This is a genomic window from Cohnella sp. (assembly GCF_041641335.1).
Taxonomy (GTDB): Bacteria; Bacillota; Bacilli; order Paenibacillales; family Paenibacillaceae; genus Cohnella.
Map to the genome: position 1 here is coordinate 1 of NZ_JBEPYQ010000022.1, position 57671 is coordinate 57671.

52 protein-coding genes and 1 pseudogene (1 of these 53 running past the window's edge) are annotated in these 57671 nt (G+C 54.7%); 16 read left to right on the forward strand and 37 right to left on the reverse strand.

All coding sequences use genetic code 11. The features are described 5' to 3' along the window. Positions 1-122: 122 nt before the first annotated feature. The 4 genes and pseudogenes from ACESLM_RS09320 to ACESLM_RS09335 form a co-directional block, all read right to left on the reverse strand. Positions 123-707: pseudogene (locus tag ACESLM_RS09320) on the reverse strand (amidohydrolase family protein); the annotation flags it as partial. 2 nt (positions 708-709) lie between these two features. Next, positions 710-2005: an NAD-dependent dihydropyrimidine dehydrogenase subunit PreA gene (preA, locus tag ACESLM_RS09325; RefSeq protein ID WP_372631291.1), complete on the reverse strand. Its 1296-nt coding sequence runs from the start codon at positions 2003-2005 to the stop codon at positions 710-712. A gap of 21 nt (positions 2006-2026) precedes the next feature. Further along, on the reverse strand, positions 2027-3409 hold the full coding sequence (locus tag ACESLM_RS09330) for an NAD(P)-dependent oxidoreductase (protein WP_372631292.1): 1383 nt from the start codon (positions 3407-3409) through the stop codon (positions 2027-2029). 3 nt (positions 3410-3412) lie between these two features. Further along, positions 3413-4684, reverse strand: coding sequence for a M20 family metallo-hydrolase (locus ACESLM_RS09335; protein ID WP_372631293.1), 1272 nt, complete (start codon positions 4682-4684; stop codon positions 3413-3415). A 237-nt stretch (positions 4685-4921) separates the two neighbouring features. On the opposite strand from ACESLM_RS09335, the gene ACESLM_RS09340 reads away from it, so the two are divergent. Continuing rightward, positions 4922-6703: a PucR family transcriptional regulator gene (locus ACESLM_RS09340; RefSeq protein WP_372631294.1), complete on the forward strand. Its 1782-nt coding sequence runs from the start codon at positions 4922-4924 to the stop codon at positions 6701-6703. Between the two features lie 73 nt (positions 6704-6776). On the opposite strand, the gene ald is transcribed toward ACESLM_RS09340, so the two are convergent. The 8 genes from ald to ACESLM_RS09380 form a co-directional block, all read right to left on the reverse strand. Beyond that, positions 6777-7895 (reverse strand): alanine dehydrogenase, encoded by a 1119-nt coding sequence (ald, locus tag ACESLM_RS09345; protein WP_372631295.1) that lies wholly within the window; start codon positions 7893-7895, stop codon positions 6777-6779. Then, positions 7892-9271 carry an aspartate aminotransferase family protein gene (locus ACESLM_RS09350; protein WP_372631296.1) on the reverse strand — a complete coding sequence of 460 codons (1380 nt, stop codon included), beginning with the start codon at positions 9269-9271 and terminating at the stop codon, positions 7892-7894. The genes ald and ACESLM_RS09350 overlap by 4 nt, the downstream gene beginning before the upstream one ends. 19 nt (positions 9272-9290) lie before the next feature. Next, on the reverse strand, positions 9291-10796 hold the full coding sequence (locus tag ACESLM_RS09355) for a CoA-acylating methylmalonate-semialdehyde dehydrogenase (protein ID WP_372631354.1): 1506 nt from the start codon (positions 10794-10796) through the stop codon (positions 9291-9293). Positions 10797-11196: 400 nt separating this feature from the next. Beyond that, positions 11197-12078 carry a nitrilase-related carbon-nitrogen hydrolase gene (locus tag ACESLM_RS09360; protein WP_372631355.1) on the reverse strand — a complete coding sequence of 294 codons (882 nt, stop codon included), beginning with the start codon at positions 12076-12078 and terminating at the stop codon, positions 11197-11199. A 76-nt stretch (positions 12079-12154) separates the two neighbouring features. Then, positions 12155-13237, reverse strand: a complete 1083-nt coding sequence (locus tag ACESLM_RS09365; protein ID WP_372631297.1) for an ABC transporter substrate-binding protein — start codon at positions 13235-13237, stop codon at positions 12155-12157. A gap of 122 nt (positions 13238-13359) precedes the next feature. Beyond that, positions 13360-14265 (reverse strand): ABC transporter permease, encoded by a 906-nt coding sequence (locus ACESLM_RS09370; protein WP_372631298.1) that lies wholly within the window; start codon positions 14263-14265, stop codon positions 13360-13362. Further along, a complete protein-coding gene (locus tag ACESLM_RS09375) occupies positions 14265-15077 on the reverse strand; it encodes an ABC transporter permease (RefSeq protein ID WP_372631300.1) in 813 nt (270 codons plus the stop codon). The genes ACESLM_RS09370 and ACESLM_RS09375 overlap by 1 nt, the downstream gene beginning before the upstream one ends. Positions 15078-15080: 3 nt before the next feature. After that, positions 15081-15893: an ABC transporter ATP-binding protein gene (locus tag ACESLM_RS09380; RefSeq protein WP_372631301.1), complete on the reverse strand. Its 813-nt coding sequence runs from the start codon at positions 15891-15893 to the stop codon at positions 15081-15083. A gap of 264 nt (positions 15894-16157) precedes the next feature. Between ACESLM_RS09380 and ACESLM_RS09385 the strand changes: the two genes are divergently transcribed. The 3 genes from ACESLM_RS09385 (at position 16158) to codA (ending at position 20341) form a co-directional block, all read left to right on the forward strand. Beyond that, positions 16158-17750 (forward strand): PucR family transcriptional regulator, encoded by a 1593-nt coding sequence (locus ACESLM_RS09385; RefSeq protein ID WP_372631302.1) that lies wholly within the window; start codon positions 16158-16160, stop codon positions 17748-17750. 158 nt (positions 17751-17908) lie between these two features. Further along, a complete protein-coding gene (locus ACESLM_RS09390; protein WP_372631303.1) occupies positions 17909-19021 on the forward strand; it encodes an ABC transporter substrate-binding protein in 1113 nt (370 codons plus the stop codon). Between the two features lie 3 nt (positions 19022-19024). Then, the gene (codA, locus tag ACESLM_RS09395; RefSeq protein ID WP_372631304.1) at positions 19025-20341 is read left to right on the forward strand and encodes a cytosine deaminase; all 1317 of its coding nucleotides are present in this window, start codon (positions 19025-19027) and stop codon (positions 20339-20341) included. Positions 20342-20444: 103 nt separating this feature from the next. Here codA and ACESLM_RS09400 read toward each other — a convergent pair whose 3' ends face one another. Genes ACESLM_RS09400 through allB form a run of 5 tightly spaced genes read right to left on the reverse strand, consistent with a single transcriptional unit; the run spans position 20445 to position 26535 of the window. Further along, a complete protein-coding gene (locus ACESLM_RS09400) occupies positions 20445-20999 on the reverse strand; it encodes a chromate transporter (protein WP_372631305.1) in 555 nt (184 codons plus the stop codon). Positions 21000-21027: 28 nt separating this feature from the next. Beyond that, positions 21028-22626 carry a gamma-glutamyltransferase gene (ggt, locus tag ACESLM_RS09405; RefSeq protein ID WP_372631306.1) on the reverse strand — a complete coding sequence of 533 codons (1599 nt, stop codon included), beginning with the start codon at positions 22624-22626 and terminating at the stop codon, positions 21028-21030. Next, on the reverse strand, positions 22619-23863 hold the full coding sequence (locus tag ACESLM_RS09410) for a pyridoxal-phosphate-dependent aminotransferase family protein (RefSeq protein ID WP_372631307.1): 1245 nt from the start codon (positions 23861-23863) through the stop codon (positions 22619-22621). Before ACESLM_RS09410 ends, ggt begins: the two co-directional genes overlap by 8 nt. After that, entirely contained in the window at positions 23860-25107 is a 1248-nt protein-coding gene (locus ACESLM_RS09415; RefSeq protein ID WP_372631308.1) for a M20 family metallo-hydrolase, read from the reverse strand. Before ACESLM_RS09415 ends, ACESLM_RS09410 begins: the two co-directional genes overlap by 4 nt. Before the next feature lie 12 nt (positions 25108-25119). Beyond that, positions 25120-26535 (reverse strand): allantoinase AllB, encoded by a 1416-nt coding sequence (allB, locus tag ACESLM_RS09420; RefSeq protein WP_372631309.1) that lies wholly within the window; start codon positions 26533-26535, stop codon positions 25120-25122. A 334-nt stretch (positions 26536-26869) separates the two neighbouring features. Between allB and ACESLM_RS09425 the strand changes: the two genes are divergently transcribed. Continuing rightward, entirely contained in the window at positions 26870-28540 is a 1671-nt protein-coding gene (locus ACESLM_RS09425; RefSeq protein ID WP_372631310.1) for a PucR family transcriptional regulator, read from the forward strand. A 12-nt stretch (positions 28541-28552) separates the two neighbouring features. On the opposite strand, the gene uraD is transcribed toward ACESLM_RS09425, so the two are convergent. The 4 genes from uraD to ACESLM_RS09445 all read right to left on the reverse strand — a co-directional run bounded on the left by uraD (position 28553) and on the right by ACESLM_RS09445 (position 31550). Then, positions 28553-29107 carry a 2-oxo-4-hydroxy-4-carboxy-5-ureidoimidazoline decarboxylase gene (gene uraD / locus ACESLM_RS09430; protein ID WP_372631311.1) on the reverse strand — a complete coding sequence of 185 codons (555 nt, stop codon included), beginning with the start codon at positions 29105-29107 and terminating at the stop codon, positions 28553-28555. A gap of 26 nt (positions 29108-29133) precedes the next feature. Further along, the gene (locus ACESLM_RS09435) at positions 29134-29940 is read right to left on the reverse strand and encodes an amino acid ABC transporter ATP-binding protein (RefSeq protein ID WP_372631312.1); all 807 of its coding nucleotides are present in this window, start codon (positions 29938-29940) and stop codon (positions 29134-29136) included. A gap of 11 nt (positions 29941-29951) precedes the next feature. Next, entirely contained in the window at positions 29952-30602 is a 651-nt protein-coding gene (locus ACESLM_RS09440; protein ID WP_372631313.1) for an amino acid ABC transporter permease, read from the reverse strand. 120 nt (positions 30603-30722) lie between these two features. Further along, positions 30723-31550 carry a transporter substrate-binding domain-containing protein gene (locus ACESLM_RS09445; RefSeq protein ID WP_372631314.1) on the reverse strand — a complete coding sequence of 276 codons (828 nt, stop codon included), beginning with the start codon at positions 31548-31550 and terminating at the stop codon, positions 30723-30725. Between the two features lie 588 nt (positions 31551-32138). Here ACESLM_RS09445 and ACESLM_RS09450 point away from each other — a divergent pair. Then, on the forward strand, positions 32139-34052 hold the full coding sequence (locus ACESLM_RS09450) for a stalk domain-containing protein (protein WP_372631316.1): 1914 nt from the start codon (positions 32139-32141) through the stop codon (positions 34050-34052). A 652-nt stretch (positions 34053-34704) separates the two neighbouring features. Here the strand turns inward: ACESLM_RS09450 and ACESLM_RS09455 are convergent. From ACESLM_RS09455 to tnpC, 7 genes are all read right to left on the reverse strand, one after another. Next, on the reverse strand, positions 34705-35097 hold the full coding sequence (locus ACESLM_RS09455) for a nuclear transport factor 2 family protein (RefSeq protein ID WP_372631317.1): 393 nt from the start codon (positions 35095-35097) through the stop codon (positions 34705-34707). Between the two features lie 354 nt (positions 35098-35451). Continuing rightward, positions 35452-36285: a hypothetical protein gene (locus tag ACESLM_RS09460; RefSeq protein ID WP_372631318.1), complete on the reverse strand. Its 834-nt coding sequence runs from the start codon at positions 36283-36285 to the stop codon at positions 35452-35454. After that, positions 36278-37279 (reverse strand): ABC transporter substrate-binding protein, encoded by a 1002-nt coding sequence (locus tag ACESLM_RS09465; RefSeq protein ID WP_372631319.1) that lies wholly within the window; start codon positions 37277-37279, stop codon positions 36278-36280. The genes ACESLM_RS09460 and ACESLM_RS09465 overlap by 8 nt, the downstream gene beginning before the upstream one ends. Positions 37280-37395: 116 nt before the next feature. Further along, complete coding sequence (locus ACESLM_RS09470) at positions 37396-38997, reverse strand: AraC family transcriptional regulator (RefSeq protein ID WP_372631320.1); 1602 nt, start codon at positions 38995-38997, stop codon at positions 37396-37398. 85 nt (positions 38998-39082) lie between these two features. Then, positions 39083-39466 carry a LysR family transcriptional regulator substrate-binding protein gene (locus ACESLM_RS09475; protein WP_372631321.1) on the reverse strand — a complete coding sequence of 128 codons (384 nt, stop codon included), beginning with the start codon at positions 39464-39466 and terminating at the stop codon, positions 39083-39085. Further along, a complete protein-coding gene (locus ACESLM_RS09480; RefSeq protein ID WP_372631322.1) occupies positions 39447-39830 on the reverse strand; it encodes a LysR family transcriptional regulator in 384 nt (127 codons plus the stop codon). Before ACESLM_RS09480 ends, ACESLM_RS09475 begins: the two co-directional genes overlap by 20 nt. A gap of 25 nt (positions 39831-39855) precedes the next feature. Further along, the gene (gene tnpC / locus ACESLM_RS09485; RefSeq protein ID WP_372631323.1) at positions 39856-41175 is read right to left on the reverse strand and encodes an IS66 family transposase; all 1320 of its coding nucleotides are present in this window, start codon (positions 41173-41175) and stop codon (positions 39856-39858) included. 56 nt (positions 41176-41231) lie between these two features. Between tnpC and ACESLM_RS09490 the strand changes: the two genes are divergently transcribed. After that, positions 41232-41747 (forward strand): YbhB/YbcL family Raf kinase inhibitor-like protein, encoded by a 516-nt coding sequence (locus tag ACESLM_RS09490; RefSeq protein WP_372631325.1) that lies wholly within the window; start codon positions 41232-41234, stop codon positions 41745-41747. Between the two features lie 398 nt (positions 41748-42145). Here the strand turns inward: ACESLM_RS09490 and ACESLM_RS09495 are convergent, their stop codons facing one another. From ACESLM_RS09495 to ACESLM_RS09515, 5 genes are all read right to left on the reverse strand, one after another. Then, positions 42146-42427, reverse strand: coding sequence for a hypothetical protein (locus ACESLM_RS09495; protein ID WP_372631326.1), 282 nt, complete (start codon positions 42425-42427; stop codon positions 42146-42148). Then, the gene (locus ACESLM_RS09500) at positions 42424-42693 is read right to left on the reverse strand and encodes a hypothetical protein (protein ID WP_372631327.1); all 270 of its coding nucleotides are present in this window, start codon (positions 42691-42693) and stop codon (positions 42424-42426) included. The genes ACESLM_RS09495 and ACESLM_RS09500 overlap by 4 nt, the downstream gene beginning before the upstream one ends. 1269 nt (positions 42694-43962) lie before the next feature. After that, complete coding sequence (locus ACESLM_RS09505) at positions 43963-44832, reverse strand: phosphotransferase family protein (protein ID WP_372631328.1); 870 nt, start codon at positions 44830-44832, stop codon at positions 43963-43965. A 171-nt stretch (positions 44833-45003) separates the two neighbouring features. Continuing rightward, complete coding sequence (locus ACESLM_RS09510) at positions 45004-45861, reverse strand: sulfurtransferase (RefSeq protein ID WP_372631329.1); 858 nt, start codon at positions 45859-45861, stop codon at positions 45004-45006. A gap of 225 nt (positions 45862-46086) precedes the next feature. Further along, entirely contained in the window at positions 46087-47349 is a 1263-nt protein-coding gene (locus tag ACESLM_RS09515) for an MFS transporter (RefSeq protein ID WP_372631330.1), read from the reverse strand. 117 nt (positions 47350-47466) lie between these two features. Between ACESLM_RS09515 and ACESLM_RS09520 the strand changes: the two genes are divergently transcribed. Together ACESLM_RS09520 and ACESLM_RS09525 are read left to right on the forward strand one after the other, a co-directional pair. Beyond that, complete coding sequence (locus ACESLM_RS09520; RefSeq protein ID WP_372631332.1) at positions 47467-47964, forward strand: GNAT family N-acetyltransferase; 498 nt, start codon at positions 47467-47469, stop codon at positions 47962-47964. Between the two features lie 112 nt (positions 47965-48076). Next, on the forward strand, positions 48077-48280 hold the full coding sequence (locus tag ACESLM_RS09525) for a DUF378 domain-containing protein (protein ID WP_094050488.1): 204 nt from the start codon (positions 48077-48079) through the stop codon (positions 48278-48280). 167 nt (positions 48281-48447) lie between these two features. Here ACESLM_RS09525 and ACESLM_RS09530 read toward each other — a convergent pair whose 3' ends face one another. Further along, the gene (locus ACESLM_RS09530) at positions 48448-48738 is read right to left on the reverse strand and encodes a 4a-hydroxytetrahydrobiopterin dehydratase (protein ID WP_372631333.1); all 291 of its coding nucleotides are present in this window, start codon (positions 48736-48738) and stop codon (positions 48448-48450) included. Positions 48739-48934: 196 nt separating this feature from the next. On the opposite strand from ACESLM_RS09530, the gene motA reads away from it, so the two are divergent. Together motA and ACESLM_RS09540 are read left to right on the forward strand one after the other, a co-directional pair. After that, positions 48935-49741, forward strand: coding sequence for a flagellar motor stator protein MotA (gene motA / locus ACESLM_RS09535; RefSeq protein WP_372631335.1), 807 nt, complete (start codon positions 48935-48937; stop codon positions 49739-49741). Then, positions 49722-50558, forward strand: a complete 837-nt coding sequence (locus ACESLM_RS09540) for a flagellar motor protein MotB (protein WP_372631336.1) — start codon at positions 49722-49724, stop codon at positions 50556-50558. The genes motA and ACESLM_RS09540 overlap by 20 nt, the downstream gene beginning before the upstream one ends. Before the next feature lie 43 nt (positions 50559-50601). On the opposite strand, the gene ACESLM_RS09545 is transcribed toward ACESLM_RS09540, so the two are convergent. Beyond that, on the reverse strand, positions 50602-51270 hold the full coding sequence (locus ACESLM_RS09545; RefSeq protein WP_372631337.1) for an NAD(P)H-binding protein: 669 nt from the start codon (positions 51268-51270) through the stop codon (positions 50602-50604). Between the two features lie 3 nt (positions 51271-51273). Then, positions 51274-52065, reverse strand: coding sequence for a hypothetical protein (locus ACESLM_RS09550; protein WP_372631338.1), 792 nt, complete (start codon positions 52063-52065; stop codon positions 51274-51276). Between the two features lie 231 nt (positions 52066-52296). On the opposite strand from ACESLM_RS09550, the gene tadA reads away from it, so the two are divergent. Then, complete coding sequence (gene tadA / locus ACESLM_RS09555; RefSeq protein ID WP_372631340.1) at positions 52297-52761, forward strand: tRNA adenosine(34) deaminase TadA; 465 nt, start codon at positions 52297-52299, stop codon at positions 52759-52761. On the opposite strand, the gene ACESLM_RS09560 is transcribed toward tadA, so the two are convergent. Next, a complete protein-coding gene (locus tag ACESLM_RS09560) occupies positions 52693-52971 on the reverse strand; it encodes a Spo0E family sporulation regulatory protein-aspartic acid phosphatase (RefSeq protein WP_372631341.1) in 279 nt (92 codons plus the stop codon). The genes tadA and ACESLM_RS09560 overlap by 69 nt on opposite strands. 230 nt (positions 52972-53201) lie before the next feature. On the opposite strand from ACESLM_RS09560, the gene ACESLM_RS09565 reads away from it, so the two are divergent. From ACESLM_RS09565 to ACESLM_RS09580, 4 genes are all read left to right on the forward strand, one after another. Beyond that, positions 53202-53885, forward strand: coding sequence for a response regulator transcription factor (locus ACESLM_RS09565; protein ID WP_372631342.1), 684 nt, complete (start codon positions 53202-53204; stop codon positions 53883-53885). Further along, on the forward strand, positions 53873-55183 hold the full coding sequence (locus ACESLM_RS09570; RefSeq protein WP_372631343.1) for a sensor histidine kinase: 1311 nt from the start codon (positions 53873-53875) through the stop codon (positions 55181-55183). Before ACESLM_RS09565 ends, ACESLM_RS09570 begins: the two co-directional genes overlap by 13 nt. 102 nt (positions 55184-55285) lie before the next feature. Next, on the forward strand, positions 55286-55978 hold the full coding sequence (locus ACESLM_RS09575; protein ID WP_372631344.1) for an ABC transporter ATP-binding protein: 693 nt from the start codon (positions 55286-55288) through the stop codon (positions 55976-55978). Further along, a protein-coding gene (locus ACESLM_RS09580; RefSeq protein WP_372631345.1) for an ABC transporter permease crosses the window boundary here: on the forward strand, positions 55975-57671 show its 5' portion. The gene runs 853 nt beyond the window's last position; 1697 of the gene's 2550 nt are visible here — the first part of the coding sequence; the start codon lies at positions 55975-55977; its stop codon lies off the right edge, out of view. Before ACESLM_RS09575 ends, ACESLM_RS09580 begins: the two co-directional genes overlap by 4 nt.

Here is a 57671-nt window from a genome sequence, read left to right on the forward strand (position 1 = left end):
GCTCAATCTTACTGCTTCTTCTTTGAATGCTTTGTCGTACCGATTCATTATCGTTCGCTCCCTCGTTAGCTTTCATTTTATTTCATTTGAGGGTGTTTTTCGACTGCATTTTTATCGTAGCACTCCACCAGAAAATCGATCACGTCGCCGTTCTCCGCGTGCACCATGACGAGCGCGCCTTGCTCCTTGGCGAGCAACAGCGTCCGGTACAGCGTGCCGTCGTCCGCCTGGAGCACGTTCTTGTACGCCATGAACACCTTAAGCGACGTGATGCCTTCCTCCTCGATCACCTTCGGCAGCTCGATCAGGACGTCGTCCGTCACTTCCGCGACCATAAGATGGAACCCGTAGTCGATGACGGCTTTGCCTTTCGACTTCGCGTGCCACGACTCGATCGCGGAGGCGAGCGGCTTGCCCTTCGACGTCAGGCAGAAGTCGACGATCGTCGTCGTTCCGCCGAACGCGGCAGCGATCGTGCCGCTCTCGAAGTCGTCCGCCGTCACCGTTCCGCCGAACGGCATGTCAAGGTGCGTATGCGGATCGATGCCGCCGGGAAACACGTAACAGCCGGAAGCGTCGACGATCTCTGCGCCTTCCGTCTCAAGGTCGACGCCAATCATGACGACGATGCCGTCGTCGATCAAGATATCGCCGAAAAAGGTGTCCGTCGCCGTGACGATCGTGCCGTTCTTGATGATTTTGCGCATGGTCAGACAACCTCCATTTCCGAAGCGGACTCGGGCTCGTTCAAGCGGGCGAGCGCTCTCTGCCTGTCGTTCCAGCTCATCGGCGCCAGCCCGCTCGGCACCTCGACCATCTCGATCGCCCCGTCGACCGGGCAGACGATAGCGCACAGATTGCAGCCGACGCAGTCCTCTTGCCGGACGCGCAGAATCGGCTTGCCGCTCTCGTCCGTCGTCCGGTCGATGCACTGGTGCGAAGTGTCCTCACAGGCGATGTGGCACTTGTTGCAATTAATGCATGTCTCGGTATTAATCTTCGCCGCCACTTGGTAATTCAGGTCGAGATCGCCCCACGTCGAATATTTGCTCACGACTTTGCCGGTCAGCTCCGAGACCGAAGCGAGACCTTTATCGTCAAGGTAGTTGTTCATACCGTCGATCATATCCTCGACGATCCGGAAGCCGTGATGCATGGCAGCGGTGCAGATTTGGACGCCCGTCGCGCCCATCAGCATGAATTCGACCGCGTCCTGCCACGTCGAGATGCCGCCGATGCCGGAGATCGGCACGCCGACGCGCGGATCTCTGGCGCACTCGGCTAACATGTTAAGGGCGATCGGCTTCACGGCCGGACCGCAATAACCCCCGTGCGCGCCTTTGCCGCCGACATGGGGAATCGTGTTCCACGTATCGAGATCGACGCCGGCGAGGCTGTTGATCGTGTTGATAAGGCTGATCGCGTCCGCTCCGCCAAGAACCGCGTGACGGGCCACCACGGTAATGTCGGTAATGTTCGGCGTCAGCTTAACGATTACCGGCGTACGGGCGGCTTCCTTCGCCCAATACGTCTGCATCTCGACGAGATCGGGCTGCTGCCCGGATGCCGCGCCCATGCCGCGCTCCGCCATGCCGTGCGGACAGCCGAAGTTCAGCTCGAGCCCGTCGACGCCGACGTCCTCCACCCTTTTCACGATTTCATGCCACTTCTCCCGCTTCGGCTCCACCATGAGCGAGGCGACGAGCGCGTGGTTCGGGAACCGCTTCTTCGTCTCGTATATTTCCTTCAGGTTCACCTCGAGAGGACGGTCGGTAATCAGTTCGATGTTGTTGAAGCCCGCCACACGCTGACCGTTGAAATGCACAGCGGCGAAGCGCGACGACGTATTGATGATCGGGTCGCCGAGCGTCTTCCATACTGCGCCGCCCCAGCCCGCCTCGAACGCGCGCTGCACCTGGTAGCCTGTGTTCGTCGGCGGCGCGGACGCCAGCCAGAACGGATTCGGCGCTTTGATTCCCGCGAGATCGATCCGTAAATCCGCCATATGCGTTCTCCTCCCTCTCGATTAAATGGCGATCGAATTCGCATCCGCGAACGCCTTAGCGATCGCGCGAGCCGCCAGCTTGCCCTGCTCCGCAGCCGATACGACCATCGCCTCGCCTTGTCCGGCGCCGAAGATCACATCCCCGGCGGCGTAGATCTTCGGATGGGACGTGCGCCGCGTCTCCTCCTCGATCAAGACGACGCCGCGGTCATGCGCGACGCCCAGCAAATCGATCAACCCCCGGCGTCGCTCCTGACCGATCGCCAAGACGACGGCGTCCACCGGCAGGAGAAACTCGGAGCCCGGAATCGGAGCCGGCAGACGCCGGCCGTCCTTGCCTGCGTCCTCGGACAGCTCCATACGCACGCATTCCAGATGCGTGACGCGGCCTTTCTCGTCGCCAATGATTCGCTTCGGCGCGGTCAGCCAACTGAATTCGACGCCCTCCTGCTTGGCAAAATCGTATTCGAACGCGTACGCGGTCATCTCATCGCGCGTCCGCCGATACACCATCTTCACGTTGGTCGCGCCGAGCCGGACCGAACAGGTGGCGGCGTCGATCGCCGTGTTGCCCGCGCCGATGACGGCGACTCGCCCGCCTTCGATCTCCGGCAAATCGCCGGTATAGGTCTTCGTCGCCTCGACGAACTTGATCGCATCGTACACACCGGCCAGCTCCTCGCCTTCGATGCCGAGGCGTGGAACGTAGCCCATGCCAGCGGCCAGAATGACCGCGTCATAGCTGTCCAGCAGCTCTTCGACCGGAACGTCCTCGCCGACTTTGACGCCGGTCCGGATATCGACGCCGAGCTTCTTGACCTGTTCGACTTCCCAGAGCGAGACCTGCTGCGGCAGCCGGAACGAGACGATGCCGTGCGTATCTAGCCCTCCCGCCAGATCCCGGGCTTCGTAGACAACGACGGCGAAGCCGTCTCGCGCCAGCTCCCGGGCTGCGGACAGTCCTGCCGGACCTCCGCCTATGACGGCAATCTTCCTGCCGTTGGAAGGTCCCGCGCGGAACATCGGCTTATCGTTCTCCATAGCCCAGTCGGTCGCATACCGTTGCAGCAGCCCGATTTGGATCGGCTTCGAGGCGTCATTCAGCACGCAGGCGCCTTCGCACAGCTCCTCCGTCGGGCATACTCTTGCGCAGCTGGCCCCGACCGGATTCGCGTCCATGATCGCCGTCGCAGCGCCCTTCAGATTGCCAGTCGCAATCCGCTTGATGAACGAAGGAATGTTGATGCTCGTCGGGCAAGCCCGGATGCAAGGCGCATCGTAGCAATAGAGGCAGCGGTTCGCTTCCTCCGCCGCGGCTTTCCGGGTTAGCCCCGGCACCGCTTCCGCAAAGTTTCGCGAGAAGTCATTCGCCGATATGGCGATCGTCGTTTTGCGCGCTTCCATTCGTTATCCCTCCTCTGTAGGTTTGCTCTCAAGCCCGCTAAGCTTAAGCGCCGTTCGATACAATAGTTCGGTTCCCGCCGCGATGTCTTCCGGACTCGCGTATTCCTTCGGATTGTGGCTGATCCCTTCCAAGCAACGGACGAAAATCATCCCGTAATCGCAGTAATGCGACATCGCGAGCGAATCGTGGAACGGCCCGCTCATGAGCTCCGGCAGCTTCGCCATCCCGAGCTCGCCCGCCGACGCGCGGATCGCGTTCATAATCCTCTCTGCGCAATACCGGGGCTCGCTATTCGTATCTTCGCGAATCTCGTACCGCAGGTCGTGCTCTTGGCAGACCGTCTCGAGCAGCGTCCGCAAATGATTTTCCAATCTGTCGCGGCGGGCGAGATCGATATCGCGAAGGTCGACCGTGAACTGCACGTGCTCGGGGATAATGTTCCTCGAATCCGGGAACACCCGCAGCGAGCCGACCGTGCCGACCGTCGGAGCGCCCTTCGTCCCGGACGCGAGCGCCTGCAGGCCGATAACGATCTTCGAAGCGCCGACGAGCGCGTCGCGACGCATCCCCATCGGCACCGATCCGGCATGACCGGCGAAGCCGTACAGATCGACGGTCCACCAGAGCGGACCGGAGATGCCGGTCACGATACCGACCGGCTCGCCTAGCGATTCGAGAACTGGCCCCTGCTCGATATGCAGCTCGAGGAAAGCGGAGACGCGTCCCGGCGGCAGCTCGTCTTCCGCGAACCGGGCGGGATCGCCTCCGAATGCGAGCAGCGCTTCCCGGCGGGTGACTCCGTCCTTGTCGGCACGTTCGAGCTCGCCTTCCTCCAGCTTGCCGAGCAGCCCCCGCACGCCGAATAAGCCTTTGTTGAACCGACACCCTTCTTCGTCGCAAAAGGACACGATCTCGATCGACGCTTCCGGAACACGCCCGTTCTCGGCGATCGTCTGAACCGCCTCGAGAGCGCCGACAACGCCGACGATGCCGTCGAACCTTCCGGCGTAAGGCTGCGTGTCGATATGCGATCCGAGCATAAGTGCCGGCGCCTCCGGATCGCGCCCCTCGAGCCGGCCGATCAGATTGCCGAACGCGTCGACGCGCGCCGTAAGTCCGGCTTCCTCCATCCACCTCTTCACCAAGTCGACCGCTTCGCGATCTTCCGGCGACAGCGCAAGGCGGCGCACGCCCGTCTCTCCGAGCTTGCCGATTCGTGCAAGACGTTCGATCCGATCCATGACCCGATCTGCGCTGATCGTCGTTCGGCTCATATCGCCCCCTCCTTTCGGCTTCTTTTATGTTATATTTTATAACATATAAGTTGAATTTTCTGATTTTTTTCAAGTTTTTTGATGGATTAGCCATGAAAACATGGAATGAAGCTAGATTAAATGTTATATTTTCTAACATAATAAACAATCAGAAGCTCGTTTTCATTGGACAGGATGTCAAATTCGGTTGGACGATTTTTTACACGACAGGCAGCATACGAAAAAGAGGTGGCGGCAATGGATGCCGAATGGATGCTTACGGTACAGGAAGCGTTGACGAGGCCGCTGTTTCAGGGCGCTCAGGTGATTGCAGGCAGCGAAGGGCTCGATCGGCCGATCCGGTGGGTGCATATTCTCGAAACGCCGCACTTCGAGACGCTCATCCACGGCCAGGAGATGATCTTGACGACAGGCATCAGCCTGAATCTGGACGCCGCGTCTTCGGTCGTCTTCATGGACAATCTGATTCGCCAGAACGCCGCCTGTCTTTGCATCGAGATCGGACCCTTCTTCGGAGAGGCGACCGTATCAGTAGAGCTCGTCGCACTCGCGGATTCGCACCGTTTTCCGCTCATTCTGTTCCCCCGCACTGTGCGATTCGTCGACATTACGCAGGATTTGCACTCGCTCATCATTAATCGCCATCACCGATCGCTCGAGGAATTGGAGAGCCTGTCGCGTGAATTTTACCGGCTGACGCTGACTTCACAGGGGACTCACAACGTCCTGAAGCTGCTGCATAAGAGCACGCAAGCACAGACTGTCCTCCGCCCTCTTCGCGGCAAAGCGCTGTTCGCCCCCGCCTTGCCGCCCGCCGAACAGGAGACGCTCCAGCTTCGGCTGAACGCGATCCTCGAAGAATGGGAAACGAGCGGAGTCGGTACGGCTTCGCCGAATGCCGCGCCAGTCATCCAATCGCAGGGAGACGAGTATGTCGTCTTGAAGCCTGTCGGCGCATTAGGGCAAACGTGGGCCTACCTTATCATGGTATGTCCGCGCGAGCCGCGGGAGTACGTTTCGCTTCTGCTCGATTCCGCCTCGCTTGCCATCGCCCAGGAGCTGCTGCGGACCCGGTTCTTGGAAGAGCGAAAGCTCTTTTCCGAAAACCTGTGGGTCGACGAGCTGATGAACGGAAGGCTGGACGACGAGCAGCGGATCCGCGCTTCTCTCGGGCCAGACTTCAAGGCGCTTAACGAGCTCGGCTTCCGAATTTGCCTGATCGAGATCGAGAACCTGCATGACAGCGGGCTTGGACACGAGACCGGCTCCGATAACGAATGGGAATCGATCCGGTTTCACCTGTCGCTCGTCCTGCGCTCCGCGTTCGAGAAGCACGGCTTTCGCCCGCTCATCACGATGAAGAATAATCGCCTCGCCGTCGTCGCGCTCGACCTGAAATCAAAATCGCTAGCCAAAAAACGACTGCAGCAAGCCTTGGAATCGCTCTTGGATTTGCGGACGGACGACCGGCTGAAAAATTTGCGCTTCGCCATCGGAATCGGCAAGCTGCACGTTCATCTGAAAAATGCGCACGCCGGCTACCAGGAGGCGGTTCAGGCGCTGTCCCTGAACGGCTGCTTCCATAAGCCGATTCTCTTCTTCGAAGAGCTCGGCGTGTTCCAACTGCTGCTGGGCTTGAACGACGGTCGGACGCTGCAAGCGTTCGTCCGCAATTACCTCGGCCCGCTCATCGACCACGACCGGGCGAAGGGCAGCGAGCTGCTGTTGACACTTAGGGTGTTCCTCGATTGCGACGGCTCCAAGCAGATCGCCTCGCAGCAGCTGTTCATCGTCCGGCAATCGCTCTACTACCGGCTCGAAAAAATCGCAGCGCTGCTCGGCGACGACTTCATGTCGCCGGAAAACCGCATCGCGGCGCAGGTGGCGCTGCGCGCGCATCAGCTGCTTCATCCCGAGGCATTCGCCGCGCCACTCACGCAGGGAGGCGGCGACGAGGCCTCGCATGCCGGGAAAACAGTAGCGGGGCCCGTGGATAACACGGCTTCGTCGGACTACTAGTCCGACCGACGCTGAGTCGAGTAGATAGAGCGCGACGGGCTCTCCACGAGGCTCGACAACGGCACCGCTGCGTCTATCCGCTCAAAACCTCGTAGACGTCCGCGCATTCGCGCCCCTGCGCCTCGGCTACCGCGCGGTACGTGATTCGGCCGCCGGCGACGTTGATGCCGCGGGCGATCGCGGCGTTGTCCTTGGCCGCCCTCCAGCAGCCTTTGTTCGCGATCTGCGCGCCATAGGCTGCGGTGGCGTTCGTGAGCGCCATCGTCGACGTGCGCGCGACCGCGCCCGGCATGTTGGCGACGGCGTAATGGATGACGCCGTGCTTCTCGTACGTCGGCCGCTCGTGCGTCGTCACTCGGTCGACTGTCTCGATCGAGCCGCCTTGGTCGATCGCCACGTCGACGATAACCGAGCCCGGGCGCATCGCCTTCACCATCGATTCGCTCACGATACGAGGCGCCCGCGCGCCGGGAATAAGCACCGCCCCGACGAGCAAATCCGCTTGCTCCACCGCGCGGCCGATCGAGGTCAAGCTCGACAAGACCGTCTTCAAGCGACCGCGGTATTGGTCATCCAGTTGGCGAAGGCGATCGGGGTTTACGTCGAGCAGCGTCACGTCCGCGCCCATCCCGACGGCGATCCGCGCAGCGTTCGACCCAACGACGCCGCCGCCGATAATGGCGACCTTGGCCGGCTCGATGCCAGGCACGCCGCCGAGCAGCACGCCGCGGCCGCCCTCCGCGTTCTCCAGAAATCGCGCCCCCAATTGGACGGACATCCTCCCCGCAATCTCGCTCATCGGCGTGAGCAAAGGCAAGTTGCCGTTGTCGAGTTGGATCGTTTCGTAAGCGATCGCGGTAACGCCGCGCTCGACGAGCGCCTGCGTCAGCTCCGGCAGCGGCGCCAGATGCAAGTACGTGTAGAGAATAAGGCCGCTGCGGAAATAAACGAACTCTTCCGGCAACGGCTCCTTGACCTTGACGACCATGTCCGCCGACCACGCATCCGCGGCCGCGCTCACAATCGTCGCGCCCGCTTCGCTGTAGGCGCGGTCGGAGAAGCCGCTTCCAGCTCCCGCCCCCGCCTCGACGAACACCTCGTGACCGAAGCTGACGAACATGCGCGCCGAATCGGGTGTCATTGCGACCCGGTGCTCGCGGTTTTTAATCTCCTTCGGAACGCCGATTCTCATGACGGCACTCCTCCCTCCGCGCAGACGGCGTTCACGACGGCTTTGAACGTCCTCACGATAAACGCGAGATCCTCGTCTGTCGAAGACAATGGCGGGCAAATCGTGAGAACGTTGTTGAAGCCCGCGACGGTGTCCCCGTTTTTGCCGATAATGAGTCCTTGCGCTTTGCATTCCCCGATGATGCGGTTCACCGTCGCGAGCGGCGCCGGCTCCTTCGTCGCCCGATCGGCCACCAGCTCGATGCCCATCAGGAAGCCGAAGCTGCGGATGTCGCCGACAAGCGGGCATTCCATCAAATCCGCCATCTCCGCCGACAGACGTTCCCCGAGCGAGCGCGCCCGATCTACGAGCTGTTCCCGTTCGAGAATTTCGAGATTTTTGAACGCCAGAGCGCAGGCGGCGGGATTGCCCCCGAACGTGTTCACGTGGCGAAAATGGCTGTACGGCTGCTGGTCTTGGAACTTCTCGTAGATGTCCTTGCGCACAGCGGTCGCGGAAAGCGGAAGATATCCGCTCGTGAGCCCCTTCGCCATCGTGACAATGTCGGGTTTCACGCCGAAATTCTGATGCCCGAACTTACGGCCCGACCGGCCGAAGCCGCAGATGACTTCATCGATAATGAGCAGAACGCCGTGCTTGCGGCAAATCTCCTGCACCCGTTCGAAGTAGACGGGGTGCGGCACGAGGACGCCTCCGCCCGTAATGACAGGCTCCATGATAACGGCTGCGACCGTCTCGACGCCCTCCCAGACGATCGCGTCTTCGATCGCCTGCGCGCATTCGAGGTTAAATTCCTCTTCTGTCTGTCCCGGCGGCCTACGGTACCCGTCCGGCGGACGAACGTGGAGGAAGCCTGCCGCAAGCGGCTCGTATTTGTACTTCCGCTGCGCCTGGCCCGTCGCCGCAAGCGCCCCCATCGACCCGCCGTGGTACGCGCGGTAACGGGAGACGAACTTGTACCGGTCGTGCTCGCCGATCTGCCGCTGATATTGCCGGGCGATCTTAAACGCCGCTTCGTTCGCTTCCGAGCCGCTGTTCGAGAAGAAGATAACGTACTCCCCCTCGAGCCATTCGTTCAGCTTCTCCGCGAGCTTGATCGCCGGCAGATGACTTTGGGTGAGCGGATAATAAGCGAGCGTCTTCATCTGTTCGTAAGCGGCTGCGGCCAGTTCCTCCCGGCCGTAGCCCGCGTTCACGCACCAAAGACCGGACATCGCGTCGAGGTATCGGTTTCCCCTCGAATCCGCAATCCACGAGCCATTCGCGCTCGTTACAACCATCGGCTCCTTGCCCGCCCCATAGGAAGCCATGTTATGCCAGAGGTAACGGCTATCCTTGTCGAGCAGTCCGCTCGTTACTTTCTCCAAGTCCAGCATCGGCTTCTCGCCTCCTTGATCAGGAATAACGGGCGGTAACCATCTTCTTGCGGGTGTAGAACTCGACGCCGTCGCGGCCGTTCGCGTGCAAATCCCCGTAGAACGATTTCTTGTAGCCCGAGAAAGGAAAAAACGCCATCGGCGCGGGAACGCCGAGATTGATGCCGAGCATCCCCGCGTCGATCTCCTCGCGGAATTGCCGGATCGCTTTCGCGCTGTCGGTGTACAGGCACGCGCCGTTCGCGAATTCGGACGCGTTGGCGATTGCGATCGCCTCGGTCAAGTCCGCGGCCCGCGCGATCGACAGCACTGGCGCGAAAATTTCGTCCCGCCAAATCGCCATCCCCGGCGACACGCGGTCGAATAGGGTCGGGCCGAGGAAGTTGTCGGCAGCGATTGGGCTGCACAGCACCGGATCGCGCCGGCCGTCGCGGACGAGCTCGGCATTCTCGGCGATTCCGCTCTTGATGTAGCCGATCGCGCGGTCTTTGCTCTCCGGCCGGATGAGCGGTCCCAGGAAAACGCCGGGCTCGGCGCCGTTGCCGATCGCGATCGCGTCGGCCGCCTTCGCGAGACGGTCGACCAATTCGTCCGCAATGTCGCCGACGGCTACGACGACCGCGCAAGCCATACAGCGTTCGCCGGCGGAGCCGAACGCAGCCGAGACGATGTTCTTGACCGCATTGTCGAGGTCAGCGTCGGGCATGACGATCGAATGGTTTTTCGCGCCCGCGAGCGCCTGTACCCGCTTGCCAGCCGCGGTTCCCGTCTTGTACACGTATTCGGCGACGGGCTGCGAGCCGACGAACGACACCGCCTTCACGTCTTCGTGGGCGAGAATGCCGTTCACGACGTCGCGAGCGCCATGCACGATATTGAACACGCCGGGCGGCAATCCCGCTTCCGCGAACAATTCCGCGAGCCGACTCGCCAGCATCGGCGTCCGCTCCGACGGCTTAAGAACGAACGTATTCCCGCAGGCGATGGCGAGCGGAAACATCCAGCAAGGCACCATCATCGGAAAATTAAACGGCGCGATGCCGCCGACAACGCCAAGCGGGTAACGGTACATGCCCGACTCGATATCGGTCGCGATGTCAGGCAACTGTGACCCCATCATCAGAGTCGGCGCCCCCGCGGCGAACTCGACGCATTCGATGCCGCGCTGTACTTCGCCTAGCGCTTCTTCCGTGTTTTTGCCGTTTTCCCGCGTAATGATCGAAGCCAGCTCATCCCGATGCTCCGTCAGCAGCTGCTGGTATCGGAACAGGATGCGGGCGCGCCGAGGAACGGGAACCCTCCGCCACTCGCGGAACGCCTCGCGCGCCGCTATAACCGCAACATCCACGTCCTCCCGCACCGACAGCGGAACGCGAGCCATAATCTCGCCGGTGGCGGGATTCGGCACGTCCTCGTATAGAGTTACCCCCGACTCCACCCACCGCCCGCCGATGAAGTTGCGAAGCTTCGCAACGTTTGCGGTATCCGCAATTTCAGTGGAACTTAAGCTTTCTATATCCGGCATCATTTCCTCACCCCTTTTTTCGTAATCGTCATCTCCTCAACCTCCCGGTGTACTATGCGCGGCCCCCCACTTAACGTTGAGGCACTTTTTTGGCCTTGGCCTCGCAGCTCGGGCAGCGCCGAGGCACTTTTGGGACTTGGCCCCGCAGCTTGGGCAGCGCCGAGGCACTTTTTTGGCCTTGGCCTCGCAGCTCGGGCAGCGCCGAGGCACTTTTTTGGCCTTGGCCTCGCAGCTCGGGCAGCGCCGAGGCACTTTTTTGGCCTTGGCCTCGCAGCTTGGGCAGCGCCGAGGCACTTTTTTGGCCTTAGCCTCGCAGTCTCGGTCCCGTCGAGGCTCAACCCATTCGCCAGGACCGGGGGGCGACAAATTTTAACCTGACAACATTGCGGTCAAGCCCCCCCTACAACCTCGTCAGCTCCCCGTACGTCTCCGGCCGCCGGTCGCGGTAAAATTGCCAGCTCTCTCGCGCCTCGCGGATAAGCGATTTGCTCATCGTCCCGATGACGACCTCGTCCTCATCCCGGCTTCCGATCGCAACAAAGCTTCCGCGGGGATCGACCAAGTACGATTGTCCGTAAAATTCACCCATGTTCCACGGCGCCTCCACTCCGACGCGATTGATCGCCCCGACATAGTACCCGTTCGCGACGGCGTGCGCGGGCTGCTCCAGCTTCCACAGGTACTCCGAAGTGCCCGACACAGTGGCGGACGGGTTGAACACGATTTCCGCCCCGTTTAACCCCAGCATTCTCGCCCCCTCCGGAAAATGTCGGTCATAACAAATGTATACGCCTACTTTGGCGTACGCAGTATCGAACACCGGGTACCCGAGGTTGCCGGGCTTAAAGTAATATTTCTCCCAAAAGCCGCATCCGCCGCTGCCTGCCTGCACATGCGGAATATGATGCTTCCGGTATTTGCCCAGGTAGGCGCCGTCCGCGTCGATGACCGCCGCCGTATTATAATAGGTAGCGATGCCCTCGCGCTCGTAAATCGGCAGCACGATGACGATGCCCAGCTCCTTCGCCGCCTCCCGGAACACCTGCGTTGTCGGCCCGTTCGGAACCTCCTCCGCGGCGTCGTACCACTTCGGCGTCTGCTCCGCGCAAAAATAAGGTCCATAGAAAATTTCCTGCAGCGACACGATTTGCGCGCCCCGCCCCGCCGCTTCGCGGACGAGCCCCAGATGCTTGTCGATCGCCGCCGCCTTATGCTTCGCCACCGGCTCGCCGCCGTCGACGTCGTGGCGCGCCTGAATCAAACCGATCGTGACGTTGTCCATTATTCTCAGCACCTCTCCTTGCGGGAACGGACGACTCCCGAATATGCGGAAGCCATCCGTCGCGCCTTCTAACCTCTTATTTCATAGCCATCTCGACGATCTCGTGCGTGTAAGCCGCCGTCAGGTCAGCCTCCTCCTTAATAACGCCGAACTTGAAGGCGATATCGGCCGTCTGCTTGAAAGAAGCGTCGTCAATATGGCCGATCTTCGCGGCGTCGAACCCTTCCGGCAGCACGAGCTTCGCGACCTCCTCCATCATTTTCAACTGATGGTCTCTCGTCGTGCTTCCGCCTTCCGCTTTCTTCATGACGATGTCGACGGCGGCTTCCTTGTTCTCGACGGCGTCCTTCCACCCTTTGATCGACGCCTTGACGAACTTGGCGGCCGTTTCCTTGTTCTTCGCGAGCCAATCCTTGTTCGCGAACAAGTTGTCCTCGAGCATTGCCACTCCTTCCTCGTTCATGTCGATGACATTGACTTCTGCGGCCGGAACGCCCGATTCTAGCACGACCTGGTACTCGTTGTACGTCATTGCCGACGCCGCGTCGAGCTCGCCGCCGAGGAACTGGTCCATCGTAAAGCCCTGCTTCGCGAAGTTCAGATCCTTGTTCGAATCGAGCTTATACTTATCGAACAGCGCAAGAATTTCGAACTCGTTGCCGCCCATCCAGTTGCCGACCTTCTTGCCTTTCAAGTCGGCCGGACCGTTAATGCCCGCCGATTTTTTCGAGACGAGCACGAGACCGCTCTTCTGGAACATTTGCGAAATTTCGACGAGCGGCAACCCCTGCTCCTGATGCGCGAGCAAGCTCGCTACCCAATCCACCCCGATGTCGGCTGCGCCGCTGGCGACCTGCTGCTCCGGCACGATGTCCGGACCGCCGGGCAAGATTTCGACGTCCAGTCCTTCCTCCTTGTAGTACCCCTTGTCGAGCGCAACGTGATAGCCGGCGAACTGAGCTTGCGGCACCCATTTCAATTGAAGCTTGACCTGGATCGGCTCGGCGGACGCAGACGGACTCGGACTGCCGGACATCGCCGGCGAGGACGGCGATGCGGACGACTCGTCGTTGTTATTGCCGCAAGCGGCAAGGACGGCGACGAACAGCATGGCAATGGCAAGCGTTAAATGACGGACGATACGGCTTTTTCCCTTCATAGCTTCGCTCTCTCCCTTTTCTGTGTAGAATAGCAACGCCCAGTACGGTTCCAAAGCATGCAGGTATATGCGATCGGCTTCGCGGCTCCACGAGGTTGCCGCTTCGGCCGGCTGTCACAAGGTCAATCGCGGGCTGACGGATGCCAGCGGATGAACAGCTTTTCGAGCCGCTCCACGACAAGGTAGAAGAGGACGCCGGCAGACGCGGCGACGACGATGCACGCCCAGCCGAGCGGCATTTTCGCCACTTTGATCGAGTTGGAGAGCAGATAGCCGAGACCGCGCGAGGAGAAGAAAAACTCGCCGACGATCGCGCCGATCATACCGGCCGTCGCATTGATCTTCAGCGCCGCGAATATCAAGGGCAGGCTGTTCGCGACGCGAAGGTAACGAAACACCTGGCGTTCACTCGCGGCATACGAGCGCATCAGGTCGAGCGCGAGCGGATCGACCATCCGCATGCCCTTGGAGGCGTTGATCGCCATCGCCGCCATCGTCGTCGCTGCGACGATGGCCATCCGCGAGCCCATGGCGTCGCCGAACCACAGGTTCATGATCGGCGCGAGAGCTACGATCGGCACCGCGTTAAGGGCGGCGGCCGCTAGCAGTCCGCCGGAGCCCCATCTCGGCCAAGCCGTTGCGACGAGCGCGACGACGAACCCCGCCGCGGAGCCGATCAGCATGCCGCCGACCGCCTCGGTCAACGTGTATCGCGCGTATTCGAGCAGCAACGCCGCGTTGTCGCGAATGGCCTGTACGATAGCCGAAGGCAGCGGCAGCTGGTACGTACGGAGATCGAATAACCGGTGAAAAACTTGCCGCTGCCACAATAGCAGGAACAACGCGCCCGCCAGCAGCGGCAAGCCGATCCGCGCCGCCTTCGCGAATGCGAACGATAACGTCGGCGGAACTTCTCCGAACGGTCCGCCCGGGAGCGAGTTCGGACTGGCTTCGGGAGCGCCGTCCTGTTGCGGCATTCGATCGACCGTCCTAGTCGGAATAACAGCCTTATGCGTTTCCGCCTCCATCAGCGACCGCCTCCTTTGTTGCGGAATTCGGGCTGCCACGGAGCCGCGATCCGTTCGGCCGCGCTCATGACCGCGTACAAGATGATGCCGAGCGCCGCCCCTACGACGACTGTTGACCAGAACATGTACGCATGCGACGGTCCGTAATACAAATTGCGAAGCATGATGACGCCGATGCCATGCTGTGCGCCCATCAGCTCGACGAGAATCGCGCCCGTCACCGCCAGCGGCGCTGCAACCTTCAAGCCAGCGAACAATGCGGGAAGCGAAGCCGGAAGCCGAAGCTTCCAATAAACGTGCCACGTCTTCGCCGCGTAGGAACGCATCAGCTCGAGCGAGGACGGAGTGACGCTTCGCAGTCCTCTCAGCATGTTGATCGCCACCGGAAAAAAGGTAATATACCCTGCGATCAGGATGCGCGACGCCTGTTCGTCGCGCACGATGCCGTACAGAATCGGGGCAAGCCCCAAGATCGGCACCATTTGCGAGGCGACGGCGTACGGAAACGCCATATTTTCCACCCACTTGGACAAGCTCATCAATACCGCTAACAACGCCCCCGCGGCTGCCCCGATCGCGAAGCCGAGCACGGCGTTGCCGAGCGTCGCTTTGCCTTCCCGGAGCAAGACGCCGCCATATTCGCCGAACGTTTCCGCTATCTTATGGACGTATGGCAGCTTCGACTGCGCGAGCGGCACGTTCGCTACCTCCAGCAGCCACCACGACCCCGCCTCCCAAGCCGCGAGGAGGACAAGCGCCCAAGCGAGCGCCGGAACGAACCGGCCCCGCGCCCCTAAGCTTCGCTCCTTCATCCGCTACACCCCTTCGAAGCGGTTCCGAATGTCTGCGACCAATCGGAAGAACGCAGGATCGTTCCGCATCTCCTTCGTCCGGGGACGCGGCAGCGGAATGTCTGCGACCGCAGACAACCGGCCGGGATGCGGAGACAGAACGAATACCCGGTCGGACAAGAATACCGCTTCGGAAATGCTGTGGGTCACGAACACGACCGTGTTGCCTGTCTTGGTCCAGATGGCAAGCAGTTCCTCATTCAGCCGCTCGCGCGTGAATTCGTCCAGCGCGGAAAAAGGTTCGTCCATGAGCAGTATTTCCGGCTCCATCGACAGCGCCCTCGCGATCGCCACCCGCTGCTGCATGCCGCCGCTCAGTTGCCACGGGTATTTGTCCCCGAACCCTTCGAGCCCGACCAAGGCGAGCAGCTCCTCCGCCCGTCGGTTCCGTTCGGCTCTCGAATAGCCCATCATTTCAAGCGGCAGCGCGATGTTCGCCTTCACCTTTCGCCAATCGTAGAGCACCGGATTTTGAAACACGATACCGTATTTCCGCGCCAGTCGCGCGTCTCTTGCCGTTCCGCCGGCGACGCGAACGTCGCCCTCCGACGGCTGCTGCAGCTCGGCCATGATCCGGAGCAGCGTCGTCTTTCCGCAGCCCGACGGGCCGAGCAAAGAGACGAATTCTCCTTTGGCGATGCTCAGCGACACCCGCTGCAGCGCAAGCACCTCGGACGTGTCCGTCCGATACCGCATCTCCACATCCTTCAGCTCGATCTCGGGTACGGCAACCTCGGAGACCTGGACATCCTCTTCGTTTATAGCCGTCATCTCCATCAGAACCAGTCCTCCTTCGCATCGCGGAAGCTTCACGTTCGCTTTTCTAACATCGTACACGTCCGCTCAAGCCGGTTCATTAGACAGAACGTCAAACGAATAAGCGCCGTTTCCGTCAATGTGTCCGGTACTGACGCACCCCACTAACGGTACAATAAGGCTAGCTTCATTTTTCAAGTCGCTCATGAACTACTTCACAGTCTTCAAGTGCGAGTTCAAAAAGTCCGGTTTTCTTTGAACAACCTCTTTAAGGAGTGCTTTGATATGGTCAGTTCCCTTACGGTTCGAGACATTCTGGAGCGCCCCTATTTTCAGGGCTCCACCGTGCATGCCAGCGATAAGGCTCTAAGCCGCACAGTCGAGTGGGTCCATATCCTGGAGGTCACTCATGTCGGGCATTTGCTCAATGGCAACGAATTGATCTTAACCACCGGACTGATCTGGAAAGACGATGAGGAGCTCGGCATCTCCTTTTTACAACAAGTCATGGTTTGCAATGCATCCGGTCTATGCATCGAACTTGGAAGAGTCGTCTCTCACCTCCCCGAAGCGATGATCCAGCTTGCCGCTCAATCCGACTTCCCCTTGATACTCATTCATCACAATATCCGGTACATCGATATTACGCGCGATATCCACAGCTGGATTATTAATCAACAGCGTAAAAAAGTAACCGAGCTGGAGGAGCTGTCCACTCGTTTCAACGAGCTGCTTTTGACAGCCAACGGCCTGTCCCCTTTGCTTGTCCTCTATCACCAGGCAACCCATAAACCCGTTGCTTATGTTCCGCTGGAAGGCAAACCTCTGTTCCTCCCCCCTATGTCCGATCGTGAACAGCGACACATCATTCAGAATGTTACTGCGACCCAAGAACCTTCTCACCGATTCGCGTCTAAATCTATCATTGTCCTTCAACATACCTTGGGAGAATTGATCAGTTGGTCGGATGAACCGCTCGATTCATATGACATTCTGGCGTTGGACCGGTGCGCCGCAGCGGTGGCCCAGGAGCTCATGCGCACGTTCTATTGGGAAGAAAGGCAAATGTACAAACAGAATCAATGGGTTCACGATTGGCTGAACGGCCTCTATGAAGAACGGGAAATCAAGCAATACGTATGGTCTTTGAAGCCGGCGTATTCATCCGGACTTCAATCGGTCATCGTCTTTGAATTAAACCGCGACCTTATCCATTCACCCGATTTCGAAAGGATGTATTTACATAAAAACATGATGGCCCGCGCCCTGTTTGAACAAGAAGGATTTTATTTAATACCGACCCTATTAAACCAACAACTGGTCTATATCCTTCTTGATCTGCAGAAGCGCAAGGAGATCCATTCCGGCCTAGCCAGAGCCGTCTCCCGTTTGAGGCAAGCGGATAACCAATACCTCCCTCTCTTCTCGCTGCTGTTCGGCGCAGGGCAGCCCGTTAACGAGCTTTCCTCGATTAAGAAAAGCCTAAATTCCGCATTGGATACCATTTCCATGCAAAAAGAAATCGGCCCGCTACCGATGCCGTTTTATAATCAGCTCCATCTTTATCGCGTGATCTTCAACTTAAGAAAAAGCGACCAGCTCCTCGATAACCTGATTGAAGATTATATAGGTCCCGTTGCCGGTCTGGATCGCGAAAGAAGAGAACCGCTCTTATGCACGCTGAAGATGTATTTGATGTTAAACGGGGCAAAAAGAGAGACGGCAAAAGCCCTTTATATTTCCAGGCAGTCGCTTTACTCCAGATTGGACAAGATCTCCGAGCTGCTCGGCGATGATTTCATGTCTCCGGAAAAGCGATTTTGCGTCGAACTGGCCGTTTACGCTCATGAGTATTTGAAGATGATGCAAAATCGCTAACCGTTCGGCCGGATTGGACACATTGTCAACCCGTACGCCCCATAACCGAATCAACTTGTAAATCCAAAAACGCCTCCTCATGTTCTATATTATAACCAAAGCCGTTAAGTTATCTGACAATGGCGAGTAGAGATCAAAGGATACGAGGAGGAAGGGAAATGATACCTAGACATGCGTTTGGAAAAGGACTACTGGGTTTAGGTGCAATGAGTCTTGTTTTCTTATTGCTGGCAGGCTGCGGAGGGGAATCCACCGGTAAGCCATCCAACAGCGTCGCGTCGCCCGAAGCAAGCTCCGCTTCTTCGGCAGAGAGCGCAGCAACGACAGCTTCTTCAGGTGAACCGGTCCCCATCAAAATCCAGTTAAGCTGGGTGCCTCAAGCGGAGTTTGCCGGCTTCTACGTCGCCAAAGAAAAAGGATATTACCTAGAGGAAGGGCTGGGAGTGGAAATTCTAGCCGGCGGTCCGGATATTGTGCCGGAGCAGCAAGTGGCCAATGGAACCGCCCAATTCGGCGTCAACTTGGTTGGAAGCTTGTTGTCCCACATCGAACAAGGGGTGCCGCTGGTTCAGATCGGGCAAATTTTCCAGGACACCAGCATGGTCCTCGTATCCAAAAAAGCATCGGGGATCGACAGCCCGGAGAAGTTCGCAGGCAAGAAAGTCGGGAATTGGATGGGCGGAAACGAATACGAGGTCCTGGCGTTATTGTCCAAATACGGGCTCGATCCCATGAAGGATTTGAATTTTACGAAACAAGGCTTCACGATGGATCAGTTTATGAACGGCGATTTGGACGTGGCTACCGCCATGATTTATAACGAGTACCACGTGCTGCTGGAAAATGGCTATAAGCCGGAGGACCTGAACGTCTTCAATCTCGACGAATTGGGCGTCGGCATGCTTCACGACAACCTGTTCGTCAACAAGGAATGGCTCGCGAATAACGAGGAGACCGCCGTCAAGTTCGTGCGCGCTACGTTGAAAGGATGGAAAGATGCTATTGCGAATCAGGATGGCGCCGTGGACATCGTCATGAAGACCGTGGAAGAAGGAAGCTCCTCTCGCGAGCATCAGTTGACGATGATGCAGGAAGTGGCCAGACTGATTCAGCCTGAAGAGTTGCCCGCAGAGCAGATCGGCTTCACCAATCAAGAGCGGTTCCAACTGACGGCTGATATCGCTTTGAAATTCGGTGTGATCAAAAATCCGGCCGACGTTTCCACAGCGTACACGAACGTTATAGTTGAAAAAGCGTCGAAGGGGACGTAATGGATGGAGCTCATGGTTAGGAATGCGCGTTTGTTAAACCGCAATGGGTTGTACCGGGTCGCGGTGCGCGACGGAAAAATCGCGTCCATTCAAGAGGAAACACCCGACTCAATCGCGGAAGGCGACGAAGCCTTTGCGACCGGGCGTTGCGAAGAGCAGATTCATGCGGAGGGACTGCTGCTGCTTCCTCCCTATGTGGAATCCCACATCCATTTGGATGCGGTATTAACGGCAGGAGAACCGCGTTGGAACGAAAGCGGAACCTTATTCGAGGGCATCCAAATTTGGTCGGAGCGCAAACCGTACTTGACGGAAGAGGATGTCCGGCAGCGGGCCTTGCGGGCTCTTCAAGGGTTGGCCGGTCAAGGCGTGCTTCATGTCAGGACCCACGTGGACATTTGCGACCCGCAATTGACGGCCCTCAAGTCCTTGCTGGCGTTAAAGAATGAAGTGCGCTCCTGGGTGAATGTGCAGATCGTCGCTTTTCCTCAAATGGGCATTTGCTCTTATCCTAAAGGCGCCGAACTGTTGGAGGAGTCCTTAAAGCTGGGGGCGGATGCGGTTGGAGCGATTCCTCATTATGAATTTACGCGGGAGGACGGAATCCAATCGCTGCACATCCTCTTCGAGTTGGCCCAGAAGTATGACAGATTAATCGATGTGCATTGCGACGAAATCGACGATGAGCATTCCCGTTTCGTGGAAATGCTTGCCGCCTTGGCTTATCGAACCGGGTTAAAGGGCCGGGTCACGGCCAGCCATACGACCGCCATGCATTCCTACAGCAATGCCTATGTCTCCAAGTTGATGAATCTGCTTCAGCTCTCTGAAATCAACTTTGTGGCCAACCCGCTCGTCAACACCCATTTGCAGGGGAGATTCGACCCCTATCCGAAGCGACGGGGAATGACGCGGATCAAGGAACTGTTAGAAGCAGGGCTGAACGTCAGTCTTGGGACGGACTGTATTATGGATCCGTGGTATCCTTTGGGCAGCGGCAACATGCTTCATGCAGCCAACATGGCTCTTCATGTCGGGCATATGACGGGAAACCGGGAAATTCCGCTCGGCGTTCAAATGGTCACGGAAGGCGGGGCCAGATCCTTGGACATCATGGAAGGGTACGGGATCGAGGAAGGGAGACCGGCCAATTTCATCATCGTTGACGGCCAAGACCCGTGGGAGTTGATGCGTCGGATGCCCGTAACGCGGTATGTCGTGTACCGCGGGAAATTAATCGCCTCTACGAATCCGGCTGAAACTTCGCTCTATGTTGGAAGATCGGGCGATCCCCAATCTCATCCCATCGGGTATCTGTGACTTGTCATAGCCAATCTGCGACAACCTGTCGCTGATTGGCTGCTGACTCCGGGAGGATCGATTAATCCGGTCAGGGCGTTGGATAGGATATGCCGCGTACGTACTATACTCCGCTCCGCATGAACATTGCGCCGATGACAAGAGATGACGCAATCCCCCACACTGCGTTAAGCTTGAAATATTGCACGGAGATGAAGAAAGCGGCCGCGAGCGCGAACGGCAAGAACGGGAAAGCTCCCTCTCCGCGGTTAAATGCGTACTTCGCGAAATCGTACGCCAGCATCGCCAGCATAACGAAGATGACCGGTTGCACGCCTCTTATCATGCCTTTAATGTAAGTGTTCGTCTGAAGCTTCGACATGACCCCAACGAGAAGCACCATGAGCAGTGCCGTAGGCAGAACGACCGCCGTCAACGCTGCGAATGCGCCCCCCCAACCCGCTATCTTATAGCCGATATAAGCCGCGAGCTTGGTCGCGATCGGTCCTGGCAGCGTATTCCCGAACGCCAGCGCTTGTCCAAACTCCTCCGTATTCATCCAGCCATAGCGGTTCACCACTTCATTCTGATAGAACGGAATAATGGCAGGACCCCCTCCGTATCCGAACATCGTAGATCTGCCGAATGCGATGAACAAATCAAACATATCCTTCAACATAAGATGTCTCCCCTCTTCCTCTGCGAGTCTATCTGCCTATTGCGAGCCCGTCTCCTCTTGGGTCGGCCGCTCCGCTGATCACTCCGTCGTCGATCTGTATCCCTTGAGCTTGACCCATAACTCCATCCCAGGGGCCGACCAATTCCACTTCGTGGCCCCATTCCTCGAGACGCCCGGTTTCTTTCCCCAAATCGCGATTCTCTATTTTCAGCGTGTCGCTTTCTTCACCCCACGTTCGGCCATAAACCCAGCGCGGCAGTCCAATCGCCTCTTGAATCGTATATCCATAATCCAATACTCCGGTAATAAGCGATAACTGGGTTTGAGGCTGGCCTTCTCCTCCTTGTGTGCCCATCAGCAAGCAAGGCTTGCCGTCCATGAGCGCCATTCCAGGCATGAGCGTATGAAACGTTCTCTTCCCGGGAGCGAGCACGTTAGGATGCGCGTCGTCCAAGGAGAAGTAAGAGCCCCTATTCTGCAAAATAATTCCAGTTTTACCCGCGACGTAAGCGGAGCCGAAGTCGTAATAGAGGCTCTGAATGAAGGAAACCGCGTTTCCTTCCTCGTCAATGACCGCTGCATAGGCCGTATCCTGTCCGCTCGGTACGGATTCGAACGAACTCGCCATCTTGGCAGGAGAATCGATCTCGGCAGCCAATTTGTTCGCTAGCTCCTTGCTCAGAAGATGCGCTATCGGGATCTGGACGAATTCCGGATCGCTTAGGTAAGCGTCCCGGTAGCGAAATGCACGCTTGATCACTTCCGTGACCAAATGATAGAAATCGGCCGACTTCCGATCCACGCCTTGCAGATTCATCGTTTCTAACATATTTAACATCATCAAAAGGGAAAACCCTTGAGAATTCGGAGGCATCTGATAGATCGTCTTGCCACGGTAGTCGACCGATAACGGCTCCACCCAATCGCTATGGTGTGATGCGAAATCCTCTTCGTCAAGAATTCCCCCGTCTTTGCGGACCGCATCGACGATCTCGCGCATGAGCGCCCCTCGGTAAAAAGCCTCGCGGCCTTCGTTGACCAGAATTCGGAGGGATTGAGCCAATCCGGGTTGAACGAGCTTTGCCCCTTCGGGCTTTATCGCGTTCGTCAGCGAATCCATATACAACTCTCGCAAGACGGGATCCGCCCTAAGCAGCGCTTCATCCCGTTTCATCCATGCGTGAAGGTCTCGCGAAATCGGAAAACCGATCGCCGCGTATTCCAGAGCTGGCCGGAGCAGCTCCTCCCAAGTCAGCTTGCCGTACTTGGACCATACTTCCCACCAGGAGTCGACCATTCCGGGAACGGTCAGGGCGCTCCGAACTCCGCGATCAGGAAGCCGTCCTCCACATTCCCGGAGTGACTTTTCGGGTTGTGCGGCTAGCGCCGCCCGGCCGGTACCGTTTAGTCCGACAACCTTGCCTTCTTTAGCCGAGTAAATCAAGAAAAAGCTATCGCCGCCGATTCCCGTCATGTGGGGATAGACGACAGCAAGCGCGGCGCTGATGGCGACGGCCGCGTCAATGGCATTCCCGCCTCGCTCCAGCAAGGCGCTTCCGACCTGGCTGGCCAAATAATGCGGAGACGTAACCATAGAGCGGTACGCTTTTGGCATCACGTTATTCATCCTGTCCCGCTCCTCTCCGATAGACTTCAACCGCCGAGCGAACCGAATTTCCCGCCGCGATTGCCGCTCCATACATAGACAATACGGCCTCAAGCGCCGCTAACGTTAACAGCACATTGGATTTACGGCAGCTGTATCCCATCGTACCGATTCGCCAAATCAGTCCCTTGAGCGGACCGAAGGAGCTCGCGATCTCGATGCCGAAATCCTCTAGCAATTGGCTGCGCACCGCTTCTCCATCCACTCCGGCGGGAATGGAGACGCAGGTTACGACAGGCATTTTGCAAGAATCGTCTCCGTAGAGCGCAAGCCCCATCGCTTCGAGCCCAGCGACCAACGCGCGCTCGTGAAGCCGGTGACGGGCGAATCGATCCTCCAGCCCTTCTTCCAATACAAGCCTTAGCCCTTCGCGCAGCCCGTAAAGCATAGCCGTCGCTTCGGTGTGATGGTTCAACCTATGGGGACTCCAATAATCCTGGAGTTGGGCAAGGTCCAAGTAATTGCTTCGGATGAACGATCCCGGTTCTTCTTCCATCGCACCTTCAGGTCTGATTCCTCTCTCGATTCTTTTCCGTTTCAAGAGACGGGTCTCTATTCGATCGTTGTAAGTGATGGGTGACATGCCGGACGGAATGGACAAGCACTTCTGGGTGCCGCCGATAACAGCGTCGAGCTTCCAGCCATCGGTCTCGACGGGTACTCCTCCTATTGTTGCAACCGCGTCGACGACGAGAAGAATATCCCTTTCCCGGCAAGCGTGACCGATTTCGGCTAACGGCTGAAGCCTGCCCGTCGACGTCTCCCCATGAACAATAGCAACGATGCCAGGCTTCTCCCGATCAATGGCCGCGATAATATCCTCGGGCAAGAACACAGTGCCCCAATCCGTTCCGATCGTAACGACTTCAGCGCCGCAACGTTCGGCGATCTCTGCAAGCAAATATCCGAATCGTCCGAAGATGGGAACGAGCACCCGCTCTCCCGGCTCGATAATACCTGTAAGAACTGCCTCGATTCCCGCCCGAGACGTTCCGTCAACCGGATAAGCCCAGTGATTGTCAGTTCGGAACAAGTCTCGCAGCATCTCCATCGTTTCGTTCATCAGAGCCGTGAATTCAGGATCGAATTGTCCAAGAACGGGATACGAGAGCGCTCTTGAGACGCGCGGATCGACCTCGACAGGTCCGGGCGTCATGATAATTCGGGGTGAAGGAGATAAATCCGCGTATTTCTTCATGTCGCTTCCTCCAAGTAGGCTAATGTATATAATAATTCCGTCAGCACTTCCGTCCCGCACGCCATTTGCTCCGGAGAGGTATACTCTTCTGGCGAGTGGCTGATGCCGTCCCGGCTTGGGACGAAGATCATCGCCGTCGGACAGACGTTTGCGAACAACCCGGCGTCGTGCCCGGCGCCGCTGCTGATCGGCAGCTTCGATAAGCCAATGTGATCGCACACGTTCGAGATCGCTTTGCTCAATTCATCGTTCATGGGCGATGGAAGTTCGGATAACCAGCAATCGGCTGTAACCAAGACACCCATCTCCTTGGCGATAAGGGAGAATGCTCTGATCGTCAGCTCACAGAATCCGTCAAGCGCCCTCTCATCGGAATGCCGTATATCAAGCGTGAACCGTACTATCCCCGGAATGACGTTAGCGACGTTAGGCGTCACTTCCAGCTTGCCGACCGTCGCGACAAGACCGTCTCCCGTTTCCCTTGCCGTCCGACGCATCCATACTATCATCTCCGCACACGCGGCCAATGCGTCTTCGCGAATGTCCATTGGCGTTGTTCCCGCATGGCCGGAGCGGCCATGAACCTCCACGAGATAACGCCGCTGGCCGAAGATAGCGCCCACGATGCCGATATCGTATCCGCCGCGATGCAGAACCTCTCCTTGCTCGATGTGAAGCTCTACGAACGCCCCGATGTCGCGGCGCTTGCTCTGCCGGAACGATTCCGGATCGAACCCCGCTTCGAACATCGCCTCGCGAAGGGTGATTCCCTCCGAATCTCTCGCGTCCAGTGCGCCTTCAAAGTCTTTGCTTCCGGTTACGTTGCCCGATCCCCAATAAGCGAGCGGAAATCGGCTCCCTTCCTCCTCGCAGAAGGATACGACTTCCAGCGACCGGCGGGGGATCCCGTATTTCGTCTTCAGCCGGGACAGAGCGGCAATGCCCGCAGCGACGCCAAGCGCGCCATCATAATGTCCTCCGCTTCGTACCGTATCAATATGCGAACCGGTTAAGATGGACGGCGCCGCTTCATCCGCTCCCGCCAGCTTGCCGTATACGTTGCCGATTTCGTCGAAAGTCACTTCCAAACCCGCGTCGTGCATAGCGCTGGCGACGAATCGTTGGGCTTTCTTCCATGCCGAATCATATAGAAGCCGGGTAACTCCGCCATCCGGGTCTTTGCCAAAGCGGGACAACTCTTCCAATAGCTTCGTAACGTCCGCTCCAACGTCGCTTGCTTCCATTCCGATTCCCCCTTACCCTGTTCGGGTAGTCGATGGCCCCGGCCAAAGCCGAAGGCCTCTCGTCCGTTGCTCCGCTTCCAATCCGCTTTTCGCGGACTTCCTGTCGTATACGATTCCCCCCCTGAGCAGTGTGGTTTCGACCCGGCAGCCGAATTCAAAGTTTTCATAAGCGCTATAAGGGTGACGATATTTCAAATGTTCTGCCGTTAAGACATAGGAAGCTTCAAGATCGACAATAGCTAAATCCGCGTCCAAGCCGATCTCGATAGCCCCTTTGCGATCTCGTAAGCCGAATCGCTCTGCCGGCGCGGCCGACATCGCCCGAGATAATGCCGGCAGCGGGATTCCTCGTTTCTTCCAGCCCTCGCTTACCATGAGCTCAAGGGTGCTTTGCGCACCCGATATTCCGCCCCACACCTCAAAATAATTATCGCTGTCCGACCGCTTCATGGAGGGCGGACAAGGCGAGTGGTCGGAGGCTACGAAGTCGATGTCTCCGTTAGCCAGCCTCCGCCAGAGCGCTTCTCGCTCCCTCTCCGTCCGGATCGGCGGCGAACACTTCGCGTTCGCTCCGATGCGAATGACGTCTTCATCGATAAAAGCCAGGTAATGCGGACAAGTCTCGACCGTGACGTCCTGCCCCGATCTCTTGGCTTCGCTGATGAGATCCACCGCTTCCGGCGTGCTGACGTGGACGATGTGCAGCTTGCATCCGGTGCGAGCCGCCATATCCAAAGCGAGCTTGACTGCTTCGAGCTCGGCCTGCGGAGGACGGGAATCGAGATAATCCCTCATCGTTACTTCGCCTGCCGAAAGCTTGGCTTCCGCAAGCTTCGATACGATCGGCTCGCTCTCCGCGTGAAGCGCCAATACGTGTCCGAGTGAAGCGATCTTGAGCATGCCTTCGAATAAGGTATGATCGTCCACGTTCCGGAAAGCACCCTCACCGGTATCGCCCGGGGAAGACATGAACGCCTTGAATCCCGCGACTCCCGCCCGGGCCAATGCCTCCAGTTCGCCGACGTTACCCGGTACTAGCCCGCCCCAGATCGCGAAATCAATGAGCGCGCCGCTCATGCGAGCCGCTTCGAGCTTCAGCTCTAGCGATGCTGCGTTTACCGTTGGCGGCATGCCGTTCAGCGGCATGTCGATACATGAGGTGCAGCCTCCGGCAGCGAGCGATGTCGTTCCGGTAACGAAGCCCTCCCACTCCCCAAGTCCCGGTTCGTTCAAGTGCACGTGAGCGTCGACGACCCCGGCGAATACGTGTTTACCCGAAGCATCGATTACTTTGCCGGCTCCCCCCGCCAAACGCGGAGCAATCATCGCGATTCTTCCATCCTTGATTCCGATGTCCACGGAACAAACCTGGTCCCGAAGCACCACGTTTCCACCGGAGACGATGACGTCCATCCGCTGTTCACTCATTTGCGTTCCTCCTTATAGGGACGAGAAATACGTCAGACCTTAGACGAACGCCCAAGGTCTGACGTGCCTTCTATGACTAGATTACTTCACCAGGCTTGGATGCTTTTCTTCACACCTTGGACTTCAAGTATGCATCTCAGGCAATCCACATGTCATTTTTCATTACAGGCACCTTCGCTTTCTACATCATAATGGGCGAGCATAACAATGTCATTAAACAAAATATACAAAGATTTATGAACTCGTTAGCTGTTATAAACAAATAACCTTCATGAATAGGAGGAATATGTTATATTTGATGTTAGAATTAATGACGCATGTGAGGTGGGGCAATATGATACTCTTGGATTTGTTGAAGGTACCGATTTTCGCAACCGCACGGATTGTTGCAGGCATTGAGGGTTTAACGCAGAAAGTTCAATCGGTCAATATCATGGATGCCCCGGACATCATCCATTTTCTCAAGCCGGGTGAACTCCTCCTAACGACGGCGTACGTTATGAAAGACGACCCCCAGGCGCTTCAAACCCTCGTCTCCAACATGAGCCGGGTAGGTTGCGCGGGAATCGCCATCAAAACCAAACGATTCTTGACCGAAGTTCCCGATCAGGCGATTCGGCTCGCCAACGAGCTTCATTTTCCGATTATCGAGCTTCCTCTGGATCACACCCTTGGGGAAGTCCTTCACCATTCCGTTAGCTGTATCCTCGAGAAGAGAACCGAGGAGCTCAAATACTCCCTAGAGAGCCACCGTAATTTCACGAATCTCGTGGTTCAAGGCCATGGCATACCAGAAATCGTATCATCGTTATCGAAGCTGCTTGGCACCCCAGTGCTGCTGCTTGACCCCTCCTTGAATTCGATAGCGGTCTCTCCCCATTTCAGGGAGTCTCCTTATTCGGAAACGATCACGCCGCTCCGGGAGCTGCTGTCTTTGAATTTACCGCACGAACCGACCGGGAACCTATACCTTCTCGAGCCCGGACAGCTACCGTTCCGCCAATTGGTCGTCCACCCGATCCAGACCGTACAACTCCAAGCCTTCCTGATCGCGTTCGCCGACGAGAAGCAAGACAATCCGCTGCCGAAGCTCGCGGTCGAGCAGGCAGTAAACGTTATTCGCTTCGAGCTATTGAAGAAACAAGCCGTCAAGGAACGCTCGCGACGCTATAAAAACGAATTTTTCACCGATTTGGTCGAAGGATTCTTCACGTCCGAGCAGGAAGTGCTGCATCGCGGTAAAAAATACGGGTTAACTGACGGTTGCCTCTCGTTTTGCATCGTCCTTAAACGGGATCCGGTTACTTCCGGCGGCATAGGGGTATCGTCGATTCAGGAAGAGAGGGGTTCTGCGGAGAGAGATAGGTTATACGAGATGGTCAAGCGCGAGATCCAGAAGACCGGCCTCTCTTTCGCTATATTCAATAAGAACGACGCGATCGTCCTCGTCACGTCCATGGCAAAGAACGAGATGGAAATACCCGCGGAGCTAGAGGAACGGCTCAAGCAGGCAATCGTCCGGATCGAGCGCAATTCCGGCATCTCCGTATCCCTTGGGGTCGGCAAGCCCGTCGCCAAATTACTCGATTGCCCGGTCAGTTTCAAAGAAGCGGTCGAAGCGTTGCAATACGGCTACCGCTCCAAGCGGAGCCGCTTCGTACAATTTTACACAGGTAAAGAATTGATCGATTTATTCCGGCTAGTGCCCGAAGGAGAGCTTCTGAGCTTCTATGAGGATACGTTCGCCGGGTTGGAGGGGCTGGAGGAGAAAGAGAGACGCGAGCTATTGAAAACGTTGTCCGCATACCTGGAAAATCACGGTCAAATCGCGGATACCGCCAAACAACTGTACATTCATCGCAACACCGTTCTCTACCGCCTCGATAAGCTTAAACATCTAACGGGACGACAATTCGGAATGCCTGAAGACAGCTTGCGGTTCCGTATCGCCTTCCTCGTAGAGCCGCTTTTGAAGGCTGTGGGAGAAGTACGTTCTCCACGTTAACTATAGTCCCAATCAGGCTTCTGCCATTTTTTTGCGGTCGTTCCCTCGACGGTTACGGTTAACCATCGAATCAACGGCATCTTTAAGGCGCAGATTCACAATCTTTCCCACTTCTGAAAACGCTGTACGCCGTTCCTCTTCACAGCTGTTGTTCAACCTCTCAGCCATAGCTGTCAAGATGCCCTCCTTGTTCGTGAGCCGCACGCAGATGATGAAAGGAAAGTTAAAGCGTTCATCGTAAGCCGAATTCAATTCATGAAACCGTTCAAACTCTTCGGCGCTTAAACGATCAAGCCCGGCTGACGCTTGCTCGGCTGCCGACGCTTCCGTCAAGCCTTCAGCCATAGCCACCTTGTCGGCCAGCCTTGGATGCACGCGCAGGAACGCCAGTTGCCTCTCAGGGCCGGCAGCCTCCACTACACTCATCAGTGCGGCGTGCATAGCCTCAAGATCGGCAAAAGGTCTGAGGTCCGCTGCAGCTTCAACGATCCACGGACTATGTTCCAGCAAAGAACCGAAACACTCGACAAAATCATGACTGCCTAAAGCATTGATTTCTTCTATCACAAACGATACCTCCGAAATAAATGGTTTCAAATTGCACTTTTCACGTCGGTAATGGACTTGGAGGGATCTTCACTCTTCATGGGTTCCAGATTTCTCAAAAACTGTACCATTCTCGGATTAGGATGACCAAACAATTCGTTTGGTTTACCATCTCCGGTGATCATGCCATCTTCCATAAATAATACTCGAGTGGAAACGTTCCTGGCAAAGTTCATCTCATGAGTAACCACCACCATGGTCATCCCCTCGCTCGCAAGCCGCACCATAATATCCAGAACCTCATGAACCAGTTCGGGGTCCAACGCCGAGGTCGGCTCGTCGAACAAAATCACCTTCGGCTCCATCGCCAACGCGCGAGCTATAGCAACCCTTTGTTGCTGCCCGCCGGATAGGTTGGATGGATATTCATTGATCTTTTCAAGCAAGCCCACTTTCTCAAGCAGTTCTTTTGCCTTTTCCTCCGCCCCCTCGCGAGACATCTTTTTTACCGTACAGGGACCCTCGATAATATTTTGCAGGACCGTTTTATTAGACCAGAGATGGAACTGTTGAAACACCATGCCCACCTGTACGCGCAGCCAAGTCAGCTTTATTTTTGATAAAAAGCTCAGCCTCCCATGGGAATTGGTTCTATAATACACAGGTTTGTCATCTACATAAATTTCGCCCTCCGAAGGAACCTCCAGCATGTTGATGCATCGCAGCAGCGTGCTTTTCCCCGCACCGCTCGGACCGATAATGGTGACTACCTGACCTTCCTCAATGTCGAGATTGATATCGCGCAGTACCGCCTTGTCTTTGAATCTTTTGTTTAAGTTGCGAATCCGGATCATCGCCTTCACCTCTACTTCTTATTCATTCTCAGCTTCTTCTCCACGAAGGCTTGAAACAGCATGAGACTGCTTGTCATAGTTAGATAGATAGCTCCGGCAACCCCAAGAGTTTCAGCCACGCTGTAGGTGCTGTTATAAGCCCGCTGAACACCCAGCATCAAGTCAGGCACGGTAATGATGGACACTTGCGCCGATTCCTTCAGAATGATTACAGAATTGTTAATGTAAGGCGGCAAGATGATGCGCACCGCTTGCGGCAGCGTAATTCGGAACATTTTCTGCCACGGATTCATACCGACCGCTTCCGCAGCCTCTTGTTGACCCTTATCAACGGCCATGAGTCCTGCACGGATGATCTCGGATTTGAAGGCGGCCGAAGTCATGGACATCGCGGTAAGCCCAGCAACAAAGGCGGTTAGCTTAATGCCGAATGGCGTTGCATAATAGACCCAGAACAACACAAGCATAATTGGAATTCCGCGAAAGATCCACACATATACAAAAAAGATGCTTCTCAGCAACCGAAAACTGGACAAACGCATCAGCGCAATAAAGAAGCCGATAATGGTGGCGCAGATAATGGCAGAAATCGAGATGCGGAATGACGTAAAGGCGCCCTGTAAATATATGGGCCAATAGTTCTCGATGATGTCCCAGTTCATAGACTATCACTCATTTCAGATTTTTCTTGAGTTTAGCGGCAGGGCTTCTTCAGGAAAGCCGACATTCGTCTCGCTCCTCGCGATCGGATATTGCCTTCTTCCTGAAGAAGTAACGTTGCTTTATTCCTTAATCCATTTGTCCAACAGCATTCCCAATCTGCCGCCCTCTTTCATTTCCAAAATGACCGAATCAATAAAAGCCTTTAATTCCGCATCGTTTTTACGGATACCTACGCCTATATCCAATTCTTTATACAATTCCCCTACCACTTTAAGCTTCTTATCACCCGTATCGTTCTGGATAAAGTCATAAGCGGCGATGCTTCCCGCTACATAAACATCTATTCTTTCCGATTTCAAATCGGATATCGCTTCGGCATGTCCAGGATACTCCTTAAGCTCCTTGTATCCGCCAATTTCCATAGCTGCGGTTTGCGAGCCTGAACCGCCAATGACACCAACAACAAAACCGTCCAGATCCGTGACATCCTTGACTCTGTCATCATTCTCCCTCACTACAGCTATTGTACCGAGAGAAGCGTATTTTTCTGAAAAATCGATAACCTGCTTTCGATCCTCATTCATAGTTGTACTGAACATCACCACATCGTATTTATCTGCGTTCAATCCCGGGATCAGCCCTGCAAGATTACCCGTAACGAATTCCGCCTCAACGCCCATCTTTTCGGCAATTGTTTTTGCAATTTCAATATCCACACCGTCAAGCTCGCCTTTCTCGTTCATGAAGGTCATAGGACGAAAGGTACCGGTAGTTCCGATGATGAATTTGCCCCGTTTTTTAATCTGTTCCAGAGTATTCTCTGCTGTACTTCCCGTTGGTTCTGACGATGTTGTTGGTTCAATCGGCTTGTTTACCGTTGCCGTTGACCCGCACGCAGTAATAATCAGCAACACAGAAATCATCATAATCAAGCTTATTTTTTTCATTTCTCGCACTCCTCTATTTGTAATTAATCGCCCTGCTTCTTATAGCTGCACCCCTATCCAATCTACCGTTCCAATACCCCAAGCAAAACGCCTTTGGCGTCCTCTAGACGCAAAATGAGTTTTTGTCGGAGGTGATTCAGAAAAGGATAGCGATTTTTATACTTTCTGAATCACTCAAAAAGCTCCTCCCTTCCGCAGAAAAACATAACACACACCGAACGCAATTTGATCATTTCCGCTGCAGTCCTAGATGTTTTATGACATGTTTATTAACATCTATGTGCTCACACTCACATGTTAACACCCCATTAATAGCCGTTACAATGTTCAGAGTGACTAAAAATCCACCACAGCATTGTTTATGTTAACTATACGCGTTTTATTTGGGTGACCAATAATTACATCGTGCGTAATATTTTCGATCAGGCCGGCAACAAAATGAATCGACTATGAGATCATGAGGTTATCTTCAACATGGAGGTTATCTCATGACTGCCAAAGATCAACGCAGGCTAGACTGGACCACGCGTATCGCAGACTTTCGAGCAAGCGGCCTGTCTGTCCTACGCTGGCTTTTTAGAGAGCTGCTTGGGCGGTAGGTGTGGTGTATATCCGATCAGTTTGACTTGCCCTGCGGCGGAAAAGCAGACCATTTTAACACAAAAGCAAGAAACTACTCTTCCTGCAACTGTCTTCGACAATTATGGAAAACGAACGAATGATAAAGCTGTCTTTAGAACAGATGGGGAATACGAATGGAAATGGACGATTCCCTCTGTTTCCCTTTTGGAGTACCCAATAGATTCATTCGGTGTTTATACCAATAGTCATAATATAAATACATATTATGCCTTTAATTCCCGAGGAGAGAGGACTTGGTCGTTTAAAAAAGAGCCAGATGCCGTATTGCATAAACTACAATCTGGTCGATTCATGAGCGTGGTAACGGAATATAAGAGTACAGTCCAAATTGAAGGAGGAGAGGATATCCAGTATGCTTTCCCTTCATCAGCAATCATATATGACAGGACAGGAACAGCACTCTTTACCCTTTCCGCTTATCGCATCAGCTCATATTTGGTATCTCCTTTTATCGAGGATTCTCAAGGAAATATAATCACAATTCAATTGGACGGAATTGTATCTTATGACAAGAACGGACATAAAAAATGGGTGTTTAATGAAGGTATAATTGTTAAACCAGAAATACTATCGAATATAAGTACAAACATTTACTTCATGGATTCGAACTTAGATGGGATACTCCTTGTCAGAACCAAAGATCGCGAGTTAAAGATCAGTGCGGATGGAAAACTGCTGAGTTCAAAGCCCTACAAAATCGTGAGATATGAATACAATGAAAATAGTTACTTCGAACTCATTGTGAACGAAGAGGGATTGGTAGAAGTAGACAATCAATATCTAACCCCTGAGGAAGTAGTCGAATATAGTAAAAAATTGTGGGAAAACTATTATCCATTACGAACAGTAAGCTATTGGTCAAAGGGGAGTTATGTCATTGTCAAGGGGTCTACGATTCAGTCCAAAGACTTGCAAGGCAAAATCAAATGGACCTACAAATTAAGCAAATTTGGCCCCCCAACAAATCTTACATCCGATCCTGATGGTAACCTTTTCTTCTCGGATTCAAAGGGCAACATCTATGGATTGGACGCAAAAGGCAATGAGAAATTTCAGTTAATACGCAACTTCTCTCATGCCTCCAAGGATTGGACTTCGCTCGTGTTAGATGCTCAAGGCGATTTATATGGAGTTACCGCCAATTTTGGTTTCTTCCTCATCAGTAAGCGTCATGAAAATGTATTATTAAACGGCAAACCTATTGCGCTAGGAAATAAGCCCATCGTTAAGTCTTCGACATTTCTAGTACCTTATCGCTCACTGTTTGAGGGTCTTCATCTGACTGTACAATCGGACTCATCAAAGAAATGGATCATCGGCAAGAGCAGTAACGGTAAAACCATTCGTTTTCAGACAGGCAATTCGATTGTTGAAGTAAACGGGAAACCCCTAAAGCTAGACGTCGCGCCGCAAATTATCAACGGAGTCACATACATTCCGATACAACCGATCGCTCAAATGCTAGGGTTGAAAATGGAATGGGATAAGCTTAGAAATGAAGTGCGCCTTGGATCCGAAAATCAACTTGTGACCGATGCTGTGAGAAGATTCCTTCTGCTAGTTGAGCAAGGAGAAGAGCCGCTCATCAATGATCAACTCGATATTAAAGGAAGCCATTTGGGTGAGAAAGCTCCTGCACTAAAAACACTGTATCGTTCAGAAAAGTGGATTATTGATGTTAAATCCATCAAGGCAACCAAAATAAAAAAGAATGAATATCATGTCGAAACCATTCAACATAATCAAAAATACGATGGTAACGATACCCCGTCAATAGATATAGAGAGATCTTATTATTACCAAGTTAAGCTAGGAGCAGATGGTCGCTGGAAAATTACCTCCTCCAGCTTTTTCAAATAAAATTAGGCTATCTACCTGGTTATGTATACTGACGATCAACTGGCGGGATTTGCGGTATGGGTCGGTCTGGCATGGACTTTGGGTGGGCATGCTTTCCCTTCGAGCATATGCTTGATCTCTTGTTTGCAAGCTGTTGACAGAAAAGCCAAAAGAGGGCCACAACAGCCTGCCCATCGGCAACCTGTCATAGCCCCCAAACCCACGTCCGGCGCGGCTTCTCGGCTCTTACTCTTCCCCTGTCGCGATCGGGTCCCCTCGTACGAAATCCAATCGCTCCAGCTTCTTATCCTCCCACGAACCCCCATTCTTGAATAGTTCCAACGTTAAAAAGTAGGGGTTCCGATCATCGCGGTGGGAATGCACCGGAGGATACGCCAGCGCCCATGTGCAACGACCTCCCTTGGCTGCGCTTGGGAGGACTTGTGGAGCAAGAAGCCCGTGGAGGACGGGCTGGCGAAACAGTATGGTTCGAGCCAAGGGGACGTCTCCACCTGTGGCTGGGTCAAGCCGAACGGATCGCCAACAAAAGGCCAAATGAAGCAAGGTAGCACTCGGAAGGGTGGATGGGCTGGAACGCTATTGTTTGCAGGTTGTTGAATGTTGTTTGCAATCAAATTGCAGATTCATTCCTCGTCGAGTACGGGATAAACCGCTAAAAGCGCTCGAAGCAATCATAATTCCTTTGTCTATAGATTTTGCCATCCTTGAAGTCGAAGAGGCAGCAGAAATACGCTTTGAGCCGCTGCCCAGTCTTAAACACGCCAACATCCGCTCCTACCTCGGCCGTCCAGATCACTTCCGTGATCAGGGTCTCTCCTGCTTCGTAAACCCTCTGAATATCGTACTTCTGTTCTTTCAAAAGCTTTTTTCCATTAGGTATTCGCTGCATGAGTACCTCAAAGTCGCTTACAACCACACCGGGAGTAATAAAATTCGGGAATTCGGTTTGCTCGATTTCTGGATGAAGTAAAGGCTTGAAGTCAGGCTCCGAGATACTGAAAGTTTCATTCAATTCAAAAAATCGCTTCACCATCTCCAACTTCATGCGAGCACCTTCCTTAACTTTTTTGTTCTTTCCAAAATGAGTATATCATTTCATCACCATCAGGTTTATAACAGAAGTATGAACTTTGACCTCTTGTTTGCAAGCTGTTGAAGGAACAACCAAAAGAGAGCCACAACAGCCTGCCCAACGGCAACCTGTCGCAGCCCCCAAACCCGCGTCCGACGCGGCCTTACGCCTTGTCCTCTTCCACCGTCGCAATCGGATTCCCCTCATACGAGATCCAGTCGCTCCATCTGTCGGATATGCTCTGGAAGTGGTTTCAGATCGGGAACTTTGAGCATGTTCAGAGCAACGAGTTTTCTTGGCTCCATTGTATCGTCGCCCGCACATCGCTCAACCTCTCCTTCCATACTTTGTTTTACACAGTAGTAATCTCTCCTCAAGGCTTAATTTGGGGCAAGTCCCACAATACCCCTCCGACTTGCCATGAGCAGTCAACTTGTAAGCGAGACAGCAATGCTTCCGCAGTAAAAACGGAACTTGCTCGAGGGAAACATGCTGGAAGCAGCGAAACTTAAGCGCAAGCCGGTTGCCGGCTTGCGGCGCAAAGATCGTATCCCGGTCCATTCGGATGAGCCTCAATCTTTCATCCGTCTGCCAAATAAGCGGTTCACGTTCTACACGGGCGTACATGGTTTGCAAATTGTGCGAGACGAGCGACCACATCACCTGAACATTCGCTCCTGTATGAGCCGCCACCGATTGAAAAACGGGCTCCAGATGCTGCTGCAAATCAGCCGAATAAGCAGCTACGTTAGCCTTTCGTTCGTTCATATGCTCTGTTGGGAGTATAACGGGAGTCATTATCTCTGTCTCGTATTCCATCGCCGCAGCCGTGGTCATACGAAATCTTACAACGTCCGGAGAGGAAGACAACCGAAGATCGAATAAGCTAAAGGCACTGAGCAGCCCCATACAAAACACGGAATACCGTTTCGCGAACAACGTCCCTACAACAGCGGACTCAGGTTCTCCCAACTGGTAAGCCTGTAATCCAAGAATAGCTTCACGCGCCTTCGCGTCCAACAACTCCGAGACGGAGAACGGATAGGGCGATTCCGTCTCCCCTCGCAGCGTTGTACGGCTATGGATCTTCAGAAAGGCAATAGCGGCTTGCACTTGCGCAAGCGGCGGCCCACCATTCCCATTCATTCCCTTGCTAATCAAGCCAACTCATCAGATCGTCGATGATTTGCCCTCTTCCAATAACGCCCCAGCCTTTAAATAACCAGTAGGAATCCGTTTCGAACACCTGCTCCTTCTGCACAGCGGGAACCGGCTTCCAAAGCGAGCTCTCTTTGATCGTCTTCAGATTTTCTTGCCCGTTCGGATCGACCTCCAACACGAGGTAGTTCGCATCCAACTGAGGAATGACTTCCAACGAGATATCCTCTCGTTGACTTTCCGGGGTAAGCGCAGTAGGCACAAATCCAAGATCGTGATACAGGAACGAGTTTATTGGATGGCCGGTTTGGGCATAAATCTGAACCGTTTTGTCTCTTACCCGCAGGTAAGCAAGCCGCTTATCTTCGAGGGCATCAATCTTTAGCTTCGCTTGCGCGGTCTTCGCTTCAAGCTCGGCGATCTTCTGCTTAGCTGCATCTTCCTTGCCGTACAGCTCCGCGATCTTCAACAAATCTTTCGTCCAATACGTCGTATCGTCCTCGTAATCCAGCCACTCCGTGCCTAGTACAATGGTAGGCGCAATCTTCTCAAGCTGAGTATACACCTCATCGGCTGTCCTGCTCTCGATGACGATGACATCCGGGTCCAGCTCGGTAATGGCTTCGAGATTAGGGCTATCCGCAGACCCGACGAGATGAACGCCTTCCAATTGATCCGCCAAATAAGCCGGGTAATCTCCGCCATAGCGCAGCTCTACGTTAACGGCATACGGCTTCTCGCCAATCGTCAGAAGATGGTCGATATACGCGGCCGACAGTACAACCGCGCGTTCAATATTGACAGGAACGGTCGATTCGCCTCTCAGATGAGTAATCGTCCGTGTCGCCGGTTCGCTCGAGACGACGTTTTCTCCACCGTTAGTATTGCTCTCTGCGTTCACGTCATTGCCTTCGGTACCACTATTGCTCCCGCAAGCAGCCAATAGGATCATCATGAATAACATACCGATTACGACTGCGATTTTGTTCCTCTGCATCTGTCTATTTCCCTCCGAAATATAATAATAATCATTCTCATTGATAAATATTAGTAAGTCCCGGTAGGATTAACAATGGATTCATTCACTCTTTTTACTTGGACAAATTCACCATCCTACAGGCCAAGCTGAGCAGCGATGCGACTCATTGCCCCCATTCTGCCGGAAGATCCTAATGCCTTAAACATCAAATCGCCCGCGTCATGAACCCGATTACTCCGAACCGCGTCAATGGCAGCCCATTGCTCGGATTCCACCAGTTCCTTCAGCCGCACCCTGGCCTCTTCTGTTGGATCAACCATCAGAAATAAATGATCCGCGTTATACAGAGGCACCTCTTCTAATGATATGTCCGCGGCCCATTTGCCCTCCATATTGGGCGAAGGCACCGATAATCCTAAATCGTCATAAAGCAAGCTTCCCGTCTGATTCCTGCTGCCGTACACCCGATAATAACCGGAACTAACGCGTATAAAGTAAGCATTCTGCTTACCCCATCGCTTATGGATAGCCCTGCTCAACTCTTCTTTGCGTTCCGTGTAGCGTTCAATCCATTCCGCGGCTTGCTGTTCCTTTCCCAATAAGGCCGCCATCTGCTCCAGCACCTTGCCTCCGTTATCGAAATGTGACAGTGTAACCGTAGGCGCAATAAGGCTGATCGTCTCATCCTTCTCCAATCGGTCGCTTGTCAATAACAGATCCGACTTCGTTCTCATCAGATTGTCATAGTTAGGCGCGAAACTGCTCAGCCTCATTGTGCCCTGACCGTGACCCGCTCCAGGCTCGATGGAAGTCGTGGATACCCGTTCCGCATAAGACAAAAAGGTTACAGGCTGGAGCCCCAATGTCATCAAATGCTCATCAAGACCATAATACAAAGCGCCGATTCGATGGCATTTGTTCTTAAAATATAAGGTAGGGGCAACGCCTTGCGATTTTTTGAAGGCTCTGCTGAAATAATGCTCGTCCTGAAAGCCGACCTGCTCGGCAACCTTCTTCATTTTCTTTTGGGAGATTAATAGCTGCTTCGCTTTGGCCATCCTTAGCTCCAGCAAATATTCCGTGGGCGTCCTGTTCAACTGCTGCTTGAAAACTCTAGTAAAATGATTCACGCTAAAGCTCGCCAGCTCCGCCAATTGCTTAACGCTGATATCATTCATAAAGTGGTTGTGCATATACGACAAAGCCCGCTCCAAACCCCTTACCGATTCGCGCTTATCTTCAGCGGTCACTTTCTCTTTTATGAAAGCCATGAGTAGCTTTGACAATAAATATTTTAAAGTCATACCGGTTTCAGCGTCTCTGTTCTTATACCTAACAACCAACTGATCAGTCATATCCTTCATAACAAGCGAATCCTCTTTTACTGTCAGCTTGCCTTCCAACGGGAGCTGCGGCTGCATCGTTTGCCAGCCTTCCGGTCCCTTACGAAGCCCCGTACAAGAGAACAGGAGCAACGTCAGTCTTGCGGGGGACAAGGATTGCGTAATACCCTCAACAATCGTACCAGGGTGCAGCAGGATCCAATCTCCCTTTTCAAAAGATACGACACTTCCGTTTACTTGAAGGCAACCTGTCCCCTCGTCTAGCCTGCACAACATATAAGCGCCAAGCCGTCTCTTCTTCCAGACTACCTTCGGCATGCTTCGGTATGAGTAGACACGAACAGAAGAAAACCATATTTTCTCGAGCTGCCTAACAAGATCCGATCTATTCATGATCCGTCTTCTCCTCCCGGCTGAATGATGAACTTCGTATCTGGTTTGACCAAACATTGTAATGAGAGCACCTGAACATTTTGTTTTACGTGAATTGCTCCTTTACTTTACTAATAAACATTCTTCCAGCTTGACCAAGGAATTTGTCAGACCGATACACGATGCAAATATCTCGTTTGGGTGTAGGCTCAACCAAATTTATTATATGATAGAATCCGTCATCCCAGGTTTGCGAAAGCGGTTTGGGCAAAACGGTCCCGCCAATATTATTTTTCACCAATCGCTTTAATGAAATCATTGCTGACGTTTCGATAATGGGGTTTAAATCAAAGCCCTGGTCTTCACAATAGGAATTTACCAACTTGCGGCAATGATGATGATCAGGAAACAACACGAGACTCAAATCTTTGAGTTCCTTCAAGTATATTTGCGAGCGTACCGACAATTCACTACTTTTCGATACTGCCACTGAAAATGTTAGGAAACTCTTGATAGAATTCAATCATGACGGGTGTCAAAAGTTCATCCAAATCACACGGTAGTACTCCCAAGACTAATTTTCCGCGCTGCATCGTGCGCAAGTCGTTAATCGCGTCATGAGCATAGTCCAAGTTTCTGAAAATCTGGATACACTGTTCGTAAAGAATATGTCCCGCTTCTGTTATTGCAATTCGCTTGCCCATACGATCAAACAGAGGCGTTCCGATCCCATCCTCTAACGCTTTGATTTGCTGACTTAAAGTCGGCTGTGCAATGTTTAGAAGTTCCGCCGCTTTCGTGAAATGCAACTGTTCGCAAACAACCTTAAACGACTCCAGGTGCCTCAGTTCCATTTTTATCTCTCTCCGATGTTACTACTTAGGTAGTTCGAAATTGAAACTGTCCACGAAGTACGGATACGAGCGAGGCATGAAGTGGAAGTTGCTGTTTCAAGAGCGTGGAAATAAACCCGCGAATGCTGGCAAACTGCTGTCCACCAATTGCAGTGCGAAAACAACCGGATATCTTCTGTTTCACTTTTGACATACGAATGTCTCGTTCAGCCCGGTTGTTGTCAAAAGGAACGTGGGCATCGTAAAGAAAGCGAAGAATCGACGCCTTGTGGAGCTCGAATCTTTGCCCAAGATTGGCCGCTTTACTTTTGCATTTCCGCCCGCGAGGCCCTGTTTTTTCACGTACGACATCTTTGGCCCATTCGGTTTTTCCTTGTGCCAAAATGGCATCGAAGCGCAGATCAATCTCGGTGAGAACCTTATCCGACAAGGTGACACCGGCTGCACGAGCCTCTTTGGCCAGCACCCAACTGCTTTGGACCAGTTCTTTCATGTCAGATGCCCACCGATGACGATCATGCTCCGCAATCCCTTGGCATTCACGCAACAAATGTGCGTTACACAAGGCGTGTGTGAACTTATACTCTGGCTTGAAGTAGGAATTCAGGCAATCATGAACCACGATACCGGTGTAGGAAGGCAACACATCCATGTCGATAAACGCCGGCCCACACCGCCTCTCGTGCAGGGTTAACAACGTCCAATCCGCATTGGAGTGCGTATGGAGATACTGCTGTTTTCCATTCATGCGCATCGGTGTTTCATCGCTGTGAATAAGCGGCTGTTTACGAAGATGCGCTCGAATAACCGGTTCTTGATCCGCTACAGCGGATGCCATTGTCTTGAGCTGTGCCAGTAGCGTTGCTTCGCTAGGCGCATAACCGGTCAGATCGGAAAACAATCGCGAGATGCGATCTAGAGGCAAAAGCTGATAAACATTCAAATAAGCCGTCCAAGCGATAAACCCTTCTCCATACTGAACAGGGGCTTGAACCCGGTTCGGAAATGCAGCTCGCTGACGGGTATGACAAGCTGGGCAACACTTTTCCTCTGCTCGATGCTCCGTTACAACCAAACGGGGAAGAGGTAAATCGAATACTTGTCTCTTGATACAGCCCTGCGCCGCTACCGTATCAAGGGATTGAGCACAATGATTACAAGTCGATACCGAGTGAACGATAATCTCATCGGGTGAAGGGCTAAGACGAAGCGTATGTCCGTCATGTCCCTTAGGCGCCTCTTTTTTGCCGCCGGACTGACGCAGATTAGTTGGTTTGCGCAATCCGTCACTTGAAGGAGGCTTACTGCTGTTGTTTGCTTTGAGGCAAGGAGATACCAACTCCAAATACAAAACCCATAAAACATGGAGGTTCAAAATGAAAAAAGAGCAAAATAATCCGTTTGCAAGATTTACCTGAAGCAGCCAGCTTTATTGTGACAAGTTCGGATATCCCTGAAAATAATGTATTATCCGCTCCACAGCTTTCTGGAAAATTCGGGGTAGACGGCGGGCAAGATATTTCACCTGAATTGAAATGGTCCGGCGCTCCGAAAAGGACAAAAAGTTATGCAGTTACGATGTATGACCCCGATGCTCCAACTGGATCAGGATTTTGGCATTGGTCTGTCTTTAATATTCCCGCTAACGTGACAGAATTGCCATCTGGAGCAGGAAGCGAGAACGGCTCTGGTCTGCCAAACGGAGCTATTCAATTGAACAACGATGCCTCGTTTGCAGGTTATATTGGTGCTGCGCCACTAGTTGGAGATGGACCACACCGCTACTATTTTATTGTTCATGCTTTGGATGTTGAGGAATTAGGTGTTAAGGCTAATGCAACACCAGCTTTTCTAGGCTTTAATATGTTTACCCATACTCTAGGCAGAGCAGTAATAGTAGCAACGTTTGAAAGATAATAAACATTTCGAAAGTTAAATGCGCGACAAGAAATAAGACACTCGGCGAACTCAGAATCTATTCCGCATCTATTCTGTATGTATTCGGACTTTATTCTGAGCCTCAGCGCCCCTCGCTAACGAGAAGCTTGTAGCTTCCGCGGTCACCGTGCACCGTTGTAACGCTACAATGTCACTTCTACCTTGAACTATTCTCCCTTCGGTTCTCTTCGGTCTTACAACTGCCGAGCTTGGCGGCTCCAAGAGCATGTACTCGTTCTCCCCGACATAGTGCAAAGATACACTATCCTCGGCACTCCGACCGCCTACCGCCAGCGGCTCCAAGACCACCGCACAATTAAAATGGGATGCTTCTCACCGCCAATATGTGAGCGCATCCCAATTATTAAATAACATTCTTACTGTTCACCTGGGCATTTAACAGCAACTACAACCGCTTCTTCTCCTAGACACTCTACAAAAAAGCGAAATTTACGTATAACAATGCGCATTAAACCAGCATATTCTCCGTATTCCTCAGTATAAGGTTTAGTGAATACAGGATTTAAAAGCAAGTCTTCAGTTTCAAGAATGATCTGAACAATATAATCAAAGGTCTCTTCAGAGGTAAAGAACTCACTTCTGAATGAAAGCAACTTATTCCTCACTGGTTGTGGCCATACAACTTGTCGCACCTTCATTTTTCGAAATCCGCAGGTGAGATGGATTGAAGGAAATGTTTCGTACTCAGCCCATTCCCAAGCTTATAATCAGCCCTGCTGTCTTGAATCATTTGACGCAATCGTGGGTCGGAAGCAATCTCTGCACTAATTGACAGTAAATCCTCTTCTTGAAGCACAATGGTAAATGTCCCTTTTCCAGGAATATACACTTGTGAAACTGAATTCGCTTTGTTCATTCGACCTATATGTTCGAACAATTCGGCTTCAGTCTGTACTCTCTCCATTTTTCTCACCACCCGCATATGCTGCTTCTACTGTACCATAAATTCGATTATCCTCACACTTGTTAAATCCGTGTTGATTAGCCTTTGAAGCCCCACATGTCGTTGACTCAACTGAATTCACCTCAAGAAGTACCCTATCTGAATCAAAGCTCCAATCCGAGCTACTTCTTATCCCTCCACGTACCCCTACGCTCAGAAAGTTCGCAGCGGGGCGGGAATACCCGGAGGGCAAGGTAGCACCTGAAAGGGTGGGTGCAATTAGAACTGACTGCAACATTATGGTTTGCAGCCTGTTGGCTGTTGTTTGCAACAACTTTAAATTATGACACCTAATAAAGTATTCCCAGCTTTTTTAGAATCTCGTTTTCTTCTTCGTAAGATATTTTTTGATGTCTAGGATCTGTATCTATTGGGATATGGTCGAGTTCCCATTGGATTGTTCTTGTAAGTCCTTCTTCACGAGTAAAAAAAAGGAAAATTAGATGCTCTTGTTTAGAGATTTAAATATATATAATTATTCGCATAATCCCATTTGTCTGGTCTGTGTCACAGTTTGCAAATTTATCAATGTGTTGAATAAGTGTTGATTCGTCACTTGAAATGTTGATTTGCATTTAGGGGGCCCGGATTGCATCACCGCTATGGTGGGGCGTCCCGGTCCTTTGTCTGTTTGTACAGGGCATCACGGGGGATACGAGCGGGTGCTGATTTGAGCCGTTCTGTAAGTACTTTCAGGGATCGCTCGTTGACTCCGTGTTGACTCCAGAGCATAAAAAAATACATCGCCGGGGCGTGCGGGCCACATGGCGATGTAATTATTAATAAATACTGCTATTCCTTGCGCGGGTTTTCTTCATCTCCGGTCGCGATCGGGTTCTCGTCGTACGAAATCCAGTCGCTCCAGCTTCTTATCCCCCTACGAACCCCCATGCTCGAATAGTTCCGACGCCAAAAAGTAGGGGTTCCGATCAGCGCGGCGGGAATGCCTCGAAGGATATGCCAGCGCCCATGCGAAACGATCCCCCTTGGCTACGTTTGGGAGGACTTGTGGAGCAAGAAGCCCGTGAAGGACGGGTCTGGCGGAACAGTATGGTTTGAGCCAAGGAGAGGCATCCAACTGTGGCTGGGTCAAGCCGAGCGGATCGCCAACAAAAGGCCAAGTGAAGCAAGATAGCACCCGGAGAGTGAATGGGCTGGGTTGTGGTTACAAACTCATTGTTTGCAGGCTGTTGACGATTGTTAGCAGGAATGTCTCCTGAACATGGGTGATCATTGATAATTAAATATGCCGTTCTTAAACGCTTCTTCATCATTGTTCTCAATACCAAATAAAGCTTCTTGAAGCGCAAATGTGCCCCTGTAAAACCTCATTCGCGATTCAGCGCTTTGAAGATCAGGGTAGAATTTGTACATCTGTTTCAAAAAATCTTCTCCGTATCCGCTTATTATGGCGGCAGCATCCACAGCAGGATCACCTACATGCGATCCGCCAAAATCAATTACGCCTGCAACTTTCGGAAGGTGATAATCGATCAATATATTTCCCACACCGAAGTCACCATGCACAAATGCTGGTTTATATTGAAAGTTCATTGTATCATTCAAAAAATCCTCGAAATGCTTCCTTATGAGTACTTGACTCTCATTGCTCATATAACGAAACAGTTTCTCTTGAATACGTATGTACATGTCCTCCCAATACTTATATTGATTTTTTTCATAGTGGTGATCGACGAACTCTTCTTGTAAAGGAATACTATGCAATTCAAATAAAAATTGTGCCAGCTGGTTGGCTATCACATCTAAATCTTCATGGCCCATAGAGTGAAAAGCTTGCATGTCGAAAGTTTTTCCCGGTATCTTACGATAGCCTACAAATATCTCTCCCACGGTCTGCGATTCGAGGCTCTCATAAATAGGATTTGGTATATCAAGAGTAATGTACTTGTATATGTACTTTAATAACCGCGTTTCTTCAAGTAACTCTTTAATGCCTTGTTGATATTTGGGGAAACGGAATATGAGTTCATTATTGACCTCAATGACCGTGTTGTTTTGACCGTTTTCATTGAGAATGACCGAATCGATTCGTAGGTTTGGGGATACTTCCAGAATTTTTTGCGCATAGTTCTTCAGCATAAATAGCCTCCATATGAATGGTATTCCAAACAGCGACAAACCAGGAAACATTGACCTGTATCTTGTTCGCTCGGGGTGTTTGCAAGCTGTTGACAGAAAAGCCCAAGGAGGGCTGCAACAGGTTACTAACCGGCAACCTGTCACAGACCCAAACCAGCGTCCAACGCGGCCTTACGCCTTTCCTTCTTCTCCCGTCGCCACCGGATTCTCCGCATAGCTAATCCAATCGCTCCAGCTCCCCGCATACAGCTTCACCTTGCCAAACCCCGCTTCCCCCAACGCCAGCACGTTGGGAGTCGCGGTAACGCCCGAGCCGCAGTAGACGACGATCTCGTCGTCCTGCGACAAGCCCGCTTCCGCGAATCGTTCGCGCTGCTCCTCCGCGGACTTCCATGTGCCGTCGGCCTTCCGGCCCTCGGCCCAGAACACGTTCCTCGCGCCCGGGATATGCCCGGCCACCCGATCGATCGGCTCCGCCTCCCCGCGGTATCGCGGCGCCTCTCGCGAATCCACCAGCACGAATCGTCCCGTGCCGAGCGATTCGCGAACCTCGTCGACCTCGATCAGCAGATTATGCTGAACGGTCGCCGTGAACCGAGCAGGAATGAGCACTCTCTGCTCGGCCGTAACCGGACAACCCGCGTTCTTCCAGGCGGCGAACCCGCCGTCCATCACGTACGCTTCCTCGTGCCCCAGGTATTTCAGCAGCCACCACAGTCGGGACGCCATCGCGCCGCCTTGATCGTCATAGGCGACGACTCTCGTCTCATTGCTGATGCCGACCTGGCCCAACCGTGCCGCCAATGTTGCCGCGTCCGGCAGCGGATGTCTGCCCCCGTGCCCGTCCGGCTCGACCGGCGCGGACAAGTCCCGCTCCAAATCCAAATACACCGCGCCGGGAATATGCTCCCCTTCGTAAGCTTCGCGGCCTGCATCCGGCTTGCCAAGCGTAAACCTGCAGTCCACGATAACCAAGTCGGATTCGTACATGCGCGCAAGCACCCATTTCACGGGAACGATCGATTTCATGTTTTACCGTCTCCTTTATATACACTATCGAATCTGCACGATAACTAACATAATTCCTTCGAACTTTGCTTTCCCCTTCAAACTTGACGTTCCTCTTCGAACTCCACGTTTTTGCTTAGGACTTCGCGTACCCTTCTTAACCTGCAGCATACCGCGCTTTCTTCCTTCTCCACGCACTACGCTTGTTCCTTCTCTTCGAGCCTCCCGTCGTTTTCGCGAACGGCCTTAACTCACAGCACCCCTGGCCCTAGCCCGCTCCAACCCCTTCGCCGACAGCAGCGCCCATACGATGACCGCCAGCATAAGAACGGCAAAGCCCGCGAACAGCCACCGAGTCGCCTCCATGCCGTAGTCGTCCAGGAACCAGCCGGTCAGACGAGGCATCAGCGCCCCGCCGATTCCGCCGAACGCCATCAGCAGGCTTGTCGTGCGCTCGGTCATTCCGGGCACGGCCCGGTTGGCGAAGACGAGCGCGATCGCGAACATCCCCGACATCGCCAAGCCTGCAAGGCATGTGAGAGCGAAAGTCGCCCAGGTGCCGCTGAAGCCGCCCATAAGCAAGAAGATCAGCGCCGCCGCTAGGCAAGTTACGAGCATATATACGCCTCCGCCCCAGCGGTCGGCCGCTTGTCCCGACACCACTCTTCCGACCGCCATCGCTCCCCAGAACAAGCTGAGCGACAGGGAGGCCGACGACTCGGACAGCCCGTTCTGGTTCACCAGGAGCGACGGGAGATAATGCACGAAGCTCATTTCCAGCCCAACGTAGACGGCGAAGAACACGGAGCAAGCCGCCAGCACGACCAACGACCTTCCCCGGTTGGGCATGCCCCGCAGCCCTGTCCCGGAATGCGCCGCGCTCTCGACGGGACGGTCCAGAATGGTCGGCCAGAAGAACAACCAAGCCGCCAACGTAATGAGAGCCAGCCCGCCGACAAGCGCGAACGCCGTTTCCCAGTTTCCGCCGGAAATAAGCGCGGCGCCGGCAAACGGCATCAGCAGCGCGCCCACGCCGAAGAAAATTTCGACTCTGCTCATCGCCACGTTCGCGTTGCCCTTGGCGGAACCTATTATGAAAGAGCCGACGACCGCTTCCGTCGTCCCGAACCCGAATCCGGCGAAAGGCGCCGCCGTCAGCATCACGCTCCACGAAGGTTGAAACGCATAGATGATTTCTGCGACGGCCATTACTCCGAGCGCGCCGAGCAGCAGCGGCTTCTTGCCGATCCGCCCCATCAGCCACGGAGCAAGCGTAATGCCGATCATGCCGCCCAGGAACTGATTCATGACCAGTTGTCCGCCATCCCCGTACTTGATCCCGTATGCCGCGACCATCGGCTCCATGACGGTGCCTACGACCAGTTGTCCGCCATCCCCGTACTTGATCCCGTATGCCGCGACCATCGGCTCCATGACGGTGCCTACGACCAGTTGCCCGATCCCTACTACCAAGTATGCGATACATCCCAAGAAGACCAGTCTGCCCACGATTCGCTATCTCCTTTATCTAAGTCCAATTCCCCTATCATACCACGTTCGCCCTCATCTATAATAGAACGTGGAACGGGCCCTGGAAGCCCGCGACAAGCCGAAAGGAGAGCAATGATGAGCCATCTCGCACCACTCCCGCTAACGCTGGAGCCGATGACTGAACAGGATGGACGGGAGGTATGCCGATGGCGCTACCCCGAGCCCTACCACCTGTTCAGGTGGCCGCCCTGGGACGACATGGTCAAGCAGGAACGGGAATTCGGGGATCCTCATATCCGCGCCCGCCAATACTTGTCCGTAAGAACATCCGATGACGAGCGGTTGGTCGGATACGTGCAGCTGTTCCCGATGGAGCGAACGGTTCGGATCGGCATGGGCTTGCGCCCCGATTGCTGCGACCGGGGCTGGGGAATTCATCTGACCCGGCTGGTCGTGCAGGAAGCGGCTCGCAGGCGGCCCGATGCGGAAATCGATCTGGAAGTGGAGAAATGGAATCGCCGCGCGATACGGACCTACGAGAAGGCGGGGTTCGTCGTCACGGATCAATACGATCGCAGAGCTACGCACGGAATCGTCAGCGTGTACTGTATGGTTTGGCGGGGAATGGCATAACCGCCAAGCGCCCTTCATAGAACTATAGAGAACAACCAAGAATGAGTTTGCTCCTGTCAGGCAGTTTCACCAGAAAAGGGCGTTAATCCCCTATTAAGGAGGCTGTAACTGAATGAAGGCGCTAAACGTCATTAGCCTGATCCTTGTCATTCTGGGAGGGTTGAACTGGCTGTCGGTCGGCTTATTCGAGTACGACGTCGTCAGTGAACTCTTCGGCGGAGCGGACGAGGTAGGCTCGAAGATCGTGTATATCATCGTCGGAATCGCGGCGCTGTACACGATCGCCCTTCTTCCGAAGGTCGCCAAGGACGACTAGAGAGAAGAACGGAACCTGGCTGCGGAAGCTCCCGGCGGCGTGCCGCCGGGAAGACTCCGCGGCCTCATTTTTTTAACGATTCAGCAAGTATAAAATTCGTTATCCTTATCTGAATCGTCTCCGACAAAACGCCTTCATCGTCCAGAGGACGCCGAAGGCGTTTTTGCTTACAACCGGTCGTACGCCTTCGCCGATTCCACGTCCAGAGAAGTCAGTCCCCCGGAATGCCACGTCGTCAGCCGCAGCGATACCCGCTTGTAGTCGATGCCGATTAACGGGTGATGATTGTGCTCCTCCGCGATAGCCGCGACCTTGCCCACGAACGCGATCGCCTCCATGAAGGACGGAAATACCCGTTTTCGGACGAGCCATTTGCCATCCTCCTCGACCTTCCACCCTGCCAGCTGCCCCAACGCTTCTTCCAGCTCTTTTTCTGTCAATAACGGTCGTTTGCCCATGCCAGGCCTCCTTCGTTCTACGGTTCCTCCCTCCCCTTTCGCCTTTCCCGCGGGTCGACCTTGCGACGAATTTGCGAAAAAGAAGGTTCTCCTCTAAAGCTTTCGCCCTTCCCTGTCGATAAAACTATTATCGTGTCGGCTGTAAGTGCAAGCTCCTGTCGCGTACATAACATTCTTCCATATATCGGGGTGTACGATGAAAAATTCAATCTTCATTGGTTTGGCTCTAGGTCTGGTTGCTCTTGTTTTCGGGATGTATTTGAAAGGCGCTCCGATCATCAATCTGGTCAACAATCCGGCCGCCTACATCATCATTCTTGTCGGGACCGCCGCGTCCGTCTTCGTGGCCTTTCCGATGTCGGACCTCGCCAAAGTGCCCAAGCTGTTCAAGCTGATCTTCTCCGAGCCCAAGCTTATCGCTCGCGAGAGAGTCATCGAGATGTTTACGGAATGGGCGACGATTACGCGCCGCGAAGGCTTGCTTGCTCTGGAAGCCCGCGTAGACGAGATCGAAGATCCGTTCTTGAAGAACGGCATGAGAATGATCATCGACGGCAACGAGCAGGATTTCGTTCGCGACGTTCTGCTGGAGGATATCTCGACGACGGAAGAGCGTCACCGCGCCGGCGCGCAGATCTTCTCCCAAGCCGGTATGTACGCTCCGACGCTCGGGGTACTGGGAGCGGTTATCGGACTGATTGCCGCGCTGGGCAATCTCGCTGACATGAACGCGCTGGCCCACGCTATCGCCGCTGCGTTTATCGCCACGCTGCTCGGGATTTTCACGGGTTACGTGCTATGGCATCCGATGTCCAACAGATTGAAGCGTCTTTCCAAACGCGAGGTCGACTTGAAGCTGATGATGGTGGAGGGACTTCTCTCGATTCAGTCCGGCGTATCCACGATCGCCATCCAGCAGAAGCTTCTGGTGTTCCTGACTCCTACGGAGCGGTTGGCGTTCGCCGAGAAGGAGGACGAACAGCGTGAGCAAAAAACGGCATGAACATCATGAGGAGCACGCGGACGAGTCCTGGCTCCTTCCCTATTCCGACCTGATGACCTTGCTGCTGGCGCTGTTCATCGTTCTATATGCATCCAGTTCGGTCAACATCTCCAAGCTGGAAGAATTGAGCAAGGCGTTCAAGACGGCGCTTAGCTCCGGCATCGGCGTTCTGGACGGCGGCTCCATTATAGAAGACGACCAGTTGAAACGTCGCACCGACGATACGCAGAACCGTCTCGACAACGGACGGAAGAATAAGACCCGGGCAGTGCTGCAGCAGGAAGAGCAAGAAAACTTGGAAAAGCTGAAGGAAAATCTCGATCAATATATCGCGAAGAACGGTTTGTCCACGCAGCTTGAGACGCAACTGAATCAATCGCAGCTGCTGATCACGATTCGGGACAACGCGCTGTTCGCTTCCGGCAGCGCCACCATCAAGCCTGAGTCGCAGAAGCTGGCCGCAGCGATTGGTACGATGCTTGAACAATACCCGGATTATGAGGTTCAGGTGAAGGGACATACCGACAACCAGCCGATTAATACCTTCGAGTTCCCGTCGAACTACGAGCTCAGCTCCAAACGGGCCATCAACTTCATGAAGATTCTGCTTCAGAACGAAGCTTTCGATCCGAAGCAATTCAGCGCGACCGGCTACGCGGAATTCCACCCGCTGGAGAGCAACGCCACCGAAGCCGGCAGAGCCGTAAACCGCAGGGTCGAGGTTTCCATTCTGCGGCACTACGTTGAACCGACCGAAGGCAGCCAGTCGATCTCGGTGAACGCAAGCGCAAGCGAAGCCCAAGCTGCATCTGAATAAACTCACGGAACGCCCGGAGATGTCACTCCGCGGCGTTCTTTTTTCAATGCTTGCCGAACAGCCGCTTGCCTTCATACAGATGCGTTCCCGCTGCCGCATCGCTTCGCGCGGCACGAACCATTGCCGCCGCGACGGAATCCGCCTGAACGGCTTTGTACTTGGCCAACGGGCCGGCGAGCAGAGGATTGAGCGGTTTCATCGCATAACCGAAGAAGCGTTCTCCCCTGCGGTATTCCTCGCGCTCCCCGAGCAGCAGCGAAGGTCGGAATATATATAGCTCCGGTATCCCCAGCTTCTCCAAGTCCCGCTCCAGTTCTCCCTTCACGCGGCTGTAGAAAATCGAAGACGATGCCGAAGCCCCGACCGCGGAGACTAGCAGGAATCGCTTGCCTCCGGATGCCGCCGTTTGCCTGCCAAGCGCCATCGGGTAGTCGTAATCGACCCGGCGGAACGCCTCCCGCGTTCCAGCCGTCCTGATCGTCGTGCCCAGCGCGCAGTACCAATCTTCCGCCGCCGCATCCGCCAGCGCTCCCGGGAGGTTGTCCACAGTGACTTCGACCTGCTCGAGCTTGGGATGGCTGATCGGCAGCGGCTTCCGGACGAAGGCGACGACGCGGCGATAGCCGGGATCGTCCAGCAGCCGGCGAAGCAGGCAAGAGCCGACCAGTCCGGAAGCGCCGGCGATTGCCGCCGTTGTTGATGAAGAAGACATCCATTATCCCTCTTTTCTTGTCGGGACTTGCTTCTCCTCCATTGTATCAGCGAATGGGCGACTTTCCCATTGTCGAAGCAAAGCGGCGAGCTCCTCCCACGTCACCTTGCGGTCGGGATGAGGCGTCGGAACGGGCAGCAGCTGCCGGTGCTGCAGCCATTTCATCTGCTCGCTGACGAAGGACGACCAGTCGACCGTTCCGGCTTTCCGCGCGGCCGAACGGACGGAAGACGTCGGCTCCTGACGATACACTGGCAGCTTGGGAGGAACCCCTCTGCCGTCCCATTCCAGTACGCCGCGCCACATCGCCACAACATAGCGGCCATAGCCGGAATTGCCGTAATGCGACCACTTGCCGCTCAGATCTTCCCAGCAAGGGGCCTTGCCTCTCCAGCCGGAGCGCTCGATGTGCACGATGTGCCGATCGTCCGCCAGCTTCGTCTCTCCCGGAAGCGGCAGAGCGCTTGCCAGCGTATACAGCATCTGAATGCGGTTCTCGATCGCCGCTTCTTCGGCCCACTGCGCTCTCACCTGCGGCGCCCAGTCCGGACCGGACAGCTCGGCGGTCCACCATCTCGTATCGTACGCAGCCTGGCAGTAGGCGACGTCTCCGCGAATCCCGTATTGGCGGCCTAGACGAATATAGACCTCCGCCACATCCGGCGCCTGTGGATTTCTTCTTCTCGTATAGGCGAGCAACCGCTCCGCAGAACAGAACGGCTCTCCCGACAAACTCAGCTTGCCCGTCGGCTCCAGCTCGGGATGACTCCGAAATACCGCATCCAGCTTCTCCATCCGAGACGCCCTCCTCAGTGCTCGGACGGATTGTCCGAGTTGTTCACTCATCTATATTCGGGAACATCTAGGATTTGAACTTATTTGCCAACCTGATACAATTATATTCAGTTATTCACACCGTTATAAACACATTCTGTGTATAACTCTGTGGGTAACTGGCTATTTATCCACAGACTTGTGCACAGTATGTTAACATCGAATACACGTTCGCGGAGTAAGGGGACTGCTATGAGTTTAATCGAAGAAGATGAACGTTGGATGAGAGAAGCGATTGCGCAGGCTAAGCTTGCCGAATCGTTAGGGGAAGTTCCGATCGGCGCCGTCGTCGTTCGGGACGGCGTTATCGTGGGCGCGGGATACAATTTAAGGGAGCGCGATCGCGATCCGACCGCCCACGCGGAGATGATCGCCATTCGGCAGTCCAGCGAACGCCTCCAGGCCTGGCGTCTGCTGGACTGTACTTTGTACGTCACGCTCGAGCCTTGTCCGATGTGCGCGGGCGCGATTCTGCAATCCCGCATCGAACGAGTCGTATACGGAACGACCGATCCGAAGGCCGGATGCGTAGGCACGCTAATGGATCTGCTGCAAGATTCCCGCTTCAATCACGCATCGGCTTGGACATCAGGAGTGCTTCAAGAAGAATGTTCGGCTCTGCTTACCGATTTCTTCCGGAGGCTGCGGAGCCGATAATAGAGATACCGGGCAGACATCGTTCAGCTTCCGGACTTCGGATTCCTCCTTGCGAAGGCGTTGGAGCTGAACGATTAACCGGTCGGCTTCCTCGCTGACCGCTACAATCTCCGGGTCGGTCAGATTGCCGAGGTCGTCAGCCATTTCGCACAATCGACTCTGCAGCTGTTGGAGGCGAGTGATTAATTCGGTTGTCTCTAGGGTGGTCATCTGACCGCTCCTCTCCTCGATGTCGATCGTAGAAATTTGTCACACTTCGTCACCGAACGCTAGGATAATTGAACTACTCTCATTATAGGACAGAATTATCCAGTTTTTTGTAGAATGCTGTCGAGATTAACCACCCAATTTCAAGGAATTTTCCGACAAATTCAGGAAATTGGAACTAGTTCCCTAGGAGCTTATCCTCCACTTCTACATCCAGAAAGGAGCACTCGCCGTTGAACCTTCGCATTCTGCTCGTCGAAGACGACGATTCCCTGCACCGCGGCATTCAGTTCACCTTGCAGCAAGAAGGCTTCGAGGTCATCGGCGCGCGCAGCCTGGCCGAGGCGCGGAGCGCCCTCGGCAGCCATGAGGTCCATCTGCTCCTGCTGGACGTGCAGCTTCCCGACGGCAACGGCTTCGACTTCTGCCAGCAGGTCCGGCGGGAGAGCGACGTCCCGATTATTTTCCTGACCGCAAGCGACCAGGAATTCGACATCGTTCGCGGCTTGGACATCGGCGGCGACGATTATATTACGAAGCCGTTCCGTCTGCGCGAGTTCCTCTCGCGCATCCAGGCCGTGCTTCGCCGCAGAGGACCTTCCGGACGGACGGAGGATACGCTTGCCGCCGGTCCTCTGACGCTTCACGTCGGCGAGATGCGGCTGGAGAAGCACGGGCGTGATATCCCGCTAAGCGTGACGGAATTCCGCTTAATGCTGCTGTTCATGACGCATCCCCGGGCCGTGCTGTCCAGAGACCAGATTATTCGTCACGTATGGCCGGACGGCGCAGAGGTGCTCGACGACAATACGGTGGCGGTGAACGTGCGCAGGCTGCGGGAAAAGGTCGAGGAAAACCCCCAGAACCCCCAATATCTCGTCACCGTCCGAGGAGCCGGATATCGATGGAACGTCTAGAGAACGATAAAGTCGAATTCGCTCGTCAGTGGCGCAATCCTTCGCTTCGGAGGCTTGCTTTTATTTTGTCCTTGCTTCTCGTTCTATTCGTCGTTCTCGCTCTGCTCTACAGCCATCTATCGGCCGAGAGGCTGAAGAAGGACTGGCTGGACCGGGAAGCCGCGCTGCTGGGCAGCTTGGCCGAAGAGCATCCCGAGCTGGCCGAGAAGTGGCTCAGCCTGCTGACGGCCTCCGGCTCGGCCTCGCCGGAAACTGCCGCGCAAGGGCTGGAGTGGCTTGAGCGCTATGGAATGAGCGCGAAGACGGATGAACGCTGGATTCCCGCCCTGGGCGAATACCGCAGCCGCACGAACTGGACACTGCTTCTCGGCGGCGTCTGCTTCGTCGCGCTGGCCGCCGCGCTGCTCTATCGCGAGAACGTCCGCCAATCCCGTACTCTGCGTCATCTCGCGATCGCGATGGAAGGCGCGGTGAAACGCAACGAACCGATCGCCAGCCGCATTTACGAGGAAGGCGATCTCGGCCTGCTGGCCAACGGAGCTCAGGAGCTGTCCCAGCGGCTTAAGGAAACGATCGAGCAGCTTCATCGGGACAAAGCGTTCCTGAAGGAAACGGTAGCCAACATTTCCCACCAGTTGAAGACTCCCCTTGCCTCTCTCATGATTTACACCGATCTGCTCCAGGACGGCAAGCTCGACGAAGCTCACGCGGCCGAATTCATCGGGAGATGCCGCCGCGAGCTCGATCGGATGGAGTGGCTGATCCTGACTCTGCTCAAGCTGGCCCGGCTGGAAGCGAACGCCTTGGAGCTCAACGTCAAGACCGCGCCTCTGGCCGACACAGTGCGACAGGCAGTCCAATCGGTGAAGAGGTTGGCGGAGGACAAGGGCGTCCGCATCGCGGTCGGGGATTCCGACGATTCGCTCGCCATTCCCCACGACGCCCACTGGCTTGGCGAAGCACTGTCCAACCTGCTCAAGAACGCCGTCGAGCACAGCCCCGCGGGACGCGACGTCGTCGTGGAGTGGGAGCAGACTCATACGTTTACCCACCTTCGCGTGAAGGATCAAGGGCCCGGAATCGATCCCCGGCACTTGCCCCACATCTTCAAGAAGTTTTACCGGACGTCCGGCGAAGGCAGCGGAGTCGGGCTCGGCCTGCCGCTCGCCCGATCGATCGTCGAGAAGCACGGCGGCGTCTTGTCCGCGACCTCCGGAGCGTCGGGAGGCACCGTATTTCACGTCACGCTGCCTCTACATCCTTTTCCGTCGAAGACGGCGTACCTTACGGAACTGTAAGCGAATCCCCCTTCGGCTTGTAAGGAGGCGCCGATATACTGGGTTCATAGACGCCCGACCGGGGCCCGGTCGCGCGCGAATCCATCATCGGAGGACTATAACATGAATGTCATTAGCGTAGACGGCTTAAGCAAGAGCTACGGCAAAGGAACGACTCAGGTCAACGCGCTCCAGGACGTTTCCTTCCAGGTTAACCAGGGAGAATTCGTGGCCGTCGTAGGCGCAAGCGGCTCGGGCAAGAGCACCTTGCTGCATCTGCTCGGCGGCTTGGACAAGCCCAGCGGCGGTTACGTCCATATCGACGGAGAGAACCTGTACGCGTTCAAGGAGAAAGAGCGGGCGGTGTTCCGCCGGCGCAAGATCGGATTCATTTTCCAATCGTACAATCTCATTCCCGTGCTGAACGTGGAGGAAAATATCCAGCTCCCGCTCCTTCTCGACCATCGCCAGCCGGACAAAGCCTACCTTAACGACTTGATCCGCACGCTGGGCTTGCACGAGAGACGGAAGCATCTGCCTTCCGAGCTGTCCGGAGGCCAGCAGCAGCGGGTCGCCATCGGCAGAGCGCTTGCCTACCGGCCGGCCATCATCCTTGCGGACGAACCTACCGGCAACCTCGACAGCGCCAACGGGCGGGAAGTCATCGAGCTGCTGAAGCTCTCGGTGCGCCAATATCACCAGACCGTCATCATCATCACTCACGATATGAGTATCGCCGCCGAGGCGGACCGCGTTCTCCACCTTCAAGACGGCAGACTTCAGAGCGACACTCGGAGTCTCGGGAGGGGCGTATGAGAAGCTATGGCGCGATGGCGGGAAAATATTTGAAGCAGCAGCGCAAGCGGACGATTCTGACGATCGTCGGCATCGTTCTGTCCGTCGCCCTCATCAGCGCGCTCGGAACGATGGGTCAGACGCTCAAGGACAATCTGATCCAGAACACGAAATACGAGCGCGGGGCATTCTACTTCGGCTATGACAAGCCGACCCCCGAACTCTACGAAACCCTGCGCAAGCATGTGCTCGTCGATCAATTGGGCTATTACAGGACCGGGGAACGCAGCCCGCTGGAAAATTCGATCGCCGTGACGGTAGAGGAAGCGGATGGAGAGGCGTTGAAGCTGCTCCCGATCCATCTGTACCAAGGTCGGCTGCCGACCGCTCCGAACGAGCTTGCGGTAGAGCGATGGATACTGGACCGCCTGCCGGGAACTCCCGGCCTGGACGGCTCGGCGAGGTTGGTCGGGCCCGACGGAGAACAAAGGGATTATCGCATCGTAGGCATTCTTAACAACGAGAAGAGGAGCCAGGTCAACGGCACTTCGAGGGCGTTCACTTTGGCAGACCCGGCGAGCATGCCGATCGACGATAAAGCGATTCTTCTCCTGACGCTGAAATCCGGCGTGGATATTAGCGATCAGATCGACGTGTTCTCCAAGCTTAACTCCAGCCTGTTCACGAACAACACGCTTCTGGCCTATATGGGGGAATCCGGGGACGACAATCTGAACACGGCGCTCGCCGTCATTTTCGGAACGTTGATCGGCCTTGTCGTACTGTCCACCGTCGCCGTGATCTACAACGCCTTCCATATCGCGGTTCTGGAACGCGTTCGCCAGTTCGGCTTGCTTCGCACGCTGGGCGCCACGCCCGCGCAAATCCGCAATCTGGTGCTGCGGGAAGCGACCGTACTCTCCACGATCGGCGTCCCCGTCGGCCTGCTGATCGGATGGTTCGGGCTTTGGTTCGCGCTGTGGCTCATGACGCAGGCCGGATTGAAAATTCTCATGATGGAGACGTTCGAGCTGACGTTCCACTGGTGGATCTTCGCGGGCAGCTTCGCGATCGGCTACATCGCCGTTTATCTCGCCGCTTGGCTGCCGGCGCGCAAGGCCTCGAGCGTCTCTCCCGTCGATGCCGCGAAGGGCGCAGGAGGCATCGTCCGCGAATCTTACCGGCGGGCGCGGATTCCTTCCCTGCTGTACCTCGCCGGAGTCGAAGGCCGCATGGCTTCGAACAACATTCGCCGCAACCGGACCAAATTCCGGATTACGACTTTCTCGATCGTCATCAGCATCATGCTGTTTATCGTGTTTCACTATTTTACGCAGCAGACATTAACGATGACGACAACGACGAACGAGGACGATCGAATCGCCTTCCAGCTTACCCGGACCGCCATCCCGGACGAGAACGGAATGCGGCCGGCGGCCGGCGAGCTGATTCCCGACGAGATGGCGAGCGAGATCGGAGCGCTCCCCGGAGTGGAAGCCGTCTACGGAATATACGACCGAATGGTTCTTCCTTCTCTCGTTCCGGAAACAAAGCTGAACGGCGATCTTCTAACGGATACGGCGGTGAGATACGAGAAAACGAACTTAGGCGGAGAAGGAACCCACCGCGTTCCGACACGAGTACTGCTCTACGACGAGGCAAGACTTAAGCAAGCAGCTAAGTACTTGCATTCGGGAACGACCGATCCCGAGAT

Bases quoted from the DNA above. Each gene is read 5' to 3' on its own strand.
- ACESLM_RS09425 (WP_372631310.1), top strand. From the start codon at position 26,870: ATGATACTCTTGGATTTGTTGAAGGTACCGATTTTCGCAACCGCACGG.
- motA (WP_372631335.1), top strand. From the start codon at position 48,935: ATGAAAAATTCAATCTTCATTGGTTTGGCTCTAGGTCTGGTTGCTCTT.
- ACESLM_RS09520 (WP_372631332.1), top strand. From the start codon at position 47,467: ATGAGCCATCTCGCACCACTCCCGCTAACGCTGGAGCCGATGACTGAA.
- ACESLM_RS09480 (WP_372631322.1), bottom strand. From the start codon at position 39,830: ATGGAACTGAGGCACCTGGAGTCGTTTAAGGTTGTTTGCGAACAGTTG.
- ACESLM_RS09350 (WP_372631296.1), bottom strand. From the start codon at position 9,271: ATGCTGGACTTGGAGAAAGTAACGAGCGGACTGCTCGACAAGGATAGC.
- ACESLM_RS09575 (WP_372631344.1), top strand. From the start codon at position 55,286: ATGAATGTCATTAGCGTAGACGGCTTAAGCAAGAGCTACGGCAAAGGA.
- ACESLM_RS09465 (WP_372631319.1), bottom strand. From the start codon at position 37,279: ATGCAGAGGAACAAAATCGCAGTCGTAATCGGTATGTTATTCATGATG.
- preA (WP_372631291.1), bottom strand. From the start codon at position 2,005: ATGGCGGATTTACGGATCGATCTCGCGGGAATCAAAGCGCCGAATCCG.
- ACESLM_RS09560 (WP_372631341.1), bottom strand. From the start codon at position 52,971: ATGACCACCCTAGAGACAACCGAATTAATCACTCGCCTCCAACAGCTG.
- ACESLM_RS09530 (WP_372631333.1), bottom strand. From the start codon at position 48,738: ATGGGCAAACGACCGTTATTGACAGAAAAAGAGCTGGAAGAAGCGTTG.
- ACESLM_RS09455 (WP_372631317.1), bottom strand. From the start codon at position 35,097: ATGAAGTTGGAGATGGTGAAGCGATTTTTTGAATTGAATGAAACTTTC.
- ACESLM_RS09360 (WP_372631355.1), bottom strand. From the start codon at position 12,078: ATGGACAACGTCACGATCGGTTTGATTCAGGCGCGCCACGACGTCGAC.
- ACESLM_RS09335 (WP_372631293.1), bottom strand. From the start codon at position 4,684: ATGAGCCGAACGACGATCAGCGCAGATCGGGTCATGGATCGGATCGAA.
- tadA (WP_372631340.1), top strand. From the start codon at position 52,297: ATGAGTTTAATCGAAGAAGATGAACGTTGGATGAGAGAAGCGATTGCG.
- ACESLM_RS09570 (WP_372631343.1), top strand. From the start codon at position 53,873: ATGGAACGTCTAGAGAACGATAAAGTCGAATTCGCTCGTCAGTGGCGC.
- ACESLM_RS09550 (WP_372631338.1), bottom strand. From the start codon at position 52,065: ATGGAGAAGCTGGATGCGGTATTTCGGAGTCATCCCGAGCTGGAGCCG.
- ACESLM_RS09505 (WP_372631328.1), bottom strand. From the start codon at position 44,832: ATGCTGAAGAACTATGCGCAAAAAATTCTGGAAGTATCCCCAAACCTA.
- ACESLM_RS09390 (WP_372631303.1), top strand. From the start codon at position 17,909: ATGATACCTAGACATGCGTTTGGAAAAGGACTACTGGGTTTAGGTGCA.
- ACESLM_RS09410 (WP_372631307.1), bottom strand. From the start codon at position 23,863: ATGAAGAAATACGCGGATTTATCTCCTTCACCCCGAATTATCATGACG.
- ACESLM_RS09340 (WP_372631294.1), top strand. From the start codon at position 4,922: ATGGATGCCGAATGGATGCTTACGGTACAGGAAGCGTTGACGAGGCCG.
- ACESLM_RS09355 (WP_372631354.1), bottom strand. From the start codon at position 10,796: ATGCCGGATATAGAAAGCTTAAGTTCCACTGAAATTGCGGATACCGCA.
- ald (WP_372631295.1), bottom strand. From the start codon at position 7,895: ATGAGAATCGGCGTTCCGAAGGAGATTAAAAACCGCGAGCACCGGGTC.
- ACESLM_RS09525 (WP_094050488.1), top strand. From the start codon at position 48,077: ATGAAGGCGCTAAACGTCATTAGCCTGATCCTTGTCATTCTGGGAGGG.
- ACESLM_RS09385 (WP_372631302.1), top strand. From the start codon at position 16,158: ATGGTCAGTTCCCTTACGGTTCGAGACATTCTGGAGCGCCCCTATTTT.
- ACESLM_RS09375 (WP_372631300.1), bottom strand. From the start codon at position 15,077: ATGAAGGAGCGAAGCTTAGGGGCGCGGGGCCGGTTCGTTCCGGCGCTC.
- ACESLM_RS09380 (WP_372631301.1), bottom strand. From the start codon at position 15,893: ATGGAGATGACGGCTATAAACGAAGAGGATGTCCAGGTCTCCGAGGTT.
- ACESLM_RS09440 (WP_372631313.1), bottom strand. From the start codon at position 30,602: ATGAACTGGGACATCATCGAGAACTATTGGCCCATATATTTACAGGGC.
- ggt (WP_372631306.1), bottom strand. From the start codon at position 22,626: ATGAATAACGTGATGCCAAAAGCGTACCGCTCTATGGTTACGTCTCCG.
- ACESLM_RS09510 (WP_372631329.1), bottom strand. From the start codon at position 45,861: ATGAAATCGATCGTTCCCGTGAAATGGGTGCTTGCGCGCATGTACGAA.
- ACESLM_RS09435 (WP_372631312.1), bottom strand. From the start codon at position 29,940: ATGATCCGGATTCGCAACTTAAACAAAAGATTCAAAGACAAGGCGGTA.
- ACESLM_RS09330 (WP_372631292.1), bottom strand. From the start codon at position 3,409: ATGGAAGCGCGCAAAACGACGATCGCCATATCGGCGAATGACTTCTCG.
- ACESLM_RS09400 (WP_372631305.1), bottom strand. From the start codon at position 20,999: ATGTTGAAGGATATGTTTGATTTGTTCATCGCATTCGGCAGATCTACG.
- ACESLM_RS09445 (WP_372631314.1), bottom strand. From the start codon at position 31,550: ATGAAAAAAATAAGCTTGATTATGATGATTTCTGTGTTGCTGATTATT.
- ACESLM_RS09415 (WP_372631308.1), bottom strand. From the start codon at position 25,107: ATGGAAGCAAGCGACGTTGGAGCGGACGTTACGAAGCTATTGGAAGAG.
- ACESLM_RS09470 (WP_372631320.1), bottom strand. From the start codon at position 38,997: ATGAATAGATCGGATCTTGTTAGGCAGCTCGAGAAAATATGGTTTTCT.
- allB (WP_372631309.1), bottom strand. From the start codon at position 26,535: ATGAGTGAACAGCGGATGGACGTCATCGTCTCCGGTGGAAACGTGGTG.
- ACESLM_RS09365 (WP_372631297.1), bottom strand. From the start codon at position 13,237: ATGAAGGGAAAAAGCCGTATCGTCCGTCATTTAACGCTTGCCATTGCC.
- ACESLM_RS09545 (WP_372631337.1), bottom strand. From the start codon at position 51,270: ATGTCTTCTTCATCAACAACGGCGGCAATCGCCGGCGCTTCCGGACTG.
- ACESLM_RS09500 (WP_372631327.1), bottom strand. From the start codon at position 42,693: ATGGAGAGAGTACAGACTGAAGCCGAATTGTTCGAACATATAGGTCGA.
- ACESLM_RS09495 (WP_372631326.1), bottom strand. From the start codon at position 42,427: ATGAAGGTGCGACAAGTTGTATGGCCACAACCAGTGAGGAATAAGTTG.
- codA (WP_372631304.1), top strand. From the start codon at position 19,025: ATGGAGCTCATGGTTAGGAATGCGCGTTTGTTAAACCGCAATGGGTTG.
- ACESLM_RS09370 (WP_372631298.1), bottom strand. From the start codon at position 14,265: ATGGAGGCGGAAACGCATAAGGCTGTTATTCCGACTAGGACGGTCGAT.